Source organism: Pseudomonas sp. TNT2022 ID642 (assembly GCF_028656995.1).
Classification (GTDB): Bacteria; Pseudomonadota; Gammaproteobacteria; order Pseudomonadales; family Pseudomonadaceae; genus Aquipseudomonas.
In genome coordinates, this window is record NZ_JAMDGW010000033.1 from 114,563 (window position 1) to 172,233 (window position 57,671).

Here is a 57,671-nt window from a genome sequence, read left to right on the forward strand (position 1 = left end):
CTCGCTTCGGTGATCCAGCCGTTGTGGGCTGCCAGAAAATTACTGACTTTGGCAACGATGCCAACGCGGTCCGGGCAAGATATCACCAGCCGAAAAGTGCGCATGAGGGGGGAACTCCAGAACTTCGCAAAGGCCGCCATTCTAGCGGCTGCGCAGGAAAACTGCAGTATTGATCAGCACGCGCTGGAGCCAGGCCAGACGCTTCGGCTTTTCGGTGGAGTATCCGTCAACCCGATCGTGATTCCGCAGCATCGTTTGATCAGACAACTGTGAATATCTGTGATGACTGGGTCACACTATTTAACTGAATATTCAATAGAGGGCAGTTTCTCGTAACTAATTTAAATAAAAACACCGGTTAAATGTTTACTTGATGAAACAGCCTGACTATTATTGCGGCACTGTCCCCTGCCATTCAGCACTCTACTAAGGTAGTAATCATGTCCTTGATCAACGAATATCGCGCCACCGAAGAAGCTATCAAAGAGCTGCAAGCCCGTTTGAAGAACCTGTCGCAAGACGACAAACTGCAAACCGAGCTGGAATTCGAAGGCAAACTGCGCACCCTGATGGGCGAATACTCCAAGTCGCTGCGTGACATCATCGCGCTGCTGGACCCAGAGTCGAAAACCAAAGCACCACGCGGCGGCGCAGTAAAAACTACCGGCACCAAGCGTGCTCGCAAAGTTAAACAATACAAAAACCCGCACAACGGCGAAGTCATCGAAACCAAAGGTGGCAACCACAAAACTCTGAAAGAGTGGAAAGCCAAGTGGGGCGGCGACGTGGTTGAAGGCTGGGCTACCCTGCTGGGCTAAGCCGCAACGCCTTCGCAGAGCGATCCGCGAAAAAACAAACGCCAGCGAATGCTGGCGTTTTTTTATGCCCGGCATTTAAGACCGTTCATGTTCGATTTCAAAGACTCAAACGTTTGCGCAATGCCTGGACATAATTCTTCCATTCATTGAGCACTTCACTCTGCATCGGCGTGGCATTAAGCGACCATTGCTCGGCCGCCTCGGTAAAAGATTTCAAGGTATTCGGTGCGCCACATTCAGGCGCGGACAAGCGCTGCTGACAAAATAGTCTCCAGCGCTCTTGCTCTTCGAAATTCAACGTTTCGGGAAAGTTACGTGCGCGATATCGAAAGAGTAATTCAGGCAAACGTTCGTCATCGAACGGCCATTGCTCTTGCGCTAGTTGTGCCGGGTCAGCGCTCCTCACTTGCTCACATAGACGTCGGTCACGGTCACCGATAAATCCGTCGTACAACTGTTGTTCCGGATCCTCGCTCGGAATGAAATCTTCGCTGACATAAATCTCCGCTACTTTATCTTTCCAAACTTGTTGTGCGTCAGTTAGCCGCAGTGCTCGCTGTTGATACAGCGCCATGTCCAGCCCCAGACGTTGCTGATCCTGCGCACGCAAAACCGCAAGCGGCGCCACCACCGGACAACGGTTGATGTGAATCAGCTTGAGCGGCACCGGCAACTCACCTTCCAGCAAGTCGTCGCGACGCGTGTACAAACGCTGGCGCAGGGTTTGCGCGTCCAGATCGAGCAACCCCTGCGGATCGAGGTGCAGGTCGCAGACGATCAGGGCATTGCGGTTTTTCGGGTGCCAGGCCAGTGGCAGCACCACACCGACATAACTGCGCGCCGCCGAGAAACGCCCCGAGACATGCACCATGGGTTGAAACAGGCGAATCTGATCCATGACTTTTTGCTTGCTGCGCAACTGGAACAGCCAGTCATACAGTTTTGGCTGTTTCTCGCGGATCAACCGTGCCAGTGCAATGGTCGCGCGTACGTCTGACAACGCTTCGTGGGCATGCCCGTGATCGATATTGTTCGCGGCGGTCAGGCGTTCGAGCTTGAGCGTCACCCGGCCTTCGTCATCGGTGGGCCAGACCAGGCCGTCAGGACGCAGCGCATAAGCGGCGCGCACCACATCGATCAGATCCCAGCGACTGTTACCGCCCTGCCACTCCCGGGCGTACGGGTCGAAAAAATTGCGATACAGGCTGTAACGGGTCATCTCGTCGTCGAAGCGCAGCGTGTTGTAACCGGCGCCACAGGTGCCGGGAGCCGCGAGTTGGGCATGCACGCGAGTCATGAAATCAGCTTCGCTCAAGCCCTTTTCGGCGAGCTGGCTCGGGGTGATACCGGTGATCGCGCAAGCCGCCGGATGCGGCAGGATGTCTTCGCTGGGCTGGCAATAAAGATTGACCGGCTCGTCGATTTCGTTGAGCGCATGGTCGGTGCGAATCCCGGCCACCTGCAACGGGCGGTCGTTACGCGGATTGATGCCAGTGGTTTCGTAGTCGTACCAGAAGATTGAAGTCACGGGCGGTTCCTGAACTGAAGATCGGCAAAGTCTAGGCGCTCGACCGCGCTCGCGGCCAGCCTCGCGTCATTCAAACACTTCGTGCTTAACGATGTGCAATACATAGTTATGTTGTTTCCCCCCGAGAGGCTGCTAGCATCGGCCTCACTTGCCCCCCCGAACAGGCGAACATCAGGTAGCCCATGCTCGAGCCCACAGCACCGCCAAGGAAAGCACCGCTGCCGCCACCGCTGGATACGCGGCATCAGGTCGAAACGCCGGAAGGCATCGACCTGCCATTGCGTCCCGCCGGGCTGATGGTGCGTGCCGTGGCCTTCGCGATCGATCTGGGCATACGCGGCGTGATCATGGGCGTGCTGTTCATCGCTTTGGCGTTTCTCGGCAAGCTCGGCATGGGCCTCGGTTCGTTGCTGCTGTTTGCGATCAGTTGGTGGTACATGGTGCTGTTCGAAGTGCTGCGCCAGGGTCGCTCGCCGGGTAAACAATGGATGGGCCTGCGCGTGGTGCACGATGACGGCACCCCGGTTGGCTGGTCGGCGTCATTGCTGCGCAACCTGCTGCGTTTTGTCGATCTGCTGCCCTTCGGCTACTTCCTCGGCACCCTCAGTTGCCTGCACCACCCGACCTTCAAACGCCTCGGCGACATCGCTGCCGGCACACTGGTGGTCTACAGCGAACGCCCGCTGACTCGCCCGCAACTGCCTGAAGCCGAACCACGGCGTTCGCCCGTCCCCCTGACGCTCGCGGAACAACGCGCCGTGCTGGTTTTTGCCGAGCGCCAAGGTGAATTATCGTCAGCGCGGGTCAATGAACTGGCAGCACTGCTCGCCCAACCACTGCATATTTCCGCGCCCAAAGCTGTTACTGAACTCAATGGCATCGCTCGCGGTTTGTTGGGCCCGACATGAAGCAAAGCCTTTTCGAAAGTCGCCACAAGGCCGAATGGGAGCGTTTTGCGCTGGCCCTCGAACGCCTTGAGCGCGGCAAGGACACCTCGCAAGTCAGCGGTTTCCCCAAGGCTTATCGCAGGCTTTGCCAGCATCTGGCATTGGCACAGGAACGCGGCTACAGCAGTTTCCTCATTGATTCGCTGCAACAACAAGTGCTACGCGGGCATCAACAGTTGTACCGTCATCGCAGCCGCCTCGGCGCCAGTCTGCTGAGTTTCATCCTCGCCGATTTCCCCAGACTGGTGCGCGCCGAATGGCCGTTTGTGCTGGTCGCCAGCCTGCTGTTCTTCGGCAGCCTGATCGGCGTCGGCGTGTTGGTGTATGTATTTCCCGAACTGGTCTACAACCTGATCCCCGCCGATCAGGTGCGCGAGATGCAAGGCATGTACGATCCGGTCGCCGGCCACCTCGGACGCCCCGCCGAACGTGCGGCCAGTGAAGACTGGGTAATGTTCGGTTACTACGTGATGCACAACATCGGCATTGCCTTTCAGACCTTTGCCAGCGGCTTGTTGCTGGGCGTGGGCAGTGCATTCTTTCTGTTCTACAACGGCATGGTCATCGGCGCGGTCGCCGGGCATCTCAGCGAGATCGGTTTCGGCCAGACTTTCTGGTCATTCGTCATCGCCCATGGCGCCTTTGAACTCACCGCCATCGCCCTCGCCGGGGCGGCGGGCCTGGAACTCGGCTGGGCCTTGATCGCGCCCGGGCGGCTGACCCGTAGCGAAGCGCTGAAACGGGCGGCGCGCAAGAGCGTATTGCTGGTCTGCGGGGTGATGTTGTTCCTGTTGATTGCCGCGTTTATCGAAGCCTATTGGTCGTCGAAAACCAGTGTCACACTTTTGACCAAATATCTGGTCGGCGCCGGGCTTTGGACGTTGGTTGCGCTCTATCTGTCGTTCGCCGGAAGGACACGTCATGCGCCTGAGTGACGCCACCGTGGTGATCCGCCCGCGCACGACCTGGGAAGCCATGGACCTCGGCGTGCTGATGAGCCAGCAACATCGGCGTCTGCTGATGACCAGTTGGGCGATCGTCACCCTCCCGCTGTTCGCCACGCTCAGCCTGTTGCTGTGGGATTCGCCATCACTGGCGGTGTTTATCTTCTGGTGGCTGAAACCGGCGTATGAACGCCTGCCGCTGTACATCCTGTCGAAAGCGCTGTTTGGCGAAACGCCGACACTCAAGCAAGCCCTGCGCGAATGGCCGCGCCTGCTCAAACCGCAACTGCTGGCCAGCCTGACCTGGCGCCGCCTGAGTTTCAGCCGCAGTTTTCTCCTGCCGGTAGTGCAACTCGAAGGCCTCGACGGCAGCGCCCGGCAACAACGTCTGCACGTGCTGCTGCAACGCAACGCCGGCGCCGCGCAGTGGCTGACCATCATCGGCGTGCATCTGGAGACCGCGCTGTGGATCGGCCTGATGGTGCTGTTCTATATGCTGTTGCCGCAGCAGATCGAAACGGATTGGGACTGGCAATCACTGATCTTCGCAGCGGATCACGATTGGCGCTGGCTCGAACACCTGACCAATGCCTTCTATGCACTGGTGCTGGTGGTGTGGGAGCCGGTCTATGTCGCCTGCGGGTTCAGCCTTTATCTGAACCGGCGCACACAACTGGAAGCGTGGGATATCGAACTGGTGTTCCGCCGCTTGCGTCAACGTCTGAACAACAGTGTGTTGGGGCTGTTGCTGGCGGTCTGTCTGGTGCTGCCGAATCTGCCGTCGACCTGGGCGGCCGAACCGGATGACAGTCCGCAGGCACCGCGCTTGTTGAATCAACCGCTGACCAGTCAGGCCTCCCGGGACAGTATCAAGGCGCTGCTTGAACAGCCGCCCTTCAAGAACAAGGAAGTCGTCACCCGTTATCGCTTTGGCGAAGACCCGGCGAAACCTGCCGAGACGCAAACACCCGGAGAAGCACCGCAGTGGCTGAAAACACTACTGGGCTGGCTCGACGGACAACACTTGAATGTGCTGGCGAAGATCATTGAAGTGCTGTTGTGGGGCACGGTCATTGCTGCGCTGGGCTGGCTGATCTGGCGGTATCGCGAGTTTCTCCAGGCCTTTGTCAGCCGTCGTCCGCAACTGCCAGCCAAGGCAAAACGAACGTTGCCACAGCAAGCCTTCGGTCTGGACTTGAACCGCGACACCTTGCCTGACGACATCGCCGGCCATGCCGAACAACTGTGGCAAAGCCAGCCCCGTGCAGCGTTGGGCCTGCTCTATCGAGGGTTGCTCAGCCATCTGCTCCATGACTTCGATCTGAGCCTGAAACCCGCCGATACCGAACTTCAGGTGCTGGCGCACGTGGAGCAATTGCAGCGCCCTGAACTGCTCGCGTTCAGCCGCAGCCTGACCACCCACTGGCAGAACATGGCCTACGGGCATCGCGTGCCGGCGGCGCCGCTACAACAGGAATTGTGTGATGGCTGGCGTGCCTTGTTCGGCCCCGGAGCCGCCCGTTGAGTCGCCGGACACTGTGGTGGGTTGGCGCGTTGATCGCCCTGTTGCTGGGCGCGTTAAGCGTTTTCCTCTATCTCAAGGCCAAGCCTTATCAGGAAGAAGTCGATCACGGCCCTGCGCCTGCTGCGCAAGCCAATCCTTATCTGGCGGCCGAGCTGTTTTTGCGCAAACGCGGCCTCACGGTCAGCCATGCCGAAAGCCTCGCGGTGCTCCCGGACATTGATCCACGCCGTCATACATTGCTGTTGTTCAACGACCGCTCACGCATGACCCCGCGTCAGGTTGAGCAAGTGTTGAACTGGACGCGGGCCGGCGGGCGATTGGTGTTCGTCGCCGAATCGTTGTGGGATGAACAGACCAAACAGAGCAACGACTTGTTGCTCGACCGGGTGCAATTGCATCAATCCCTGAGCAAGGACCTGAAAGACTTGCCCGCCGACGTTGAGCCAGAGCGCTTCCCGAAACTGACCAAACTGTATCTGGAAGACGAAGACGCACCGGCCTACGCCGGTTTCGATACCGACTTTCACCTCGATGACCCGAAGAACCTTGCGCAAGCCTGGGCCAACAGCGCCAAGGCCACGCACATGATGCAACTGCCTTACAGCCTAGGCTCGATCACCGTGGTCACCGACGCCGAGCTGTGGAAGAACAACACCATCAGCCAATACGACAACGCCTGGCTGCTCTGGTACCTGAGCGCCGATACCGACGTCACGTTGATCTACAACACCGAGCACGACGGCCTGCTGACCTTGCTCTGGCGCTACTTCCCGCAAGCCATCGTCGCCCTGCTCGCGCTGATCGGCCTGTGGCTCTGGCACGTCGGCGTACGTCACGGCCCACTGCAATTACCCGCCCCGAGTGGACGCCGGCAATTGCAGGAACACCTGCGCGCCAGCGCCGATTTCCTGTTGCGCCACAACGGCCAGCAAGCGCTGCTGCAAGCATTGCAACAGGACGTGCTGCGCCGCGCCCGTCGCCGGCATCCTGGCTTTGATCAATTGAACGTTGCCGAACAATGGCTGGCCTTGTCGCGCCTGACCCGGCACCCCACCCGCGCTATCAGCCAGGCCCTGAGCCCGGTGCCGAACCGGCGGATCTCCAGCGCCGATTTCTGCCGCCAGGTCGCCCACCTGCAAACCTTGAGGAACACGCTATGACCGAACAGATCGAGCCCGGCAGCGCCAGCCACGCCGCCCAGCAACGCCAGCGTGCCAGCCAGTTGGCGCAAGCGGTGCGTGGTGAATTGCACAAAGCCCTGATCGGCCAGAACCAGGTGATCGACGACGTGCTGACGGCGCTTATCGCCGGTGGCCACGTGTTGCTTGAAGGCGTGCCGGGGCTGGGCAAAACCCTACTGGTGCGGGCATTGGCCCGTTGCTTTGGTGGCGAGTTCGCGCGGATTCAGTTCACCCCGGACCTGATGCCCAGCGACGTCACCGGCCACGCCGTGTACGACCTGCAAACCGAGCAGTTCAAATTGCGCAAAGGTCCGCTGTTCACGAACTTGCTGCTGGCGGACGAGATCAACCGCGCCCCGGCAAAAACCCAGGCCGCCTTGCTCGAAGCGATGCAGGAACGGCAAGTGACGCTCGAAGGTCGCGCCCTGCCCATCGCGCAACCGTTCATGGTTCTGGCCACACAGAACCCGATTGAACAGGAAGGCACCTATCCCCTGCCGGAAGCCGAGCTCGACCGCTTCATGCTCAAGGTGCGCATGGATTATCCCGATGCCGATCAGGAGTTGAACATGGTGCGTCAGGTCTGCCGTTCGACCCGCGCCGACATGCTCGATGTGCAGCCGTTGCGCACCGTGTTGCAAGCCAAGGACGTGCAAGCCTTGCAACGCATCGCCAGTGATTTGCCGCTGGACGATCAGGTGCTCGATTACGCCGTGCGCCTGGCGCGCAGCACGCGCACCTGGCCGGGGCTGACCCTTGGCGCCGGGCCGCGCGCCTCGATTGCGTTGGTACGTTGTGCGCGTGCCCGCGCTTTGCTGCGTGGCGGTGAGTTCGTAATTCCCGACGACGTCAAAGGCTGCGCACTGGCGGTGCTGCGTCATCGGGTGCGCATTGCCCCGGAGCTGGATATCGAAGGCCTGCAGGTCGATCAAGTCCTCCAGCAACTGCTCGACCAGATTCCGGCGCCGCGTCTGTGAAGTTTGTGATCCGCGAAAGAGATCGCAGCCTTCGGGGAGTGAAAGCGTGAGGCCGTCTAAACTGCTGTTGGTCTGGCTGACCGTGCTGCTGGTCATCAGTATGGTGCTGGGCACTTTGCGCGCACTGGAAATCAACATCCCGGCCAGCCTGATATCGATCAACTGGGGTCTGCTATTGGCGCTGTTGGCCCTGGCTATGCTTGATGCGCTGCGCCTGCAACGTCTGCCAACACCGCGCATCACCCGGCAGATGCCCGGCAGTCTGGCGCTTGGCCGTTGGGGTGAGGTGCGTCTGCAAGTCGAACATGACTTCACTGAACCGCTGCACATTGAACTGTTCGACCACCCGCCAGAAGGCCTGAGTTTCGAAAACCTGCCGCTGTCGATTGAACTGCAACCCGGCCAGCGCAGCCTGCTCGGCTATCGGCTGCGCCCGCTCAAACGTGGTCACTTCAGTTTCGTCCACTGCGAAATCAGCCTGCCCAGCCCTTTGGGATTATGGTCAGGCAAACGTCTGCTCAATGTCAGCGACCAGACCCGCGTCTACCCCGACTTCGCCCGGCTCTATGGCGGTGAACTGCTGGCGGTGGATAACTGGCTCAGCCAGCTCGGCGTACGCCAGCGGCAACGTCGCGGTCAGGGCCTGGAGTTTCATCAACTGCGCGAATTCCGTGAGGGCGACAGCCTGCGCCAGATCGACTGGAAAGCCACCGCGCGTCAACGCACACCCATTGCCCGCGAGTATCAGGACGAGCGCGACCAGCAGATAATCTTCCTGCTCGACTGCGGCCGACGCATGCGCAGCCAGGATGCTGAACTGTCGCACTTCGACCACGCGCTCAATGCCTGCCTGCTGCTCAGCTACGTGGCCCTGCGCCAGGGCGATGCGGTGGGCCTGAGTACGTTTGCCTGCGAACCGCCGCGCCATCTCGTGCCGGTCAAAGGCAGCGGGCAACTGAACGTGCTGCTCAACACGGTTTATGACCTCGACAGCACGCAACGCCCTGCCGATTATCAGGCCGCCGCCAATCAACTGCTGACGCGACAGAAACGCCGGGCATTGGTGGTGCTGGTGACCAACCTGCGCGATGAGGACGATGAAGAACTGCTGAGCGCGGTCAAGCGCCTGAGCGCACAGCATCGGGTGCTGGTCGCCAGCCTGCGCGAAGAAACGCTGGATACGTTACGTCAGACCAGGGTGCAAACACTGCCCGAAGCGTTGGCTTACTGCGGGACAGTGAATTACCTGAATGAGCGGGCAGAACTCCATGAGCGGTTGGGTGCTCATGGCGTTCCGGTGGTGGATGTCCGGCCCGCGGAGTTGGGAGCCGAACTGGTGACGCAGTATCTCAATTGGAAGAGAAGTGCGGCGCTTTGATCATCTCTCGATCCGCACGAGCACAGATCCGCTGCTCGAGGTCCCGTCAGGATTCTCGACTTTGACGTCAAGGGAAACGGTTTCCGACAGTTCCATCACCCTCCAGGAGGTTTCGTATTTACCGTTGCCATTTGTACTGGACTCAATGAATGGCCTCCCGTTAACGGAGACAAGAATTTTCCTTTTCGGCAGCGGCTCTCCAGAAGTCTTGTCTACGATCAACGCCGTCATGGTTACCCAGTCCATCACGAAAGCCGGATTCGGCGTAGCGACCACGGACTTCACGACCGCAGGACGTTCATTGACAGTCAACCCCAACGCTTTCACGTCCCAACCAGCCAAGCCGCCCTTTACCGACGCCCACAACGCAGCCTCACCTGCTGCGCCCAAGACAAAGCGCACCGTTGCCATGCCATCGGCATCCGTCAATGTTGCCGGTAAAGCGGCGTTGTCGTATTCCCACATCACTTCGACATTGGCCAGAGGCTCTCCGGTGTTGGCTGAAACCACCCAGGTCCGCGCTGTTATTTCCTGCCCGGGATAACCGGTCAAATCCTCACTGAGCAGTTCCTTGATTTCCCGAGGCTCGTGGAGGAAATACGGCACCGAAATCGACTCCGAATACTGCGCATCCCCCACGGTCGCCATCAGTTGCGCCGCTCCGGGAGTCTTGGGTACGAAACGGATCCGCGCCTCGCCGTAGAAGTTGGTGGTCGTCGTCACCTCGCCAAGATCCGGAGTGCGCCAGACAACATTCATCCCCGCCATCGGCCTGCCGCTGATAGCCGAAACAATGGTGATCTGCTCGGACACAGCCTCGCGCCAGAACAGCGTCTGACTAACCCGCGAACGCTCGGCAATTTTCACCACTTGCGCGCCTTCGCCCACCGACATTGCATTGACAGGTGACCATCGAGCCAGGCTTTCGCAGGCCAGAAACAAGCCGAAACTGCCGTTACGCTGGTCATCGACCGTGAAGTAATCGGTGAATCCCGTCTCGCCATGGAAAACCCTTGGCAAACCGAGTACTGGCTGAGCAAAGCGGATACCCAGTGCCTCAGGGCCGGTACCGACCATGCCCAACGTCAATTTGCGCCCGGACAAGAAGGTGTCACCCGGGGCGTTTACATCGATTCTATGGGTCAGTTTGCGACGCGCAAAACCGGTGTCCTGGCCGAAAGGCTGTGCCTGGCTGAAATCCATACTGAATTGCAATCGAGCCCAAGGATCGCTGGCCAGCGAACATATCTCCATCGAACGTGCATCAGTAGCATTGTCATACGGACTGGTCACAGAAACTTCAACCGTTGCATTGCCGTCCTTCGCTGCCTCATAGGCATAGCGAACCCATCCCTCTTCATCTGTAACATGCTCTTCAGTATTGCCGTTCACCGTCCACAGTGTTCGTGCTTGAACCATCCCGTCTTCCGAGAAGTCCGAACGGACCTTCGCCCACATCCATGCCGGGTCCTGACCCACGATCGGAAAAACGGCAGACTCACGCACGGTTTCAATGCTGAGTTTGTTGTGGCCCAAGTGCATTCTGGTGACATCCGTCGAGCCAGCCCCCGTCAAGAATTGCAGACCGAACGCCCCGCCCCCTCGACTATCTGAACAATCCAGTGTCCAGGTCATGCCACTTTCATCAATAACATTGTGGCTATGTGGAGGCGGGTCGAGAACGATGTCCAACTCTGACGCTGGAGTTCCGTGCCATTGCAAATCCATGGCAAGCCCCACCAGGGCACTCAGTGCGTTAGTTCTGAAAATATACCGGTGTACGGCACCCAGGCAGGGATACAGCAACTGACCTCGGTCGGTGCTCATATGATCCAGTTCCAGAGTGAATTCATCGTAAATGTCCGGTGAAACCAAGCGGCCGAGCAACTCTCGATCTTCCAGTGAATTGGTCAACAACCGCAGTCCGAACATGCTGCTGCGGCTCTTGGCGAATTCAGAACTCAGAGTCCAGATCAGCGGTTCATCTGCCCGCAATAACCTGGGCTCGCCAAGTTCACTCACCACCAGCCCGATGCCTGGTTCGTCGGTACCCCATGCCAACGTAATTTCCTGGTCGATAAGAGAACTGCCGGCGAGGGCAGTGACCACCAGGGAATGGGTGAGACCTCGTTTGCAGGCAACCCCTAGATCCTGGTTGATCAGACCACGATCAAATGTGATGTTGACCTTGTCTTTCCAAGAACTCCTGGCCATCGCGGTCACGCTGAATTCGCACTCATGCGGCTCAGCAAATTCATGGGCCAGGACCGTGGCGGTGATCGAATGAATCCCGGGCTCTCTGGTTTTAAACTTCAGGCTCCCCCAACCACCGCTTCCCGTCTGGCTGCGCAAGATGCCGTCGTCGGTTTGCCACTCGATCTTCGCATCGATCACCGGTTCGCCGTCGCCCTGATCGGTAACATGCACCACTTGCAATCGCAGGTAAGCACTGTCGTTCTCCTCCACCACCGGACTATTCTCGGCCTGGCGTACCTCTTTGATCCTGATCCTGTTGCGCGCCAGCGACATGCGCTTCCTGGGCGACGGCAACAACAGTTTCGAACAGACCAGTGACAATTCGAATATCCCGTCGCGCTGGTCTTCACAACTCAGCCTCCAGGATGCATTCTCCCCGCCATCGATCGGCACGGGCACTGCCGTTTCCAGAGATGGACTGACAACGACGCCCAGTTGCTCATGCCTGTCACCGTGCCAGTGCAGATAGAGGTCGCTGCCACGCAGAGGACTGTTTGCCGCCAGCCTTACATCAATGGAATGGGTAGAACCCCGGTTCGGATAACTGTTATCAATCCAGTTCCTGATTTCGTTGTTTTCAAGGACAGTCAAACTTGCCCACGGATCCTCGCCCAGTACCAGCACGTCAAACGTCTGAGTCCACACGCCCTGCTCGTAATAAAGGCTGACCACAGAGGCTTCAATAACGAAGTCCCCTGCAGCCTTCGCCTCATAATCGAAGTAGGCCCAACCTTGTTCATCAGTAACGGCAGCCGCCAACACCCGTTGCTCGGCGGTCGACCAGTTCACCGTAAGCCCGGCAAATGGCTGGCCGGTGTAGTACGACGCCACTTGCACACCCAAGCGAACACTTTGCTCAATCAACGGGTAGTAAGCGGCCTCGACCACCTCACGGAAAATCAGTCGGTGATGCCCTAGCGATACAGGGATCTCGTAGGCCTGCGCGGTGTAACGGTTGCGCAAACTCAGGGTGAATTCATATTCCTGTTCATCGATCAACGGGCAATCGAGCGTCCAAGGCACGTCCAGCAATTGCGGGGTGTCCCAAGCAGGCGTCGCGACAATCGCGCCCTGCGGGTTATTGTCGATGCTCAATGCAACCGGGGTGCCGTCCCAAGGGTTATCCGGCACAGGTACAAAACCGAGAACGTGGGGCGTGAACAATGCGTCGCTGCTGGCGCCCTGACACAGGTACACTTTGCGCAAGGGCAGGAAGGACATGCCGTCCAGCTTTATTTCCTGCAACTCAAGCGGGGCGAGTTTCAACTCGACTTTGACGCGGGTAACCCAGAGTTCGCCAAATGGACTCGAAGACTCTGTCGAGCTGCATATTTCGATGCGCAGCGGCTTTGAGCTTGAGATGTCCGATGTCAGTTCCACTTCATGCAGGGTCGGACTGAATCGCCTCTCTGGCCCTGATCCGATAGCCTCGCGCTGTGTCTGATCAGGTTTACCGGCGGGCTTGAGTTCGATGCGGTAGTGCTCAATTTCTCCCTGAGAAATCTTCACCCAACCTGATTGGCTGAAACTGCTTTCCCATAGAAAACTCAGCCAATAAGCACCCTTGCCATCGGGATCTCTGGGAAGGGTGACGTCCTGAGTGACACCCGTGCCCTTCGGCGCCTTGATGTGCTTGACAGGCGTGTTGTCGTAATACGCCGTGCCTATAGCAACCCTCCCCGTCCTTTCCCAACATTCGAACCCGTCTTCGAAATCACCGTTGCACACCAGGTTTTCATTCACCAGAACGACAGGATCATTCATGACTGCGCACTCCCTTGCCCTTGCCGGCCTGGCCCTGTTGCGCGGCATTGACCAACTCCTTCACCGAATCGGTAAACGACTGATCTCCGCTCTTGCACGTATAGCGAATGCGCAAGATGCAATCGTTCATCGAGCGCAGCATGGCCTCCTGCGCCGGCTCTTTATGCCATGGCCATTTCAGCTCCCAGGCAGACACCGCACCGGTATTTTCAAATGGAAAGAGCAAACCTTCATCTGGCTTCGCCGCCGCCATGCCGTTGTCGGCAATCCCCACCGACAGGGCGATCTGCTGGCCCGGACGCAAGTTGAACAGCACATCGGAAGGGGCCACTTCCCCAGGATCAGGATTATGCAAGTACTGCACTGACTGCACCGAAGCCCGGCTGGCGGTCATGCTGCCGACCTGCAACAAGGTCGCGCACACGTCCTCGAAAGGGCCTGTCAGCATTGGCAAATCGACTTCCACCGAACTGATCTGCCGGCAGTAATGTCCCGGGTAATCCCGATCGAACAGCAATTGCGTAAGTTTGAACTCCAGTGAGCCGGTCGTCTGCAATTGCGCCAATGCAGCCTCCCAACTACCAACGCTCTGAGGGTCTATTGCATCGTTGAACAGGCGACGCAAGGAGATGGTTTTTACCAGTTCAAGCCGTCGCTCGGTGCGCTGCAGGTACTCATACTCCATGCGCAGCAGAAACGCGCGCAGATGCTCGCCAGCGGTCAAACCATGGCGTTGATCCTGCCAGACCTGCGGCAAGGGAATATTGGAATCGTAATCGCCGGTTTCGGCATTCATCGCCCCTTGCGCGCTGAGGCACAGACTGACTACTGCGTCGTAAGCCTGATAGTGCAAGGCCTTGAGCTGGCCCAGCATCCAGCCGAACAATTCGGCATTGGTCGCGCGCTTTTTCAGATAGTTGTACATCGTCAACGCCTGAGCGTTAGCTCGCAGTGTTTGCGCGAGGTTGGTTCTGGCCGCATCGACAGCATGATTCTGAGCAACGATTTGCGCATCGATGGCGGCGATTTCTGCCAACGCCTGATCGCGTTGCAGTCCCCATTCATTGCGGCGACGGCGATAACCTTCGGTGGTGGCTTGCTTGTCTGCATCGATCTGCAACATCGACGAAGCGATTTCCAGGCCAAAACAGATGGCATCCGTAACTTTGTCGACCCGAAAACCACCGTTCGCCATACCGAAAATATTAGGCGCAGCCGCCACCGCTGCGCCTACCGGTTTGAGGATTTTGGCAGTCAGTGCCAGCTCTTTGGACTGGTCCAGGTTTGCCATGACCTGATATTCGACGGCCGATACGTTTTCGTCATAGCGGGATGCATAAGCATCCGCCCGTTCCCGCGCCACTGTTCGGCTCTGCTCAAGCGCCGTCATGCTCGCTTCCAACTGAGCGATGGATTGCTCCTGCACGGTTTTGGCGTAGTTGCCCAGCTCCACCAGATGGTTTTGCTGCAGCTCTTCCTGCTCGGCACGATCACGCCGCTCAAGCAGATTGAGTACCTGGCTGCCGTAATCCTGCAAGGCCTGCACCGCACGCAGGGCAACCTCGAAGATCGCGCGCCAGCGAAACGCAATCACCACAAGCCGTCCGCCCATCGGTCTGGCGCCACCGACACCACCTGCTGCCAGATCGCGCAGCAATTGGTTCGGGTCCGTCGGTGGGTTGAACAACGGCAGGAGCATGGGCTTGCCATCAATCGTCAGGTTGTTGCGCAGGTTGTTCATGCGGTACTGCGGTTCGTTGAACCAAGTGAACAACTCATCATTGATCGGTGCCCTGAACGGCGCACACCCCAACATGCCCAGCATGGGAGCCGAATCGGAGCCGGCCGGAACATCTGCCAGGCTGTAATTCAATGTCTGCTCGAAAGTTTCCAGTGCCGTACGCGTGCAACTTTGGGCCAGAAGGTTGCCCAGCGTCGCGGTCTGCCACAAGTTCACCGTTTGAGTCAGAGGCGGTTTGCCCATCAATGACGCCGCTTGCACATAGCACAACTTTGCCGCCACCAGACTTTCGCGGGTCAGTTGACGGTAATGCCAGTCCCCCCAGGCCATGAGGTTCTTCACATACTCGATGAACATCAGCAGCCTCAAATGCACAGGCGCTGAATATCCAATCGCATCCGGGTCGGCGGGCGCCACGGCTTCACAGCCGGCATTGCCCAGCTCGTTGATCAACGGTCGGCAGCGCCAGTAACTCGGTTTCTCGGGTACCGAACTGCTGTCGGCAGTAGCCCGGGGATCGAAGATGAAATGCAACCACGTCTGTGCTTCGGCAAACCGCTCTTCATCACGCAAGCGTGTCGCGATCAAATGCGGCAAATGGAAAAACAGCTCCCAGAAAAACAGCCCGTTGGCACCTTCGAAAGCGCCATTGCGCTCCTCGAAATCAACACCGGTAGGCGGCGGCTCGGACAGATGCTGGGAGTCCCAGTTAAGCAGAGTCGCTGGAGAGACAGTGGAGCGTGTGACCAACTCGGGGCCGAACAGCGAATTGAGCCGAACGTATTGCAGCGCCCAGCCAGCGCCAAGTCGAAAGTCGAGGAATTGGGCGGCATCCGTGGTGTTTTTCAGCAGCTTTGGCGGGAGGAAATCCGAGAGATCGGCAATCGTCAGGTCAAACTGTTTACCGCCAAAGCCTTCAGTATCATTCTTTAAAGTGAACCTGACGTTGTTCCACGTCCCTTTTGGTCGAGTGAAGGTCTCCAAGAACGCCATTGTCCAATCGCCGGCGATTGCAACGTCACTTTTCACAGGTTTAGGGTCGTTAACAGTTGCAAGTTCCAACTGCAAGGTAAACGCAGTCTTCCCGATGCCTGGTAACCCTGTTGACCTGCAAAAGCCCTCAACCGTCAGCACGTCGTTGTCACCCACGCGCATGGCGAAGACGTTCAAACCCAGAAAAGCCGCCATGGAGCCTGACGGTGACTCACTTGGGACCACCGTAACCTCAAGACCCAAGGGGTGCTGAACCGTCAAGGCAGAAACAAATCGTTCTTTCTTGGCCAGCTCCAGCCAGGTACCACTGTCTTCGACAACGGGACGCATCAGCACATCGATGATCGCGATCTCTTTCAAGGCACCTGTGCCGGTTTTTTCATTGTCCAGCAATACCCCGAGCCTGCCTTTGGGATTCGGAGAGTCGACCCTTACGGTTGCAATCAAGCGGGCACCTGCAGAGAGATCCTCATCAAACTCGCTATGGCGTAAATTCAAAGGCGCTGACCACTGGCCGTTCTGCCTCAAGAAGGCCAAATTGATATCCAGTTGATGGGGCACGAATCGGGATCTGTCGTCCTTATCGGGATCCGGAGGATCGGCTTTGATGATCTCGCCGACCTTGTCCCGCCACTCCGCCCAGACCAGACACAGCCGGCCGTTCCAGACCACCGGACGCATGTCCAGCACCCGCCCGGCGGGTTGAATGTCCACCGTTTTCCATTCACTCCACGCCGCCGGGTTGACGGCGAGGCAAGTGGGCGTGATCTCGATTTGCGCCTTGCGCCAGAAGTACTGGAATGGCGGCACCCGCTGACGCCCGACAAAATAATAATCGGCGCGCTCAGGGGTTGTGCCGTCCATGTAGCCACTGACGACATCCAGATCGCAGATCTGCTCGAAGGCTTGCAAGTAATCCTGCAACGCTGCCTGAACCGAATCGGTACTCAGACGGGCTTGGTTGAGATTGTTTTCAAGGGTCTTGAACAGATCAGTCTTGCGCTGACGCACAAACGGATTGATGTAGTTTTCCGGGTAGAGCGCGATCATCTGCACCGCTGCCCAGTCCGAGTAGTTGTTGTACAGCGCCCAGTTTTCCAGCTGTTCAGGGGGAAACTCGTGGTTTTCGAAACCGGGCTCCATTTTGTTGTACACCGCACTGATGTATTGCTGTGCACAACTGATCGCTTCGGCCACCCCCGACGTCTGCACTCGAGCACTGTCCAGCGGATCGATGCGCAGCAATTCGAACACGTCCTCCGGGGTCTGCAAGGGCGGGTAACGCTCCGCCCTTACTTGCCCAATGCAATACTCAAGCAACGCGGCACGACGTTTTTCCTGCAACAGACCAATATTGTTCGATGTCATGATCCTTGCTCCGTGGAAGAGGTTCCCGCGTCACTGTCGGAAGGCGGTGCCGCTTGTTCAAGTGAGTGGCTGCGGCCTTGCGTTTCCCCAAACCTGATGGGTTCGAAGAGAGCCCCCTGCCCGCTTGCCAGGCTGCGTATACCGACTTCGAATGCACCGCTGAAATCGCTGGTGATATAAACCTTGGATTCACCTTTCTGATTGGTGAAACCCTGTGCCGGGCGGATCGTTGGCCTTTCTTCGGGATCTGTGCCCTCTTCCCAGGCCCAGTCCACCAGCATGTTGGCCCCAAGGTTTCCGTACTGGTCCACCATCGTGGCGTAGAGTGTGATTTCCTGACCAAGCGGCACGACCTCTGTTGGCACCGGAGACATGTGCAATGTCGGGAAACTCATGCTGCTCGCGTCGGCGATGACGTCGATGCTCACTGCCCACTCAGGCTCGAGCAGGCTCATGGAGAAATAAAGGTTGTCCGTGCCCAAGACTTTGCCCGGAGAATACTCAGCCTCAAGGACTCCGTTGGTATCGGTGATACCCGACCTGATGGTCCCTAGCTCGGAGTGCCAGTCAACCGCGACACCTTTCAACGCTGCACCCTGGGCGTCGGTGAGCGTCATTGTAATGATCGCTTTCTCGCCTGGTTTACGAGCGAAGACTTCCGTAGGCTCTACGGCGCAAGTCATCCTGACCAACCGCTTCAATTCGCCCGGTGTTTGCACGACCGGCACACGCGTCTGGGTCTGACTCAGTAAAGCCAGTTCAGCCGCCTGGGCATAGACCTCACTGGCATCGGTTGACTCCGGCAAGGTACCGATCCGCAAAATGGTCCGGGCATCCATACCGGTCTGCATCGACAACTGGTAAACGCGCATCAGCAGATCCAGTTGTTCCAGGGTTTTCAACACTTGGGTTTCAGGATCGATATGGCGAACACATTCGCTGACTTCCTGCGCGCTCCAGGCAAAGAATTCAGCCAGTTTGATGGCCGCTGCCTGCTGCACCACGCGTAATGCATCGGCGCTGAGCCTGGACGGTAGCGAATGGACCTGACGCAGATAGTCCAGCAATTTCTGCTCCGGCTGTTCACTCAAGCTGAACGCGCGGGCCAGCGTGGTCATTGCGTAAAGTATGCGCACCGAGAACACAAATTTTTGAGAGGGATCGATGATGGTGACTTGGTCGACCCACACCCCATATCCATAATCCAGATAATCCCGGACCAGGACCGCACTCAAACCCAGCATTGAAACGACTTCGGCGCGCTGGCGCACAACAGCCAGCAATTCGAGTAACGAATCTGAAGGTTCGTCGCGTCTGCGCTCCGTCGCTGGCGATTCGAGGGCGGTGCGGTCATACACTTGGCGCAACAGTTGGTACACAGAAGCATCGACCCAGTTCAGCACCAGAATGGCCAATTCGCCCTCGATGCCGGCGTAGACCGCCAGCGACTCTCTGACCAGCGACACCTGAGCGTCTCTGACCTGCAGAAGAACGGTGAGCATGATCTCGGCCAAGGCGCTGACCTGGGTTTCCTCAATGTCCAGGCCGTTTCTGACGGCCCATTCGAGCTTCTCGCGGGCAAAGGCCAAATAGTCTTCCGGCGTCATGGCAGTGGCCAGTACCAGGCCATTGACATCGACAACCGGCGCCAGCTCTTTACTTTCAATCGACAGTAAATCCAGCCAGTCGCTTTCTCCGGCCGGCGGAATACCGGCGACGAGAAAAGAACTATTGGACAACCGCGCGCTGTTCAGGAGGGTGCCGATCTTGTCGAAGAACTCCTGATCCTGCTGGGAGAACTCGCTCAGACGCAGTGGTGCACTCACGTGCTGCAACATCCACAGCACCGATATGTTGCTTTGCTCGCACCATTGCACACAGGCCTGCATGGCTTCGATCAGGCTCAGTACGCCCGGAATGTCAGCCGTGTCTTCGTTACCGCTGTGCTCATCCACCAGGCTGACAATACGTGGCTGGCCCGCCAGCCCGTTGAGCCAGGTTTCTCCCCCCAGCACACTGAGCATCAACACGCCTTCGACCGGCGTGATATTCAACAGCCGGGGCAGTTTTACCAAACGGTAAAAACTGGAAATGACCGCCGAACTGCGCTCCAGAGTATCGGTAAAATCATGAGCCTGGGCTATCGCTAACGCCAGGTAGTGGTAGGTCTGAAGATCAATGCCCAAACCACTGCATAGCTGGCTGACCGTCAGATTGTCTTGATCCGATGCCGGTATCAGCGCAAACGCTTTGCCGTCGAGTTTCAGCGGCTTGCGATAATTGTCCTGATTGTTGAAGACCTGATCGAACTGCGACAGTGCATCACCGCGACCGTACAGTGACAGCTCATCGAGGAACACGGCGAAATCCGCTGCCGTGCAGTTGTAGCGTTCACGCAGTCGCTGAAACAGACCCAATGCATGGATCACGTTTACCGAAATCGCCCACACCTCAGGTTTATCGGCACCACGTGCTTCAGCCCTGATCGCCGCCACCAACAAGGCGTCAGTCTGCTCAGGAGGCAGATTCAGCCATTTGTCCAGGCGTAACTTGCGGTTGAGCCGATCAAATGTATTCAAGCCTTTTGGGGTATTGGGATTAACGATTATCCGATGAAGATTATTCCCTGACTGCGGGGTGATACCGATAGCGGGGTGAGCGTTACCATTGATGTAAACCGAGCCGGATCGGCCGCCTTCCGGGACGTCGGGCTTACTGGGGTAATCCACATTGGCCGAACGCCGCGGCGCGTAGTCCCCAACCGAAAAAAGACTTGTAACCTCCTCGGCCACAAGATTTGTACGTTGAGCCAGATAAAATATCTGATTGAGATTCATAAACTCAAAGTCTTCGGTGCCAAAGTTGTCCAGATAGAACTGATACATACACTCGGAATGTTTGTACTCCTCAGTCAACAACCGCTGCTGGTACGGGCCAAGCCGAGAGGCATGAGCCAGGGCAGCAGCGGCAAGCCTGGTCAGGGACCCGGAGTGCAAGAAGTTGGGGAATTTCTCGTCAACGATGTTGGCAAAATCCCCCACTGATCGTCCGTTGAAACCCGCAACCCCATCAACCGTGACCCAGTGCTGGTAATACGGCAGACCGTTGGGATAGCGAGCTTCGATCAATGCCTGTTCAGTTGGAACCGTCGTGTTCGCGGCGATGAACGCCTGTAGCACGCGTACGATCACGTCGACTGATGACTCCGGCGCGTTAACCGTTTTACTGTCGACCGTCAACGTCATCAAATCCGTGCGACGCTCATGCAACGGTAGCTGGGTGTCGTCACCAACGGATTCGATCAAGTCGCGAATCAAGCGATACAAGAAGACGAGATACGCCGAAGGCCCGAACATGGACTCCAGAGAATCCGAGGGGCACTTGGCACTCAATTGCAGATTGAATATTCGCTCCAGTTGCGGCCCGTCAATGAGCGACATCAAACCACTGGACGGTCCTGTCGACCCGGCTTTGTCCCCCTGCACATGATGTTCAATAAACCGACGCCGCACATAGGTCGCCAGACTGTTGGCCCGGCGTAAAAAGCGCCGGGCCTCTTGCTGCTCAAGTCCGTACTCGCCGACCAGCACCGCAAGACCCTTTTCGACCAGAGGGAAAAACGATCCCCCCTGCTCAACGTAACTCCAGAGCTTCGAAAGCCGGTTTTGCGCAGTGGTCGGTTGCTCACCAAACAGTTGAATGAACAACTGCGCAGCGGGACGGAGTGAATCAGCCATGGTCACATTCCTTGAGTCGATAACTGGCCCGGGCCGCCTGACTGTTGTATCAGGCGGACCCAGCGTTGCATAAGGATTTAGCGCTTCAACGCAGCAGCTGCCAACTGTCAGAAATGACAGGTTTTGTGACCGCTCATCGGAAATTTACAACCGCGGTTTGTCCGCCGGCGCTGATTCGATTTCAAACCGCTCGCTGACGATCCAGTCAGAACCCACCGGATCGCTGTCGCTGGGTTGCAGCTTGAAACGACACCAGTTGCCACCCAACGGTAGCGCTTGGTCAGACAGACATTGCCAGTCCGGGTCGACCTGAATCGACGCTACCCATGTCTTGTCCGGGTTGAACGGGTCGACCAGAACACCGACGCCCTGACGCCCCTTGCCGGCAAACAGCACCGGGTTGCTGACCCAGCGTCCCGGCGCTGGTATCTCAATGCTGGGCATATAAGTTGCCAGTTGAACCGTGCGTTTCGCGCTATCGGATGCAAACCCTTCGTAAGCCGCCACCACTTCCAGTTCATGATTGCCTTCGTCTTGCCCAGGCTCCAGCGTTACCGACCACGTCCGGTTTTCCCGCACCTCGGCGCTTGCCTGGTCGCTACCCAGCGTCACGGTCACGGTGTCGCCGGGCGTCGCGAAACCCGACACCACGACCCGTCGGCCGACATGGTCATCGGCAGTCGGGGTTTCGATAAACGGAACCGCCGGCACGACCTTGTAACGCAAACGCTCATTGGGCTGTGAGCGCTGCGGAACGCCATTGTGGACGAAGGTTTGAAAGGCCCAGATGGTTGTATTTCCCACCGGCAAACTCACTTCGGCTTCCCAGTTGTCTGACGCGTTCACCTCGATAGCCGTCAGCAATGGCTCGGTAGCACCCTGCAACCAGACCTCCACCCACGCGCCAGGTATGCCAGTGCCAGCAATCTTCGAGGTGCGCGGCGCTTTCCCGCCTGGGATCGGCGTCGTGAATCGAGGCGGCGGCACCACCTTGAGTTCGTGCTCAGCGCTGTTGGTCGACTCTCGCCCGTTAAGTGTCTGTTGCGCGTGGAGGAAATAATGCCTCAGCTCCAGATCGCGTAGTTCGATCGACCATTTGCCCTCCTCAAGCAACTCGATCGGAGCACCCAGCGTTCCTCCCATCTGGCTGTCATGCAATTGCATCATCGCGCCCTGCATGCCGTTATCACCTTCAATGGTGACGTCGTCCCCCACTTCTGTGCCGGATGCCGGCGCAACAATGAGCGGTTGCAACATGACTCTGTGGACAGTGAAGGTTTTCGATGTCAACGCTGAAGGGAGATCGACAACGATCTGGGTAACGCTGACGCGGTGAAGGACACCTGGTTCAAACGTTTTGGCTCGCTGAAACGTCCAGCGTTCACCCTCCACATCCGCTTCGTACTCCATGTCGTCGTCGCTGAACCGGAGCTTCACCAGCGCTTCAGACCAGCAAGCGCCGCTGAATATCGGCTCCAGCCCCTCTTCGGCAGGATCGTCCAGGCCTGGCGCCAGCGGTGGAATCGTGACGTACAGGATGAAAGGACGTTGCGAGGGATGGTCTCCCAGATGCTGTGTAATGCGGACTTCCCGCTTGTTGGTTGGCCCCCACTCCACCAATGCAGGCGTCGACCATTGGCCATTCACGACCCCTACACTTCGCGCAACCTCTTGTGCATCGGGATATCTGAGCGAGACGGTGGCGCCTGTGTAACCTTCACCACTGAAGACCGGTAGATACTCCTCGGTGTAGCTCGCCTCGGTGATATCCGGCATGTCGTGGTGGACGATGAACTCAAGAGGCTGCGATTCGATCCAGTCACTGGCGTTGTCGGCGATCTTTTGAATCACCGTCACATCGTAGCTGCCCAGAGGCCAGACAACCGGGGCGGTTTCCCAATGGCCCAGCCCATCGACGCGGATGTTGGGAGGCAAAGGCAGCGAGCCGTCGCGGGCAGAGAACTGGATTTCGGTGGAGAGGTTTTGATCGAAATGGCCGGTGCCGGAGAACTTCAAGCTTGTATGCGGGAGAAAGGTGACCTCAGGTTTTTCCAGCTTTGGAGGGCGGATTCGGAAAGCACGCGCCTCGCCGCGACCAGAGGGAACCCCGCCGACTATCTGTTCGGCTACAAGGCTGACCGGTCCTGGCAGCAAGTCGGTGACAGAGACATTCCACACTTTGCCTCCCTGTGACACCGTACCCGACCCGACCAGCGAATCCGTCAGGTCCACATATACCTCGACCCGTGCACCGCTCTGGCCATTACCACCCTCCAATCGGAAAGATTGATTCTGTACAGTCAGAGGCTGTGGGCTTGTGATTACTGGCGACAGCCGAACATTGAAAGAGACAATTTCTGTATAAAAATCCGCAGCACCTGACATTTTTAGCTGCGCTTTGACAGACATGGCTCCATTAGTGGGAAGTCTCGTCATCGGAGCCTGCCAGGTTCTCGACTCCCCGATGTTTACCGAAGCGCTCCACTCCTCATTATGGTTTGAAGCGCTGACCACTCTAACCGTGCTTCCAGGCGCACCCATCCCTTTGAATATGACCTCATCAGGCAATAAAGCTGATCCAGCGACTGGCTCGGTAATTCGAGCTCGAAAAAGCGTCGTAAACGGTGTTTTGTCGGATTCAAAACCGATGATTTGCTGATATGCCTGAATACTTATGGAATTTTGCTCGTCGTCAACCTTAACAGGCACAGACCAGCGACCATGACTGTTGAGAGGCAAGAGTGTGGAAGTTCCATCACCATGGTCAAGTATCAGGGTGTAGCGGGCTATGCCGTTGCCACCTGCCACATTAAAAGTCGAGGAGGCAAAGTTAGGAACATTATCCAAAGTCGGGGTGGCTGGCTTAAAACGTTTAACAACATATGTTTTTAATGTTGGATCTTTTTCATCATCAACATCATAAATATAATCGAAGCCGATCGTGACATCGCGCCCAAAAGCTGCAACACCATGCCCATAAGACAATTCGTGCCAATTACCATCCTGCCAAGCATTGCTCGTCAACTCTATGACGTCCCCCTCACCGCTTATAAAAGAGGTATAAAAAAGAATGTTCCCCTCCTTTCGGCCATTATTTCTAGCCCTGTAATGTGTGACATAACACGAAAAACTGGCACCTTCTTCTGAGTATTTATATTTAATTCGAAGTTCTGCCCATAATAATCCCGTTGCTGCGCGAAGATCCTCAAAAATAAATTCCGGTTCTTCCAGTTGCTCTGTAACGACATAACTTGCTTCGGTAGAAGATGGCCCAGCAATGCATAGACCTTCAACCCGATCCCCCTGGTGGTTTGATCCATCATGACCTTGCTCTTCGATACCACCGTCTTTGGTGTCCATGGCTTGCTCCATGTCATTGCGAGGGCTGGATACTGGTTGAATCATTGAATACGCACGTGTCCCGACTGCGCACCTGTAAGATCTGACAGTCCCGACGAGCGGTAGCTCTTCTCCTGCAGTGACTCGGCAGGCCTACACTCCCAGGACCACCGGACTGGCGACAGCCACGATGACAAGACCACGGCATCTATTGACGGTGATCGATCAGTTGAGGGAGGGAGGATTGTTACGGGCGGAGGTCGCGATGAAAAACGAGCAGACACTTACCACACCTGAGCGTTAGTCCATGTGATGCGGTATTAACGCTTTCGCGGGCAAGCCTTTTGCGCTCCGCAGAGCGAGTATGCTCATAGAGCTTTCAGCGATCCTGAAATCAGGCAGAAGCCGGCAACGGCTGAAAACTGAAATAACGCTGCAACGCCTGCACCAGCTGGCCAAACTCCGGCGGGGCGCATTGCAGGACGAAGCCGGCGTCGTAGTGCAGCGGCGTGGCGTCTTCATGGCACCACACGCAGCACGCGGTGAAGTCGATCACCTGTTGGCAGCCATCGCTGGCGGGTATTTTCAGACGCAACTGGAAATCCACGCCAACCATCATGGGCAATTGGCTGATCAGCATCAGCCCGTCTTCGGAGAGGTTGCCGAGAAAGCCGATGGGCTTGTCGGTTACGCTGTTGAACACTCTGAGGAAATAAGGCAGCTGATGCCGTTCGATCCGTTCGGTAAACATGCGCAGTTCGCCATGCAAGGCTCCGTCACAGAGCCGCACCTTTGCTTCGGAACGTGCCTGTGTCGCAGGCCCGCTCTCCCCGCTTCCGGTGTGACGGTCGCTACGTCGCCGTCACCTGACCACTTGCCAGTCGCAGGTGTTGCTCCGGGTTTACAGATTCAGCTCTAAACCCGGGTTACTCGACTATAGCTCAGCTTGTACACACAGCCAGATTTTGTATGACAACTGTCATCAGAAGCGTGTCGGGCGCACTACCGCAGCGGCGCTGCGCGTCGGGTAATGGCCCAGGCTCTGTAGCGTTTCCAGACGCGCGCGGGCGCGGTAGGCGTATTCGCTGTTCGGGTACGAGGCGATGATGAACTGGTAAGTCTGCACCGCGTCGATGTACAGCTTCTGCCGTTCCAGGCACTGGCCGCGCATCATCGACACTTCCGGCCACACGTACGGCCGGGCGCGGCTGGCGCGTTCGACCTTGGACAGTTCGAGCATGACCTGCTCGCAGTTGCCGCGATCGTAGGCGCTGTAGGCGTTGTTCAAATGATGGTTCATCGACCAACGGGTACAGCCCGTGACGGCGAGGACGCTGAGGGCAAGGGCGGCAATGGGCAACAATCGCATGGGGGTTCTCCTGTCTTGTGCTCTGTATCGACCCCTGGTCGGAAATCTTCAGGCGCGTTTGTCCCAAAGTTGCCGTGTTCAATAAAGAAACCATTAAGTAGTGCAAACGAACAATGACTACACCCTTCGAGCATAGTAGCCTTCGCTAGCGCTTGAACTCAGGAGTCTTTGCATGTCCGTCCGTCGTACCAAAATCGTCGCTACCCTTGGCCCGGCCAGTAACTCGCCGGAAGTTCTCGAACAGCTGATTCTGGCTGGTCTGGACGTTGCCCGTCTGAACTTCTCCCACGGCACCCCCGACGAGCACAAGGCTCGCGCGAAGCTGGTGCGTGACCTCGCTGCCAAACACGGCCGCTTCGTTGCCCTGCTGGGCGACCTGCAAGGCCCGAAAATCCGTATCGCCAAATTCGCCAACAAGAAGATCGAGCTGAAGATCGGTGACCAGTTCACCTTCTCCACCAGCCATCCGTTGACCGAAGGCAACCAGCAAGTGGTCGGCATCGACTACCCGGATCTGGTCAAGGACTGCGGCGTGGGTGACGAGCTGCTGCTCGACGACGGCCGTGTGGTGATGCGCGTTGATACCGCCACCGCAACAGAATTGCATTGCACCGTGACCATCGGCGGCCCGCTGTCCGACCACAAAGGCATCAACCGTCGCGGTGGCGGCCTGACCGCACCGGCCCTGACTGAAAAAGATAAGGCCGACATCAAGCTCGCTGCGGAAATGGAAGTCGACTACCTCGCGGTGTCCTTCCCGCGTGACGCTGCCGACATGGAATACGCCCGTCAACTGCGCGACGAAGCCGGCGGCACCGCCTGGCTGGTAGCGAAGATCGAACGCGCCGAAGCCGTGGCCGACGACGAAACCCTCGACGGCCTGATCAAGGCCTCCGATGCGGTGATGGTTGCCCGTGGTGACTTGGGTGTGGAAATCGGCGACGCCGAGCTGGTGGGCATTCAGAAGAAAATCATTCTGCACGCACGCCGCCACAACAAGGCTGTGATCGTCGCGACCCAGATGATGGAGTCGATGATCCAGAACCCGATGCCGACCCGCGCCGAAGTGTCCGACGTGGCCAACGCCGTGCTCGACTACACCGACGCCGTGATGCTCTCGGCCGAATCCGCCGCTGGCCAGTACCCGCTGGAAGCTGTGCAGGCGATGGCGCGCATCTGCGTCGGCGCTGAAAAGCACCCGACCGGCAAGACGTCCAGCCACCGCATCGGCAAGGAATTCACCCGCTGCGACGAAAGCATCGCGCTGGCGACCATGTACACCGCCAACCACTTCCCGGGCGTCAAAGCGATCATCGCGCTGACCGAAAGTGGCTACACCCCGCTGATCATGTCGCGTATCCGTTCTTCGGTGCCGATCTATGCGTTCTCGCCGCACCGTGAAACTCAGGCGCGCGCAGCGATGTTCCGTGGCGTGTACACCGTACCGTTCGACCCGGCTTCGCTGGAACCGCACGAAGTCAGCCAGAAAGCCATCGACGAGCTGGTCAAGCGCGGCGTTGTGGAAAAAGGCGACTGGGTCATCCTGACCAAGGGCGACAGCTACCACACCACCGGCGGCACCAACGGCATGAAGATCCTGCACGTGGGCGACCCGCAGGTCTGATTGACGCGCTGAAAAACCAAAGCCCCGCCATGTGAATGGTGGGGCTTTTTGTTGTCTGCGTTGAATCGAAAGCCCCTCACCCCAGCCCTCTCCCTCTGGGAGAGGGCTGGGCGGGCGGCGTTCCGATGAGGGTTGGCTTTTCAATACCGCTTGATAAACCCGGTCAACGCCGCCATTGCTTCTGGCGAACGAAGGCGCTGGGTGAACAGAACGCCCTCCTCCTCGATCACCTCACGAATCAACTCGCGATCCGGCGCCTTCATCAATTGCTTGCTGATGCGTACCGCTTCGGCCGGCAGCTCATCGAAACGCAGCGCCATTTCCCGCGCCTTGCGCAACGCCGCATCACCACTGCCCAACGCCTCGGTGGCAATCCCCCACTGCGCAGCCTGTTCACCGGTAAAGCCTTCGCCCAGTAACAGAAGCTCCGCCGCTTTGGCCTGTCCGAGCAAACGCGGCAGGATCAGGCTGGAGCCAAACTCCGGGCATAAACCGAGATTAACGAACGGCATGCGCAAACGCGCATCGCGGGCCACATAAACAAGATCGCAGTGCAGCAACAATGTGGTGCCAATGCCCACCGCCGCGCCGGCCACAGCAGCGATCACCGGTTTGCGGCACTCCAGCAGATTAAGCATGAAGTGAAACACCGGGCTGTCGAGGTCGCTCGGCGGTTGCTGGATGAAGTCGGCGATGTCGTTGCCGGCGGTGAAGCACTCGGCGCTGCCGGTGATCAGCACGGCGTTGATTTCAGGGTCGCTATCGGCCTGTTTCAGCGCGTCCGCGAGACGGCTATACATGGCCCGGGTCAGGGCGTTTTTCTTGTCCGGACGGTTGAGGCGCAGGGTCAGTAAACCGCATTCGCGTTCCAGCAGGATGGCATCAGTCATGGCGTGTCTCGCGTCTGAAATATCAGCGCTCAACCACGGCTCACAAACACATCAGCCAGCAGTTGATTGCGCGGCAATCCAGCCAGATACAGACGCCGGGCGAAGGCGTCGACGCTGGCCGTCGAGCCGCAGACTAAGGCCAGGGTTTGTCGGGAAACAAGGCGCAGTTGCGCCAAAGCGGCGGCTGACTCGGCCGCTGTCCACAGCTCGACGCTGAGGTTTTCCCGCTGTGCAGCCAGCGCTGCAAGGGGTTTGCCCAGATAATGCTCGCGCTCGTCATGGGCCACGTGAATAACGCGGATCGCGCCTTGGTGATCCTGGCGCAAGGCTTCACGCAGCACGCCGAACAGCGGGCCTAAACCGGTGCCGGCGGCCAGCAGCCACAGCGGCCGGTTGTGCCAGTCCGGGTCGTAATGCAAGGCGCCGCCACGCAGTTCGCCGAGGCGGATCGAGTCGCCGATCTGCAATCTTCGCGCGGCATCACTGAATTCACCGGGCTGGCGGCAATCGAGATGGAATTCAAGAAAACGGTCTTCTTGCGGCAGGCTCGCCAGCGAATACGGCCGCGCAATGTGCTCGATCCACAACACCAGGTGTTGCCCGGCGCTGTAGCGCAGCGGCCGTTGCGGGGTCAGACGCAAGCGCAGGACGCTGTCGCTTAGCCAGTCCAGCGCTTCGACCACTGCCGGGCGACCGTCGGTGATCGGGTCGAACGTATGCACCTGCAAGTCTTCGACGACCTGACACTGACACGCCAGGCGCCAGCCCTCCTGACGCTGCTCGGCGCTCAAGGCGTCCGGCCGATTGTCAGCCGGCAGGCCTTGCACGCATTGCACCAGGCAGGCATGGCAACTGCCGGCGCGGCAGCTGTAAGGCACCGCGACGCCATGTTGATTGAGGGTATCGAGCAGGTTGCTGCCCGGGGCCACCGACCACTTTCGCTCACCGACGCGAAGTTCAGGCATCAACGTTCTCCCACGCGGCCGCACAACGATTGCGCCCGTCGCGCTTGGCCCGATACAAGGCCTGATCGGCGCGCTGCAAGGCATCGTCCAGATCATCGCCCAACGTCAACAGCGTCATGCCGGCCGACAGGCTGAGGTTGCGCACATTCAGGCCGACCAGTTCAACGTCGGTGAAGGCGATACGCAGACGCTCACAGCAGGCGGTCAGCCGTTCGGCGTCGCAATCGGGCAGCAACACAACGAATTCCTCACCACCATAACGCGCCAGCACATCGCCGTCGCGCAGGCATGCTTGAGCAACGCCGGCGAAGGCCTGCAACACCTGATCGCCCGCGGCATGACCGTGCAGGTCGTTAATGCGTTTGAAGTGGTCGAGGTCGATCAACGCCAGGCCATGCACGACATCGTCGTCCATCGCATTCAGCTCACGCGAGGCCAGACGCAGAAAGTGCCGACGATTGAACAGCCCGGTCAATTCATCGGTGGCGACCAGATCTTCGAGCTGACGCATCATCCCGCGCAAGGTGTCCTGATGCGCTTGCAAGGCAAACCGACGCTGGCGCTGGCGTTGTCGCGACACCTGGACGAAGCGTGCATAAAGCACCAGCCATGCCAGCACCATTGCCAGAATGCACACCTGCAAGGCTGCGAGCGCAGGTTCGCGCAAGCGGAAGTGGTAACCGTCCCACAGCGTGACGGCACAGAAGCTGAAGAACACCAGCAGTGCGCAACGCACGAACGCCCGTCGACTGAGGTGGAACAGGCCGAACAGCAGGATCAGTACGTAGAACACCAGAAAGGCGCCGCGAGCTTCATCCAGATGGGCGATCAGCCAGGTCTGCCAGCCGAGGCCGAGCAGCACCTGTACTTCGGTCAGGCTGGGATCGGCAAAGCGCAGGTTGCGCCCGCTCCAGAACAGCGCGAACAGCGCCGACTGACTGATCACCACCAGCGCACTGCCGATGGCCACGGAGCTGAGGGTCTGGTCGTAATGACCGGTGAAAAACGCCAGCCACAGCAGCAGCAAAGCCAATCCATAGGTGGCCGCAGCAAGGGCAAAGCGTTTGAGCAAAAGACGTTGGATGGCGTTATGGGTCAATCGTTGACTCACCGTGCGATAGGAGGCTGACCGAGTGTCCTACTCTACAGACCGGCTGCCACTTTAGAGGCGTAGTCGATAAATGACCACCGATTTTCGGGCTCGAAATTTGACGTCAAAAGTGCGGCTTCAAAAGCCCCTCACCCTAGCCCTCTCCCAGAGGGAGAGGGGACTGACCGAGTTGTTTGTTCGAGATACGCCGACCTGAAACACCGAGCCGAACTCAGGTCTGAACAACATGAAGATCGGCTCCCTTTCCCGAGATGAACTCGATTTTGAACAGCATGAAGATCAGCTCCCTTTCCCGAGATGAACTCGAGTTTGAACAACATGGAGATCGGCTCCCTTCCCCGAGATGAACTCAAGTTTGAACAACATGGAGATCGGCTCCCTTCCCAGAAGTGAACTCAAGTTTGAGCAGCATGAAGATCGGCTCCCTTTCCCCCTCGCCCCCTTGGGGGCGGTCCGACGTTTCGGGAGGGCTGGGGTGAGGGGGTAAATATTGAAGTGCAAACCCGCTGTCCGATATTCGCCCACCCATGCGACCAACGAATGACTGCCGGCGCGTGTACGCCCCATCGAGGCGCGTTATACTGCCGCGCCTTTTTAGCGTCGCGCCAGCAGCCCCGGCGTGCCCGGCCCAAAGGGCCAGCTTCAAGTTGCAAGCTCCAAGCCGCAAGCTCGAACAGTCCGCGTACTGCTCCAACTTGCCGCTCGAAGCTAGAAGCTCAAAGCTGCCCTATTAAAATGTTCCCGTCTTTTAGAGGAGCGCGACTCATGACCGTGATCAAGCAAGACGACCTGATTCAGAGCGTTGCCGACGCCCTGCAGTTCATTTCCTATTACCACCCCGTGGATTTCATCCAGGCGATGCACGAAGCCTACCTGCGCGAAGAATCGCCAGCGGCCCGTGATTCGATGGCGCAGATCCTGATCAACTCGCGCATGTGCGCCACCGGCCACCGCCCGATCTGCCAGGACACCGGTATCGTTACCGTGTTCGTGCGTGTCGGCATGGACGTACGTTGGGATGGCGCCACCATGGGCCTGGACGACATGATCAACGAAGGCGTGCGTCGCGCCTACAACCTGCCGGAAAACGTCCTGCGTGCCTCGATCCTCGCCGACCCGGCGGGTGCTCGGAAAAACACCAAGGACAACACACCGGCCGTGATTCACTACTCCATCGTCCCGGGCAACACCGTGGAAGTGGACGTGGCGGCCAAGGGCGGCGGTTCCGAGAACAAGTCGAAAATGGCCATGCTCAACCCGTCCGACTCGATCGTTGACTGGGTACTCAAGACCGTTCCGACCATGGGTGCCGGCTGGTGCCCACCGGGTATGCTCGGCATCGGCATCGGCGGCACCGCCGAGAAAGCCGCCGTCATGGCCAAAGAAGTGTTGATGGAATCCATCGACATCCACGAACTGAAGGCCCGTGGCCCGCAGAACCGCATCGAAGAAATGCGTCTGGAGCTGTTCGAGAAGGTCAACCAGTTGGGCATCGGCGCCCAGGGCCTCGGTGGCCTGACCACCGTGCTCGACGTGAAAATCATGGACTACCCGACCCACGCCGCCTCGCTGCCGGTGTGCATGATCCCGAACTGCGCCGCCACCCGTCACGCACACTTCGTGCTCGACGGTTCCGGCCCGGCTTCGCTGGAAGCGCCACCGCTGGACGCCTACCCGGAAATCGTCTGGGAAGCCGGCCCGTCGGCGCGTCGCGTCAACCTCGACACCCTGACCCCGGAGGACGTGCAGAGCTGGAAGCCGGGCGAAACCGTCCTGCTCAACGGCAAAATGCTCACCGGTCGCGACGCCGCGCACAAGCGCATGGTCGAGATGCTCAACAAGGGTGAAACCCTGCCGGTAGACCTCAAGGGTCGTTTCATCTACTACGTTGGCCCGGTTGATCCGGTCGGTGACGAAGTGGTTGGTCCGGCTGGCCCGACCACCGCAACGCGGATGGACAAGTTCACCCGGCAGATCCTCGAGCAGACCGGCCTGTTGGGCATGATCGGCAAATCCGAGCGCGGCCCGACTGCGATCGAAGCGATCAAGGACAACAAAGCCGTGTACCTGATGGCCGTCGGCGGCGCTGCTTACCTGGTGGCTCAGGCAATCAAGAAGTCGAAAGTGCTGGCCTTCGCCGAACTGGGCATGGAAGCGATCTACGAGTTCGAGGTCAAGGACATGCCGGTCACCGTTGCGGTGGACAGCAAAGGTGAGTCGGTGCACATCACTGGTCCTGCGATCTGGCAACAGAAGATCAGCGAAAGCCTGGCGGTAGAAGTGCAGTAAGCCCTTCGCTGCCATAAAAACGGCCGGTTCATCTGCAACGATGACCCGGCCGTTTTCACAGGGGCCAACCGTTCGCGATAAAAAAAGCGCCGAAGCATACAAAATGATCTTGCGCACCTGTCAGATCTGACAGGTTCATTTACCCGCCATTCTTGTTAGCGTCAGTCCATTCACGCCCACCCCCGTGCGCAATGGATTCGACCATGCCTGATCAACAAGAGCTGAGCATCACCACCCCTTCCATCGCCAAAAGCGCATCGATCGCCACCATCGGCAAAAGCTGGGGCGCAGTGGGGCCGACCGGAGCGGCATCATTCGAACTGCCGATTCCGACGTCTGCCGGGCGGGGCTGGGATCCGCAGATTTCGCTGAATTACACCAGTCAGAGCGGCAACGGTCCGTTCGGCCTGTCCTGGCACTTGGGTGGCGTAGGTCAGATCATCCGCAGAACCAACAAAGGCGTACCGCGTTACTCCGACCACGACGAGATCATCGGTGTCGACGGCGAAGTGTGGATGCCAGAGCTGGATGAGCACGGCGAGCTCAAATTCCGTGAGGAAAGCGTCTACAACGGCGTCAACATCGGCCCGCACAGAGTCGTCCGCTACTGGCCTCGAGTCGAGAGCGATTTTGCCTTGCGCGAACGCTGGCAGCGCCAGACCCGAGAAGCCGATCCACCGGTATTCTGGCTGATACACGGCGCTGACGGCTCGCTGCACCTTTACGGCAAAACCGAAGCCACACGAATTGCCGATCCCCAGGCTCCTGGACGAATCGCCACATGGCTGCTGTGCGAAAGCATGAACGCGCGCGGCGAACACATCTGCTTTGAATACAAGGCCGATGATCAGGATCCCGACCCCGTGCGTGACTATCGCGCCCAGCGTTATCTGCGCCGCGTGTGTTACGGCAACTTCACGGCCAGCAGCGATCTGTACAGCTGGACGACGGACAATCCCGCCGAACTGGGCTGGCACTTTCATCTGCTGTTCGATTACGGCGAGCGCAGCACGTCACTGACCGACATCCCGGCATATGACGGTGCCCCCCTCAAACCCTGGACCGTTCGCCCAGACAGTTTTTCAACCCACGGTCAGGGTTTTGAACTGGGCACTCGCAGACTCTGCCAGCAGGCATTGCTGTTTCATCATTTTCCCGGGCAATCGACTGACCAACCGAAACTGGTACGCCGCCTGCTGTTGGAATATCACCAACCGCAAAATATCGCGCAGTGGGCCTACAGCCAGATCAGCGCGGCGCACTATCAGGCATTCGATGCGAGCGGCATTGTCGAAAACACGCCGCCGGTCGAGTTCGACTATGCCCCCTTCGACATCAATAAAACCCCGGCACGTTTCTTCGAACACGATGTCCAGCCGAGTATCGAGGACGGTGGTTTTTACCAGTGTGTGGATCTTTATGGCGAAGGTGTGCCGGGTTTCCTCTGCCGTTATGACCAGGCCTGGTACTACCGCGAACCCTTGCGTGCGACCAAGGGCACCGATGAAATCGGCTATGGGCCATGGACCGCACTGGACAAGATTCCGGTGGCCGATCGCAACCGTCCGGTACAGCAACTGCTGACCGACCTGACGGGGGACGGCAGGCTCGATTGGGTCACCGCGCAACCGGGTATCAGTGGTTTTCGCTCGCTGACAGAGCAACGCGAGTTTGCCGACTTTGTCCCCTTCGGCAAATTTCCGCCGGAGTTTTTCAACACCCTCTCGACACTTGGCGACTTGAGCGGTGACGGCTTGAGTAGCCTGGCATTGATCGGGCCGAACGCCGTGCGACTGTATGCCAACGAGCGCGAACATGGCTTTGCCGCGCCTGCAGAGGTGCTTCACGAACCCGACGACGACCGCTTGCCCCTGTTCAGCAATTCGCGCACAGAACTGGTGCTGTTGGGCAATCTGCTGGGCAGCGACATGCCCGAGCTGTGCCGGATTCGCCACAACGAAATCCGTTGCTGGCCAAACCTGGGCCATGGCCGCTTTGGCAAGGGGCGCAAGATCAGCACATTGCCTTTCAGCGACGAACAGTTCGATTCGTCACGCGTGCGCCTTGCCGACCTCGACGGCTCCGGTGCTGCATCGCTGATTTATCTGAAGTCAGAGGCCTTCGAGATCTACCTGAATCGCGGCGGCAATGGCCTGGAGCAGACACCGATCAGTGTGCCGTGGCCCGACGGCGTGCGCTTCGACCGTTTCAACCAGGTAAGTTTTGCCGACCTGCAAGGCCTGGGCTGCGCGAGTCTGATCCTGACGGTCACGCACATGCAGCCGCAGCATTGGCGCTACGATTTCGTTTCGGCCAAGCCGTATCTGCTGACCAGCAGCAACAACAATATGGGTTGCAGTGCGAGCGTGGTCTACCGCAGCTCGGCACAGGAATGGCTGGATGAAAAACACCGGTTACTCACGCTCAAGCGCTTGCCGGTTTGTCATCTGCCGTTCCCGGTGGCGGTGGCCAAGAAACAGCAGCAACTGGACGAGATCACCGGCAACTGTCTGACGCAGACTTTCACTTGGCGAGAAGGTTTCTACGACAGCCGCGAGCGTGAGTTCCGTGGTTTCGGCCTGTTGCAGCAAACCGACAGTGAGAGCGCCTGCGCAGATGAGATCGAAGGTTTCAGCGAGCCGATGCGGGTCTTCACCTGGTTTCATACCGGGCAATCGATGGACCGGCCGCACGATGCCTATTTCAATCAGGACCCACAGGCTGTCGCCCTGGGTAGCACCCTGTTCAGTCGACATCACTCACAAGATGACGCTGATGAAATCATTCCTGCGCACGACGAAGACACCCGATACCAAATATCCCGAGCGCTGGCTGGCTCGGTAACGCGCATCGAGACCTATGCCGATGCAGACGTGGACGCTCCCGGGATTGCCACGCCGTACACAGTCCAGGAACTGCGTTATCTGGTACGTGAGGTGCGCGAGCAAGGGGCTTACGCTGCCGCCGTGTTGCTGCCACTGGTGGTGGAAAAGCTCAGCTACCAGTACGACGGTTTTGTCGATGATCCCCTGTGTCGCAATGAGGTGATCCTGCGCTATAACGCCTACGGTCAGCCGACTCACGTAATCACCGTGAGTTACGCCCGGCGACTGACCGAAAAGGATGCGCCACCGTTCGACGACCTGGATGAACAGCAGTGGTGGTACGACGCCCATGACCCGGCGCAACAAGCGTTCTACCTGAATGAAAGCCGTGCCGCGTTCATCGATCAGGACACGGACTTGCAGCATTGGCGCCTCGGTTTGCCCTGTCAACAGCGAGGCAACGCACTGGTCTTGCCCAAAGGCACTCTGCCTACCGGGCTTAACCCTGCGCAGGTGTCCCATGAGTGCCTGATGGAGTATGAGGACTCAGCGCACTGGAACGCCGAGCGAGTACTGACCACGCAGTCGGTACAGCGTTATCTGGGCACAGATGGCCAGCCGTTGCACGACGGCGTCGCCGGCTTCGAAGCCCTGGTCGGCCCACTGGAAGTGGCACAACTGGACAAGACCGCGCTGGACGCTTACAGCGTTTTGCCTGCGCCCTTCAACGTACGCGACGAACTGAAGAAGATCGGCTATCTGCCAATGCCGTTTCTGTTTTGGGTGAGTCCTTTGGGCAGTACAGAGCACGACCTGTGGTCGGCGAATTTCGGCTACGCCGAATACGCCAGCCTCGACGGTTTCTACAAAATCCGGCGCTATCGCGAAACCCTCAGCCACGACTACACCCGCGCCGAGTACGACGCTCATGCGCTGGCCGTGACCCTCGTGGAACTCCCGGATGGCTGCACCACGCGCATTGAGTACGACTACCACGCGCTGCAACCGCTGAGCATCATCGATGCCAACGACAACACTCAAGAGGCGATCTACGAACCTTCCGGTCAGCCGTTTGCCTCCAGTTTTTACGGCACCGAAAACAATGAGCCTGCGGGTTTCAACCCGCTGAGCGACTACGTGCCTCCGCAGGATCGGCGCCCGGCTACGGCGATTGCCAATCCGCCCGCCGCCGTACAAAAAGCCGCCAGTACCGTGCGCAAGGATCTGTTCAGCTGGATGGGGCAGATAGCCAACGGCGCCAGCGCATGGATTGCCCAAGGCTATCTCCTGCCCAGCGGCCACATCAGGGCCAGTGCGCGGCAAAAACTCGCCCGGCGCAGCGATACTTTGACGCCTGATGAACAGGCATTGCACAAGGCGATCGGTTCGGTGCATCGAGAACCGGTTCACAGTGTGATCCTCTCTGCCGACTGTTATCCGAACGATACGGTGCTGGAGCAAATCCAGATCGTCAAAGCCTGCGTCGACGGTTTTGGTCGGGCCCTGCAAAGCCAGCAACGGGTCGATGCGGGTAAAGCCTATGCCGTCGACGCCGACGGTTCGCTGATCGTCGAGAATGGTCAGTTCAAAGTGGTCGATGCCGACCCGCGCTGGCGTATCAGCGAGCGTGTCGAATACAACAACAAGGGTTTGCCTGTTCGTCGGTACCGCGCGTTTTTCGCCGATACCTATACCTACGTCAATGATCAATCCCTGCGCACACTGGGCAATCACGACAAGATTTTTTATGACACCCAGGGCCGGCAAGTGCGATTGGTCAACGCCAAGGGCGATTTTTCACGGGAGACCTTCCACCCCTGGTATCAAGCCAGCGAAGACTTCAACGACACCGTTGAACCGTCATCACCGACCAAGGCATCACGCTCATGACTGCCAACCTGCATCGGCGCACACCCGCGCTGGCCGTGAGCGATGCGCGTGGCTTGCCGGTGCGGCAGGTCGGGTACTTGCGCAGCGTAACGGCCGACATCCCCGACGTTCTGGTCACCCGTCAGCAGCACGATGACAACGGACGTCTGGTCGAACAATGGGACCCGCGGCTTTCGGCGCCTTGCCTGACCACCGTTTACAACCTGAACGGTGCGGTATTGAAATCCGACAGCGTCGACGCCGGCTGGCGCCTGACCCTACCGGGGCTGGCCGGTGAACCTTTACAGCGCTGGGACGAACGCGGCAGCCATCGGCGCACGACCTTCGATGAGCAATTGCGGGTAATGGAGGTCGAGGAAAATGGCGAGCCGAATGTGGATGTGTTCACCTACGCCGACGCCTCGGCCGACGCCGGGTACAACCGCCGCGGCCAGTTGCTGGGACAGAAGGATCGCTCCGGTTCGCTGAGTACGAATAGCTTCTCGCTCACCGGCCAGCCCCTGAGCGAAATCCGCACCTTCCATGATGATCAAGCGTTCACCAGCCATCATGTGTTCAGTCCGCTTGGTGCGCTGCTGGAACAGACCGACGCCGGCGGCCATCGGCGACGCTCGCACTACGGGCTGGCCGGGCAACTCAAGCAAGTGGATCTGTGGATCAGCGGCACGCCGGACTGGCAACCGGTGCTGCTGGATGCGCAGTACAACGCCAACGATCAGATCATCGAACAACTGGCCGGCAATCGCGTTCTGAGTCAGTGGACGTACGACCCGGCAGACGGCCGCTTGCACACCCAATCCAGTCGCAAGGACGGCGGCGCCGTCCTGCAGAACCTCGAATATTTCTACGATCCCGTCGGCAATATCACCCGTATCGAAGACCACGCATTCCAGCCGCGATACTTTGCCAACCAACTGATCGACGGCCATCGCGATTTCACCTACGACTCGCTCTATCGGCTGACCAGCGCCACTGGCTACGACGACGCGCCGCCGCCGGACATTCCCGGCCTGCCGCAACCGGGCGACCCGAACAATCGCCTCAATTACACCCAGACTTATCGATATGACAATGGCGGCAACCTGATCGAACTGTGCCATGTACGCGCAGGCAACAACTCCACCCGGCACATGCGCATCGACCCGCACAGCAATCGCGGGGTGCGCTGGACACCGGGCGAACCGGAGCCGGTGTTCGACGAACTGTTCGACCCGCACGGCAATCAACGGTCCGTGCAACCAGGCCAGCCGCTGCAATGGAACGCTCGCGATAAGCTGGAGAACGTGACCCTGATTTCGCGCGAAAACGCCCGCAGTGATGCCGAGTATTACCGCTACAGCCAGGGAATGCGCGTGTTCAAACGCCACGAAACCTTCGCGGCCAACGCCGAGCACTTCCACCAGGTGCGCTACTTGCCGGGGCTGGAAATCCGCACCCGCGACAACGGCGAAGAACTGCACGTCATCAGTCTCGGCAACGCCCGCTGTCTGCATTGGGCAAAGAACAAACCCGATGAAATCGACATGGATCAACTGCGCTACAGCCTCGAAGATCACCTCGGTTCCTGCGTGATGGAACTGGACCAACAGGGCGATCTGACCAGTCAGGAGGGTTATTACCCCTTCGGCGAAACGGCGTGGATGGCCGCACGCCACGAAGTCGAAGTGCGCTATAAATTCATCCGTTATTCGGGCAAGGAGATGGATGTCAGCGGGTTGTACTACTACGGCGCGCGGTATTACGCGCCGTGGCTGGCGCGGTGGGTCAGTGCCGATCCGGCGGGGGATGTGGATGGGCTGAATCTGTATGGGTTTGTCGGGAACAATCCGCTGCGATTTGTCGATCTTGCCGGCACCCAAAAAGCCGAGAGCGTGATCTACAACTATTCGCAATTCATGAACGTCCTGTCCTTTTTTGCCGACCAGACATTAGAACAGCTGGATAATGTCTTCAATCAAAAAAACATCATGACCGAACTCACAAAAAACCTCGTCGGAGAGAGCGCCGGCGCCTTGACTACCAGTGTACTTGGAGCCGTTTTGGCGAACAGGTCCGCACTGGATGGCAGCGCCGTTTTAACCAGTCACCCCTACATTGACGGATTGACCGCAGGCAACGGCCTCGCTGCCGCGGGTGCCAGCGCGGCGGACTCCATCACGTCAGGAACGTTGATACGCTCGTTGATTCCCCAGACCTCGAAAATCTCGGTCGCGGCAATTGATGAAATGCTCGGACTGAATGCCCATCAGGAAATCGACTGGCGGGAAGCGCCGGGCGTGATACTCAACCCCGATTTTTTGATGAACTGGGTGGTGGGTTCGGTTTTTGGCATTGCAGGCAACCTCATGAATCTCGGTGCTCGGGTACAAGAAGCAGAGGACATCAAGCACCGGCTCGATCCGGTCAAAACAGGCAAGATCGAAAAAATGCTCGAGGATTGGAAAGACGCCGTCGAAACTCGCTCGGTGCAAGCCGAAAAAGCTTTTGATGCGCTGGGTACCGACGTGTTTTTTCCGGCCACAATCATACCGAACGTCAATGCCATGACCCCAAAAGGAGCGATTGCCGCGGTTCACAGGTCTGCGCTGCAGAAACAAAAAACGGTCACGCTGGACTATATCGCGCGTATGCAAAAAGGCATGGTTGCTTATAGGGAGGCAGGCACTACCGACAACCAGTTTCTGCTGAAACAGGCGCGTGCCGACAAGAAAAAGACCGCCTGAGATGGCCGACTGCGCGAGCACCCGATTATGAATCAGTCAGTGCATTGGCGTACGCCAGCGTTGCGTGCTCATGATCCCAGGCATCTGCTCGTCCGAAATATCGCGTACTTGCGCACCGTAGCCGGTGCTGATGTCGAGAGTCAGGTCAGCCGCCAACAACACGACACTGCCGGCCGCGTGATCAAGCAGTGGGATCCGCGTCTGTCTGTCCCGTGTCTGACAACGGCTCATCGTCTGGACGGCGAGGCATTGAAAATCGACAGCGTCGACGCCGGCTGGCGCCTGACCCTGCCGGGACTGGCCGGTGAACCTTTAGAGCGCTGGGACGAACGCGGCAGCCATTGGCACACCACCTTCGATGGGCAATTGCGGGTAATGGAGGTCGAGGAAAATGGCGAGCCGAAAATGGATGTGTTCACCTACGCCGACGCCTCGGCCGACGCTGGGTACAACCGCCGCGGCCAGTTGCTGAAACAGAAAGATCGTTCTGGTTCGCTGAGTACGAATAGCTTCTCGCTCACCGGCCAGCCCCTGAGCGAAATCCGCACCTTCCATGATGATCAAGCGTTCACCAGCCATCATGTGTTCAGTCCGCTTGGCGCGCTGCTGGAACAGACCGACGCCGGCGGCCATCGGCGACGCTCGCACTACGGGCTGGCCGGGCAACTCAAGCAAGTGGATCTGTGGATCAGCGGCACGCCGGACTGGCAACCGGTGCTGCTGGATGCGCAGTACAACGCCAATGACCAGATCATTGAGCAACTGGCCGGCAATCGCGTTCTGAGTCAGTGGACGTACGACCCGGCAGACGGCCGCTTGCACACCCAGTCCAGCCGCAAGGACAACGGCGCCGTCCTGCAGAACCTCGAATATTTCTACGATCCCGTCGGCAATATCACCCGTATCGAAGACCACGCCTTTCAGCCACGCTACTTCGCCAACCAGATGATCGACGGCCATCGCGATTTCACTTATGACTCGCTCTATCGAATGACCAGCGCCACCGGCTACGACGACGCCCCGCCAACGGACATTCCAGGCCTGCCGCAACCGGGCGACCCGAACAATCGCCTCAATTACACCCAGACTTATCGATATGACAATGGCGGCAACCTGATCGAACTGCGCCATGTACGCGCGGGCAACAACTCCACCCGGCAAATGTTCATCGACCCGCACAGTAATCGCGGAGTACGCTGGAAAACAGGCGATCCGGAACCGGCGTTCGACGACCTGTTCGACAGACACGGTAACCAGAAGACGATGCATCCCGGCAAGCCCCTGACCTGGAATGCCCGCGATGAGCTGGAGAGCGTGACGCTGATCCAGCGCGAAAACGACCGCAGTGACGCCGAGTACTACCGTTACAGCCAGGGCATGCGCGTGTTCAAACGCCACGAAACCTTTGCTGCCAACGCCGAGCATTTCCATCAGGTGCGCTACGTGCCGGGGCTGGAAATCCGCACCCGCGACAACGGCGAAGAACTGCACGTCATCACTCTCGGCAACGCCCGTTGCCTGCATTGGGCAGCGGAGAAACCCAATGCAATCGCCAATGACCAAATGCGTTACAACCTCGAAGATCATCTAGGTTCCAGTGTGATGGAACTGGATCAAGACGCCGTGATGATCAGCCAGGAGGGCTATTACCCCTTTGGCGAAACCGCGTGGATGGCACCAGATTCGGAAACCACGTATCGCTTCATCCGCTATTCAGGCAAGGAAATGGACGTCAGCGGGTTGTATTACTACGGCGCACGCTATTACGCGCCGTGGTTGCAACGCTGGGTCAGTGCCGATCCGGCGGGGGATGTGGATGGGCTGAACCTATATGGGTTTGTGCGCAACAACGCTATGACTTACGTCGACCGGACAGGCAACGAAACAGAAGTAGCTCAACCGTCAAGCGGAGGCGTTCTGGCATTTATTACCGGAAACACTCCCAGAGAGCGTATGCAGAAGCAACTGGCCTTCCATAACGAGCTGCTTTCAGCCGTCGATCTGGCTGTCAGGGATGTCACCACTCAAATACTCAATCATCGTTCTGAGCCCAACAGCAGGGTATCAACCGCGAAACGTACAGGTTTTTTTCTTGCGGAAAAGGGCACATCCAACGCGGTTGGCATAGGCATGAGCGCAGCCGGGGTAGCACTGGGAATCCCTGGCGGCCCTCTGGGAATGCTGATTGGCGGGGCTCTTGGTTTCGTAGTCGGAAAAACCGTGAGTAAAACGACGAAAGCGATCGGCAGAAAAACCGGTTTGAACACCTCCATCAGCTTGCAACCGGATCGATTGAGAGGAACCAGGCTGTTAAAGCAAACACAGGCTGAACAAGGGCCCGTGGTTAACTTTAAAGCTATCGCCGATTACAACCCGCTCAACCCCGAAGGACGGCAAGAGATCAAACAAGGCGGCATCGCGGCTAGCAAGGAATTGGCGCTGGCAGGCGCTGGCAAGATCCCCTACGTCGGCCCAGCCATCAAGGTGATTCCGGACACCATCGATCTCTTGAATGAAATAAAAAACAGCGCAAATGATCTTACCGAGGATGAGGTGACTGCACTGGATGCCGACATTACCGGCACGATAAATATGCTGCAGCATGGCTCCGAACATTTAATCGAAACGGTCAAGACCCTAAGTGCTACTGACACCGCTAAACGCATTGATCGCATTGAAAACGAAACTGGACAGCGAATAAAAATGCTTCGAAACCTGAGAACAGTCCTTCATTCCAACTCGTCGACTTTTACTGCCGTATGAAAAGGTGACGACGCGACTCCAGGCCTGAACAGTGCTCATGGTAAGGTGCCTGCCCGTCCTTATTCCTGCGCCCAGCATGCTGCCGACTTCCCGTACTCTGCGTCTGTCGTTGTATACCCTGCTGATCATCGCCGGTGCAGCGCTTGCCGCCACGCTTGCGATCCGCCACGCCGAACGTCAGGCGCTGGAAGAAGACGCCGCCCGCGCCAACCAGCAACTGGCGTTGTACGCCAACTCTCTGCACACCCTGATCGACCGCTATCGCGCCCTGCCCGCCGTGCTGGCGCTGGACCCGCAATTGCGCGCGGCGCTGGCAGGACCGGTCGATGCCCAAGAGCAGTCGGCGCTGAATCTCAAGCTGGAAAAGATCAACGGCGCGGCGCAATCCTCGACCCTTGAACTGCTCGACCGCACGGGCCTCGCCGTGGCGGCAAGCAACTGGCGCCTGCCCAGCAGTTACGTCGGCCACAATTACGGTTTCCGCCCTTACTTCAGCCAGACCCGCACCCAAGGCACCGGGCGTTTTTACGCGGTGGGCGTGACCAGCGGCATTCCCGGCTACTTCCTCTCCAGCGCGGTGCTCGGCGACAACGACGAGTTCCTTGGCGCGATGGTGGTCAAGCTGGAATTTCCCGAACTGGAACGCGAGTGGAGTCAGGGCAATGACACGCTGCTGGTCAGCGATGCGCGCGGGATCATCTTCATCGCCAATCAACCCGGCTGGCGTTATCGCGCGCTGCGGCCATTGAACGCCCGCGACATGGATGAGATCAAAGCCACCCGGCAGTACGACAAGCAATCGCTGCAGCCCCTGACCCATTTGTCGCTGCGCCGCTTCGATGACAACAGCGATCTGCGCCGCGTCGAAGGCCCCGAGGGCACAGCGGATTATCTCTGGGAATCGCTGCCCCTGAGCGCCGAAGGCTGGACCCTGCACCTGCTGCGTCATCCGCAGGTGGCGTTCGAAGATCTGCGCAACGCCGGGCTGGCCGCCGCCGGTGTATGGCTGGCGCTGGTATTTCTGTTGCTGTTTCTCAACCAGCGCTGGCGCCTGTCGAAAATCCGCCAGCGCAATCGTGAGGAACTGGAACAGTTGGTGGAAGAACGCACCCGCGACTTGCGCACCGCGCAGGACGGTCTGGTGCAATCAGCCAAACTCGCCGCGCTGGGGCAGATGTCCGCCGCGCTGGCCCATGAAATCAATCAACCGCTGACCGCTCAGCGCATGCAACTGGCGACCCTGCGCCTGCTGCTCGAGCATGGCCGCGTCGACGATGCTTATAAAGCGTTGAAACCGGTCGACGAAATGCTCACCCGCATGGCCGCCCTCACCGGCCACCTCAAGACCTTCGCGCGCAAAAGTCCCAGCGGCTTGCGTGAGCGGCTGGATCTGGCGACGGTGGTTGATCAGTCGTTGCAGTTGCTCGATGCACGGCTGCGCGACGAACAGGTCAGTCTAGTGCTGCACCTGACGCGTCCGGCGTGGGTGCGCGGCGATGCGATTCGCCTCGAACAGGTGCTGATCAACCTGCTGCGCAACGCCCTCGATGCGATGCAAGGCAAGCAATGCAAACGGTTGGAAATCCGTCTGGAAGCCGACGAACAACTGTGGCGCCTGAGCGTCAGCGACAATGGCGACGGGATTGCCGAAGAGCATTTGGGCCAGGTGTTCGACCCGTTCTTCACGACTAAACCGGTGGGCGACGGCCTGGGCCTCGGGTTGGCGGTATCCTTCGCTATCGTGCATGAATCCGGCGGCCGTCTGAGCGCCGAGAATGGCGACAGCGGCGCGGTGTTCAGCCTGACTTTGCCGATCGATCTGGAGGCACACATCTGATGCTCAATTCCGTGATGGTGGTCGATGACGAAAGCAGCATTCGTAGCGCCGTCGAGCAGTGGCTGAGCCTGTCGGGGTTCGAGGTGCAGTTGTTCAGCCGCGCCGAAGAATGCCTCGCCGCCCTGCCCGCGCACTTTGCCGGGGTGATCCTCAGCGACGTGCGCATGCCTGGCATGGGCGGCCTGGCGTTGTTGGCCGAAGTGCAGAAACGCGATGCCGATCTGCCGGTGATTCTGCTCACCGGCCATGGCGATGTACCGATGGCCGTCGAGGCGATGCGCGACGGCGCTTACGACTTTCTGGAAAAACCGTTCAGCCCGGAAACCCTGCTCGGCAGCTTGCGCCGGGCGCTGGACAAACGCCGGCTGATTCTGGAAAACCGTGCGCTGCACGAGCAGGCCGACAACCGCGCCAAACTTGATGCGACGTTGCTCGGCGTGTCCCGAGGTTTGCAGACGTTGCGTCGGCAAGTGCTGGACTTGGCAGCGTTGCCGGTCAATGTGCTGATCCGTGGCGAAACCGGCAGCGGCAAGGAATTGGTCGCAAGGTGCCTGCATGATTTCGGCCCGCGCGCGGCCAAGCCGTTCGTGGCGCTGAACTGCGCGGCGATTCCTGAGCAGCTGTTTGAGGCCGAGTTGTTCGGTCACGAGAGCGGCGCGTTTACCGGTGCCTCGGGCAAGCGCATCGGCAAACTGGAATACGCTGACGGCGGCACACTGTTTCTCGATGAAATCGAAAGCATGCCGCTGGCGCAACAGGTGAAACTGCTGCGGGTTTTACAAGAACAGAAGCTTGAGCGGTTGGGCTCGAACCAGAGCATTCGCGTCGACCTGCGCATTGTCGCGGCGACCAAACCGGATCTGCTCGATGAAGCTCGGGCCGGACGTTTTCGCGAGGATCTGGCGTATCGCCTGAACGTCGCCGAACTGCGTTTGCCGCCGCTGCGCGATCGTCGTGAAGACATTCCGCTGCTGTTCGAAACCTTCGCCCACAATGCCGCTGAACGTTTGGGTCGCACCTTTCCGCCCTTGAGTGGCGCGCAATTGAGCCATCTGCTCAGCCACGACTGGCCGGGCAACGTGCGCGAACTGGCGAACGTCGCCGAGCGCCAGGTGTTGGGGCTGGATGAGCCGGCGCCGGGGATCGATCCGGGGCAATCCCTGGCGGCGCAGCAGGAGGCGTTTGAGGCGCAGTGTTTGCGGGCAGCGCTGACCCGGCACAAGGGCGATGTGAAAGCGGTGCTTGAAGAACTGCAACTGCCGCGCCGCACGTTCAATGAAAAGCTGCAGCGGCATGGGTTGAGTCGGGAGATGTTTTTGGCTGAGTGAGGCTGGGTCGGGATTTTTGGCGTGGCTGAAATCCATCCCCCTCACCCCAGCCCTCCCGAAACGTCGGACCGCCCCCAGGGGGGCGAGGGGGAAAGGGAGCCGATCTTCATGCTTTTCAAAACCTGAGTTCGACTCGGTATCTCAGGTCGGCGTAACTATCAAAAGCACCTCGATCAGTCCCCTCTCCCCCCGGGAGAGGGCTAGGGTGAGGGGCTTTTGATCTCAGCCCCAATAAGCGGAAATCCGCTCACAAGATCAATTCCATCGGCACAAATCCGCTCACCCAATCCCGTCACCCCCTCTAAACCGGCCCTCCCCCCGTTGGCACACCTCCTGCTATAGCCCTCGCAGGCTGCGTTTCTACGCGCTCCACAAAAACAATTAAACGAAGGATCCTTCAATGGATAACTCCAACGCCCTGCCTCTTGGGTCGGCTGCCGTGCCCGCCAAAGAAAGAACCACCGCCAGCCGGATCAAATCGATCTTCAGCGGTTCCGTCGGCAACATGGTCGAGTGGTACGACTGGTATGTGTATGCCGCCTTCTCCCTGTACTTCGCCAAAACCTTTTTCCCTGCCGGTTCCACCACCGCCCAACTGATGAACACCGCTGCGATTTTCGCCGTGGGCTTTCTGATGCGCCCGATCGGTGGCTGGCTGATGGGGATGTACGCTGACAAGGTCGGCCGTAAAAAAGCCTTGATGGCCTCGGTCTACCTGATGTGCTTCGGCTCGCTGCTGATCGCCCTGAGTCCGAACTACGAAACCATCGGCATCGGCGCGCCGATCCTGCTGGTGTTCGCCCGTCTGCTGCAAGGCCTGTCGGTCGGTGGCGAATACGGCACCTCGGCGACCTATCTCTCGGAGATGGCGACCAAGGAACGTCGCGGCTTCTTCTCCAGCTTCCAGTACGTAACCCTGATCTCCGGCCAGCTCATCGCGCTGGGCGTACTGATCGTGCTGCAGAACGTGCTGACCACCGAACAGCTGTACGCGTGGGGCTGGCGTATTCCGTTCGCCATCGGCGCGCTGTGTGCGGTCGTGGCGCTGTACCTGCGTCGCGGCATGGAAGAAACCGAGTCGTTCACCAAGAAAGAGAAGTCCAAGGAAAGCGCCATGCGCACCTTGATGCGCCACCCCAAAGAGCTGTTGACCGTGGTTGGCCTGACCATGGGCGGCACCCTGGCGTTCTACACCTACACCACCTACATGCAGAAATACCTGGTGAACACCGTCGGCATGAGCATCTCCGACTCGACCACCATTTCTGCCGCCACGCTGTTCCTGTTCATGTGCCTGCAACCGATCATTGGCGGCCTGTCGGACAAGATCGGCCGTCGTCCGATCCTGATCGCCTTCGGCGTGCTGGGGACGATCTTCACCGTGCCGATCCTGATGACCCTGCACACCATTCAGACATGGTGGGGCGCGTTCTTCCTGATCATGGCGGCGCTGATCATCGTCAGCGGCTACACCTCGATCAACGCCGTGGTGAAAGCTGAATTGTTCCCGACCGAAATCCGCGCCCTGGGCGTCGGCCTGCCGTACGCACTGACCGTATCGATCTTCGGCGGCACTGCCGAATACATCGCGCTGTGGTTCAAGAGCATCGGCATGGAAACCGGTTACTACTGGTATGTAACCGCGTGCATCGCAGTGTCGTTGCTGGTGTACATCACCATGAAAGACACCCAGAAGCACTCGCGCATCGTCACTGACTGATCGGTTTTTTACAGCCACTGCAATGGTGGCTGTTCTGGCCCTATTGCGAGCAGGCTCGCTCCCACATCTGGAATGCATTTCCCTGTGGGAGCGAGCCTGCTCGCGATTGGGTCACCGCGTTATCCAGCCCTGCATGAAAAATCCCTCACACACGCCGCACATCGATTAATCGCTAATTAATGCTGCCCGTTCATTGTGCAATCACCTGATCGATGACCTGCGCGACGCTCGCTCCGACGACGAAAGCGAATTGAATGCATCGCTCTTAATATCAAGTTAATCGATCTTTTTTAGCATTATTTTGCGCTTTTCAATCAACTTAATTGGCGTAGCATTAAACCCATGCAAGACACACCCGCCAACGAATCTGGAGTAAAGAACATGAAAACCAAACTGATCCTTGCCCTGACCCTGTCCGTACTGGCCGCCAATACCTTCGCTGCCGACGGCTCGGACCGCACCAAATCCGCCGACTTCATCAACGGCGCCAGCGCTGCGATCGAAACCAGCCACACCGGTACTTATGCCGCTGACGGGTTTGATAAAACCAATATTGGTAAAGCAGTGGCTGCCGATGGTTTCGACAAAACGAACCTTGGTAAAACCGTCGCTGCTGACGGCTTCGATAAAACCGGTACCGCGGCTGCCATCAGCTAAGTATCCGCAGTCCTCCCACAGCCCGGCCTTGGCCGGGCTTAGTCATTTCTGGGGGATGACAATTTCCTCAAATACACACAAATCCACTGTAGGAGCTGCCGAAGGCTGCGATCTTTTGATCTTGATCTTTAAAAGCAAAATCAAAAGATCGCAGCCTTCGGCAGCTCCTACACGGGGATTTGCGTCTGACTGGAAATATGCGGGACGTCCTTGCACTATGGCTGCATCTAAAAAGCAGCCTCAGGAATTCACCCGCCATGCCCGATGACATCCACTTCTACGAACCCGCCAACGGCCACGGTCTGCCCCACGATCCGTTCAACGCCATCGTCGGCCCGCGCCCGATCGGCTGGATTTCCTCGCAGGATGCCAACGGCCAGTTGAACCTGGCGCCGTACAGTTTTTTCAACGCCTTCAACTACATTCCGCCGATCATTGGTTTTTCCAGCGTCGGGCGCAAAGACAGCCTGAACAACATCGAGCAGACCGGCGAATTCGTCTGGAACCTCGCCACTCGCCCGCTGGCCGAGCAGATGAATCAGAGCTGCGCGATGGTCGCGCCTGAGGTCAACGAATTTGAATTGGCGGGATTGACGACGGTGGCGTCAAAAGTGATTTCGGTGCCACGGGTGGCCGAAAGCCCGGTGTCCTTCGAGTGCAAGGTCACGCAGATCATTCAATTGCAGCGCGCCGATGGCGAGACGGTGCCGAGCTGGCTGGTCCTCGGCGAAGTGGTCGCCGTGCACATTGCCAAGTGGCTGTTGAAGGACGGCATCTACGACACCGCCGCGGCAGAACCGATTCTGCGCGGCGGCGGGCCGGCGGATTACTTCCAGCTGGGGCCTGAGGCCCTGTTCAAGATGTGGCGTCCGGGCGCCAGCAAGTAACGCGTTACCAGATCAACTCGGCGTCTTCAGTGACGCCCTTGAGGTTATCCAGCTCATTGATGGCCGCTTCATCGGCAGCAATCGCGCCGGGGAAGACCTGATCATTCAACAGTTTGTGAAAGCGTGGTGCACCGCCATCGACCAAGGCCTTGACCGCGATTGCCGCGTGATAGCCCTTGTTGCCGCCCAACTCGACGGGGACGACTGCGGAAACTGCTTCGAAGTGTTCGAACTCTTTACGTGCCATGTCACATATCCCGGCTCAGACAAACAAGCCGGACATTAAACCCTCAACCGACGAGTTTGTGTACCGGCGCCGGGCATTGGCCGAGGGCTTGCGCCGCCGACACGTCCTTGAAAGTGTGGAAGTCGAGGCTGTTGACCACCAGTTCCTGCACCAGCTCGGCGAAGATTTCCATCGACGGGCTGTTGAAATAGCTGGTCATCATTTGCTGGCTGCTCCAGAACCCGCAGACCAGCCACAACTCGGGATCACACTGCGAATGCTGCAAGGCAAAGCTCAGGCAACCGGGGGCGGCGCGGGACGGATCGATCAACGCACTCAGGCGTACACCGAGTTCCGCCGAACGCCCGGCGCGCGCTCGAACGAAGGCCATATGACTGACGGGAATCTGCTTGGACATGTTCAACCCTCCCAGGGAGTCGCGTGGCAGCCGGGGGACGGGCTGCGACAGGATCAAAGGTTAAGGTCAGCACGCTGGCCGCCGTTAGTCGATTCCTGCCGCCGCGTTGCACAATCCTGCGAGACTGCACACAGGACCTGTAACAACCTGTAAAACAGCGTCACACGTCTGTCATGCGCGTTTTGTGTAGGAGCTGCCGAAGGCTGCGATCTTTTGATTTTGCCTTGAAGATCAACAGATCGCAGCCTTCGGCAGCTCCTACAGGGTTGGATCGCGGCAGGCGCGGAAACACCCCGGGGCAGAATCAGGCAAGCATTTCGCAGGATGTGTCTACCGCTGGCGCTTGCACAAACATATGCTCTGCTCCATTCCACCTCCCCTGCCGAGGATGCCGTGCATGACGTCATTCGATCGTTTTCAAGCCGAACCCAGCGCTGACATGGAAAAACAGCGCGCGGAACTGGCGGCGATCATCCGCCGCAACACCACCGACGATGGCAGCTACGAGACCGCCATCGGCTCGCTGTTCATGTCGCGCCACACAAAATCCCACGACTTTGCCCCGGTGCTCGCGCAACCGGCGCTGTGCATCATGGCGCAGGGACGCAAAGAGGTGCGGTTGGCCGATGAGTACTTCAATTACGACCCGCTGAATTATCTGGTGGTCTCGGTTTCGATGCCGTTGAGTGGACGCGTGGTCAATGTCTCGCCGGAAGAACCGATCCTCGCCGTGCGCCTGGATATCGACCCGACCGAAATCACCGCACTGATCGCTGACGCCGGCCCGATGGGCGTGCCGACCCGGCCGACCGGGCGCGGTTTGTATGTCGAGAAGATCGACAGTTCGATGCTTGATGCGGTGCTGCGTCTGGCACGTTTGCTCGATGCGCCGAAAGACATCGCCATGCTGGCGCCGCTGATTCGCCGGGAGATTCTCTATCGCTTGCTGCGCAGCCCGCAGGGGCATCGTTTGTATGAAATCGCGATTGCCAACAGTCAGAGCCATCGCATCAGCCAGGCGATCAAATGGCTCAACGGCAACTTCGAACAGCCGCTGCGCATTGATGATCTGGCCAGAGAAGTGAACCTCAGCGTCTCGACCTTGCATCACCGCTTCAAGGCGATGACGGCGATGAGTCCGTTGCAGTATCAGAAGCAGTTGCGCTTGCAAGAGGCGCGGCGGTTGATGCTGGCGGAGGGGCTGGAGGCTTCGGCGGCGGGGTATCGGGTGGGGTATGAAAGTCCGTCGCAATTCAGCCGTGAGTACAGCCGCTTGTTTGGTGCGCCGCCGTTAAGGGATTTGGCGCGGTTGCGGCTTTCGGTGTGACCGTTAGAAGCCCCTCACCCTAACCCTCCCGAAACGTCGGACCGCCCGAAGGGAGAGGGGGACTGAGTGGGGGATATTCAGGAAATACACCGACCTGAAAATGCTTCACCGAATCCATAATCGACTCGATCTCTCAGGTCGATGGACAGCACCAGACACCTCGGTCGGCCCCCTCTCCCTCCGGGCGGTCCGACGTTTCGGGAGGGCTGGGGTGAGGGTCGGCTTTCCAAGTGCTTTGACCAATCCAAAATCGACTCGATTTTTCAGGTCGATGGACATCGCCAGACACCTCGGTCGGCCCCCTCTCCCTCTGGGCGGTCCGACGTTTCGGGAGGGCTGGGGTGAGGGTCGGCTTTTACACTGCCCGGATCACATGCTTGAGCTCCTGAAACGCCGCCAACCCCCAAGGCCCGAGCTCGCGACCAATGCTGCTCTGCTTGTACCCGCCCCACGCCGCCTGCGGGAAAATCACTTGCGGCGCATTGATCCACACCATCCCCGCCTGCAAGGCATTGGCCACGCGGTCCGCCGCAGCGGCATCACTTGTCACCACGCTCGCCACCAAACCAAACAGCGTGTCATTGGCCAAGGCAATCGCCTGCGCTTCAGTGGTGAAACTGCGCACACACAGCACCGGCCCGAAAATTTCTTCACACCACAACGCGCTGTCCAGCGGTACGTCGGTGAACACGGTTGGCTGCAAGAAATAGCCGCGCGGCAGATCCGCTGGACGATTGCCGCCGCAAAGCAAACGCGCACCCGCGCTGAGCCCACGGTCGATGTGCCCGAGCACTCGCTGGTACTGCGCCTGATTGACCAGCGCACCCATTTTCACCTCCGCATCGAACGGGTCGGCTACACGAATGGCCTGCGCACGTTTCTGCAAGCGACGGAGGAATTCCTCTTCCAGCTCATCCGCAACCAGCACACGACTGGTCGCCGAACACATCTGCCCGGCATTGAAAAACGCACCGCCACACGCCAGCTCAACCGCCAGATCAATGTCGGCATCCGCCAACACCAGCAGCGAAGATTTGCCGCCCAGCTCCAGGCTGACGCCCTTCACCGTTTCCGCCGCACGCTGCATCACCTGCACGCCGACCGCATTGCTGCCGGTGAAGGAAATTTTGGCGATACGCGGGTCCGCCGACAATGGCGCACCGACCGCCAACCCTGTACCGCAGACAAGATTGAACACGCCGTTTGGCAGGCCCGATTCCGCGATGATCGCCGCCAGTTCCAGCTCCGGCAGCGGTGTCACTTCCGAAGGTTTGAGCACCACGCAGCAACCCGCCGCCAACGCCGGCGCGAGCTTCCATGCCGTGGTGACCATCGGGAAGTTCCACGGCACGATCAGCCCAACCACACCGCACGGCTCGCGGCGCAGACGTGCGCTGAAATCATCGCTGGGCAGCGGCACGTTGCTGTCCTGTCTGGCGTCGAGGCCTTCGGCGAGTTCGGCGTAATACTCGAACGTGGCGATCACGTCGTCGACATCGATGGCCGCTTCAAACTGCGGTTTACCGTTGTTGCACGATTGCAGTTTCATCAAGTGCTCGCGACCGTTGCGTACACCATTGGCGATGTTGCGCAGGATTGCGCCGCGCTCGGCACCACTGGTTTGCGACCAGCTCTTGAACGCTTCGCTGGCGGCCGCAACGGCTTGGTCGACGGCGTGCTCGTCACCGCCATTGACCGTGGTCAGCAGCGCTTCGGTGGCCGGGTTGATCACCCGCAGATGTTCGCGGCCGGCCGACCATTGGCCGTTGATGTAGAGGCCGTCGAGTGTGGTTGGAAAACTGATCATTGCGCCACCGCCTTCATCCATTGGGTCTGGTCGATTTCAATCAGGGTCGGGCCCTGACGATCGCTTGCACTACGCAACGCGGTGCGCAGTTGCTCGATGCTGCTGATCGCTTCGGCCGCGCAACCGAGACCCTTGGCCACCGCAACAAAATCCGGGGTGTAGATATCCACGCCGACCGGTTCGATGGCGCGGTTGACCATGTATTTCTTGATCTCTTCGTAGCCCTGGTTATTCCACAGCAAGACGATCACCGGCACCCGCGCTTCGACCGCGCTGGCCAGTTCCGGCAGGGTGAATTGCAGGCCGCCATCGCCGATCAGGCACACCACCGCAGGGCGCGCACCTTTGTCGAGTTGGCCGCCGAGCCACGCACCGATCGCTGCCGGCAAGGCGTAGCCGAGCGTGCCGTAACCGGTCGAGGCATTGAACCAGCGGCGCGGATGATCCGGGTTGAACGTCAGGTTGCCGGTGTACACCGGTTGCGTGGAGTCGCCGACGAATACGGCGTTCGGCAATTCATCAAGCACGGTGTCGAGGAAACGGGTTTGCGCGAGGGTCGGTGCATCCCAGCTCGCGGCCAGTTCAGCGCGCAGTTTGCCGGCGCGAGCCTGCCCCCAATCGCTGCCGCGCTCGGCGAGTTTTTCCTGCGACAGCATGTTCAACAAAGCTTGCGCGGCGTTGCGTGCGTCGGCCACCAATGCCAGGTGCGGCGGGTAGTTGCGCACGGTCTGATCGGCGTCGATATCGATGCGCAGCAGTTTGCCGGGAATCTCGAAACCGCCAGCGAACGTGACGTCGTAATCGGTCTCGGCCAGCTCGGTGCCGATGGCCAGAACCACATCGGCATCGGCGACCAGCGCGCGGGTGGCAACCAGCGTCTGGGTCGAGCCGATCAGCAACGGATGGTTGCCCGGCAGCATGCCTTTGGCATTGATCGTCAGCGCCACCGGCGCATCGAGCAACTCGGCAAGTCGGGTCAGTTCCGACGCTGCATCGATGGCACCGCCACCGGCCAGAATCAGCGGACGTCTGGCTTCAGCCAGCAGCTCGCTCATGCGTTTGACGGCAGCTGGCGCAGCGCCGGCGCGGTCGATATTGACCGGCACGCTGGCGAGCAAGTCATCGGCATTTTCGACCAGCACATCCAAGGGAATTTCGATGTGTACCGGACGTGGACGGCCGGCCTGGAACAACGCAAAAGCACGCGCCAGCACCACCGGCAATTCGGCGGCGGACATCAAGGTATGCGAGAAGGCCGCAACACCTGCGACCAGTGCGCTCTGGTTCGGCAACTCATGCAGCTTCCCGCGCCCACCGCCCAACTGACTGCGCGATTGCACGCTGGAGATCACCAGCATCGGGATCGAATCGGCGTACGCCTGGCCCATGGCGGTGGTGATGTTGGTCATGCCCGGGCCGGTGATGATGAAGCACACACCCGGTTTGCCGCGGGTGCGCGCATAACCGTCGGCCATGAAACCGGCGCCCTGCTCATGCCGAGGCGTGACGTGGCGAATGCTCGAACGCGCCAGCCCGCGATACAGCTCCACGGTGTGCACCCCGGGAATGCCGAACACCTGCTCGACCCCATAACCTTCGAGTAACTTGACCAGTACTTCGCCACACGTCGCCATGTCGATTGCCCTTCTTGTTCGCTGAAGACACCGAACCAATGTGGGAGCGAGCCTGCTCGCGAAAGCGGTGTGTCAGGCAACGGAGATGTTGAATGTCAGACCGCATTCGCGAGCAGGCTCGCTCCCACAGGGTCCGTGGAATGGCTTCATTGGAACGGTCGGCAGGTAGCGGCAACAATCGATTAAAAGTCATACTAGCCATGTCCTCACGTCATACCTTGGTTCCCCATGAAACGACTGCCTCCCCTGCCCGCCCTGCATACGTTTCTGGTCACCGCGCAGTGTTGCAACTTCACCCGCGCCGCCGAGCAGCTGCACATCACCCAGGGCGCAGTGAGCCGGCAGATTGCCGGGCTGGAAGCGCATCTCGGTTATCCGCTGTTCATCCGAATGGCCCGTGGCCTGGCGCTGACCGCCGAAGGACGTGAATGGCTACCGCGTGTGGAAAAAGTCTTCGGCCTGATCAGCGAGGCGACCGAGCAAATCGGCCTGCAGCGGGAAACCCTGCAACTCAAAGCACCGAGCTGCGTGATGCGCTGGCTGCTGCCGCGCTTGCTGCAATGGCAAAAAGAACGCCCGGACGTGCCGGTAAAACTCACCGCCTCGCTACAACACGGCGTGGACTTCCAGCGGGAGCAATTCGATGCCGCGGTGATCTACGGCCCGCCCCCGGACAACTCGCCGGGCGCACTGCACTTGTTCGACGAGCAACTGACACCGGTCTGTTCACCGGTTTTGCTCAAAGGTTCGCCAGCGCTGAATTCACCGGCGGATCTGCAACAGCATCTGCTGCTGCACCCCACTCACGATATTCAGGATTGGTCGGTGTGGCTGAACGCGGCCGAGCTGCGGCTGAACAACATCGGCAGCGGCCAGCATTTCGAAACGCTGGATCAGGCGATGTCGATGGCGTCCCACGGGACGGGGGTGGCGATCGGGGATTGGTCGTTGATTGGTGATGACTTGCGCGCGGGGCGGCTGGTGATGCCGTTTGAGTTGAAGGTGAAGACGGGGTTGGCGTATTACGTCGTCGTGCCTGCGGGAACCGAGCCTTCGCCGCAGTTGGAAGAACTGATGATCTGGCTGGTGGAGCAGGCGCATTTGCGGTGAGGCTTTTTTCCCTCACCCTAACCCTCTCCCAGAGGGAGAGGGGACTAATCGAGTTGTTTGTTTGATCTACGTCGACCTGCAATATCCAGTCGAACTCAAGTTTGAAAAGCATGGAGATCTGCTCCCTTTCCCCCTCGCCCCCTTGGGGGAGAGGGCTGGGGTGAGGGGGAAAAGATCCAGAGCCAGACCAATCCCTCAGAAACGCCTCAATCAGTAACCAACAGTAAACCGCTGACGCGAATGCTTCGGCATTTCCACTTCGTCGATCAACGCAATCGCATAATCAGCAAAAGTGATCCAGCTACGCCCTTCAGCGCTCACCAGCAAATGATCCTGGCCGGCTCGGTAACTTCCTGTGCGCTCCCCTTCGACAAACTCTGCCGACGGCGACAGGAAGGTCCAGTCCAGATCCTGCTCCTGACGCAACGCCTCAAGAAACGCCGCACCGGCACTGGCTTCAGCTTTGTACTCTGCCGGGAAACCCGCGCTGTCGATCACTCGCGTATCGTCCGGCAGCAACAGCGAACCGGCACCGCCGACCACGAGCAAACGCTTCACCCCGGCCTGCTTCACCGGCCCGACAATCGCCGCCGCCGGCACGGTGGCGAAATGCGCGGCGGTGATCACCACATCATGACCGGCCACCGCGTCTTGCAGCGCTGCGGCATCCAGCACATCGACATTCTTGCTGACCACACCGTTACGCGCGCCGATCTTCGAAGTGTCGCGGGCGATAGCGGTCACGCTATGGCCACGACGCAGGGCTTCTTCCAGCAGTTGGCTACCGGCGCGGCCGGTGGCACCAATGATTGCGATCTTGCTCATGACATTCTCCAGTTGGCTTGAGAGTGCTGCGTTTTTCAGAATCGGCTTACCACTGCATTTCACCCTTGGCGACTTTCGCGCTCAGCTCCAGCGAGCTTTCTTCACCCAGTGTCGGGTAGCGTTTTTTCATCGCGGCGATCAGTGTGGCGGAGTCTTTGGCCTTGGCGGTTTCCACGTCGAACGCCTTGATGTAGTCGGCGGTGAATTTCACGCTGGCCAGCGAACGGCTGCTGTTGCCGAGGTAATGACCCGGCACCACGGTTTGCGGCTTGAGGGTTTCGATCGAGTGCAGGGTTTCCAGCCAGTCGGCGTGGGATTGCGCGGTCTGGGTGTCAGCCATCCACACATGGATGTTCTCGGCGACAACCACACCACCGACCACGGCTTTGAGCGACGGAATCCACACAAAACTGCGATCCGGTTGTTTGCCATCGAGGCCGACCACCTGCAACTTCTGCCCTTCGAGCATCAGGCTGTCGCCCTTGAGTACGCCCGGCACGATGGTTTTCGCTGGCACATCGGCGCCCATTTTCGGACCCCAGAAGGCCAGTTTGCCGGCGACGGTTTTGTTGATGTGATCGACGGTCGGTTGCGAGGCGAGCACCTTGGCATCGGGGAACGCTTGGGTCAGGGTGTCGAGGCCGAAGTAGTAATCAGGGTCACCGTGACTGATGTAAATGGTGGTCAGGTGCTTGCCGCTGGCGCGGATATTTTCCACAACCTGTTCAGCCTGGGACTTACCGAACTGCGCATCGACGAGGATCGCGTCTTTCTCGCCGCTGACCAGCACCGAGGTCACTGGAAAAATGGCGTTAGTCCCCGGGTTGTAGACGTCGAGGGTAAGGTTGGCAGCCGCTGCATGCGCAGCGAAACCCAGGGAAGCAGTGGCGAGCAGAACGCGTTTGAGTGTAGTGAAGCCGATCATCTGTTGCTCCAGTGTCCGAATGCCG

General features: G+C 58.9%; 36 protein-coding genes (1 of these 36 cut by a window edge). 19 read left to right on the forward strand and 17 right to left on the reverse strand.

Annotated elements, in window-relative coordinates; genetic code table 11:
* Positions 1 to 104, reverse strand: the beginning of a protein-coding gene (gene purU, locus M5G26_RS25640) for a formyltetrahydrofolate deformylase (RefSeq protein WP_007912774.1). Its footprint begins 745 nt before the window's first position; only the first 104 of its 849 coding nucleotides appear in the window; it begins with the start codon at positions 102 to 104; the stop codon falls past the left edge of the window.
* Positions 105 to 440: 336 nt separating this feature from the next.
* On the opposite strand from purU, the gene mvaT reads away from it, so the two are divergent.
* Entirely contained in the window at positions 441 to 818 is a 378-nt protein-coding gene (gene mvaT, locus M5G26_RS25645; protein WP_007933316.1) for a histone-like nucleoid-structuring protein MvaT, read from the forward strand.
* Between the two features lie 97 nt (positions 819 to 915).
* Here mvaT and sbcB read toward each other — a convergent pair whose 3' ends face one another.
* Positions 916 to 2,346 carry an exodeoxyribonuclease I gene (gene sbcB, locus M5G26_RS25650; RefSeq protein WP_273916809.1) on the reverse strand — a complete coding sequence of 477 codons (1,431 nt, stop codon included), beginning with the start codon at positions 2,344 to 2,346 and terminating at the stop codon, positions 916 to 918.
* A gap of 182 nt (positions 2,347 to 2,528) precedes the next feature.
* Between sbcB and M5G26_RS25655 the strand changes: the two genes are divergently transcribed.
* The 6 genes from M5G26_RS25655 to M5G26_RS25680 are packed head-to-tail and all read left to right on the forward strand — an operon-like array spanning position 2,529 to position 9,298.
* Positions 2,529 to 3,254, forward strand: coding sequence for an RDD family protein (locus M5G26_RS25655; protein WP_134176722.1), 726 nt, complete (start codon positions 2,529 to 2,531; stop codon positions 3,252 to 3,254).
* A complete protein-coding gene (locus M5G26_RS25660) occupies positions 3,251 to 4,228 on the forward strand; it encodes a stage II sporulation protein M (RefSeq protein ID WP_273916810.1) in 978 nt (325 codons plus the stop codon). Before M5G26_RS25655 ends, M5G26_RS25660 begins: the two co-directional genes overlap by 4 nt.
* Positions 4,215 to 5,762, forward strand: a complete 1,548-nt coding sequence (locus tag M5G26_RS25665; protein ID WP_273916811.1) for a DUF4129 domain-containing protein — start codon at positions 4,215 to 4,217, stop codon at positions 5,760 to 5,762. The genes M5G26_RS25660 and M5G26_RS25665 overlap by 14 nt, the downstream gene beginning before the upstream one ends.
* On the forward strand, positions 5,759 to 6,922 hold the full coding sequence (locus M5G26_RS25670; protein WP_273916812.1) for a DUF4350 domain-containing protein: 1,164 nt from the start codon (positions 5,759 to 5,761) through the stop codon (positions 6,920 to 6,922). Before M5G26_RS25665 ends, M5G26_RS25670 begins: the two co-directional genes overlap by 4 nt.
* On the forward strand, positions 6,919 to 7,920 hold the full coding sequence (locus tag M5G26_RS25675; protein ID WP_134176718.1) for an AAA family ATPase: 1,002 nt from the start codon (positions 6,919 to 6,921) through the stop codon (positions 7,918 to 7,920). The genes M5G26_RS25670 and M5G26_RS25675 overlap by 4 nt, the downstream gene beginning before the upstream one ends.
* Positions 7,921 to 7,966: 46 nt before the next feature.
* On the forward strand, positions 7,967 to 9,298 hold the full coding sequence (locus M5G26_RS25680; protein WP_273916813.1) for a DUF58 domain-containing protein: 1,332 nt from the start codon (positions 7,967 to 7,969) through the stop codon (positions 9,296 to 9,298).
* On the opposite strand, the gene M5G26_RS25685 is transcribed toward M5G26_RS25680, so the two are convergent.
* The 6 genes from M5G26_RS25685 to M5G26_RS25710 all read right to left on the reverse strand — a co-directional run bounded on the left by M5G26_RS25685 (position 9,299) and on the right by M5G26_RS25710 (position 25,865).
* Entirely contained in the window at positions 9,299 to 13,318 is a 4,020-nt protein-coding gene (locus tag M5G26_RS25685; RefSeq protein WP_273916814.1) for a hypothetical protein, read from the reverse strand. It lies immediately after the preceding gene.
* On the reverse strand, positions 13,311 to 17,420 hold the full coding sequence (locus M5G26_RS25690) for a neuraminidase-like domain-containing protein (protein WP_273916815.1): 4,110 nt from the start codon (positions 17,418 to 17,420) through the stop codon (positions 13,311 to 13,313). The genes M5G26_RS25685 and M5G26_RS25690 overlap by 8 nt, the downstream gene beginning before the upstream one ends.
* Entirely contained in the window at positions 17,417 to 21,157 is a 3,741-nt protein-coding gene (locus M5G26_RS25695; RefSeq protein WP_273916816.1) for a Tc toxin subunit A, read from the reverse strand. Before M5G26_RS25695 ends, M5G26_RS25690 begins: the two co-directional genes overlap by 4 nt.
* A gap of 144 nt (positions 21,158 to 21,301) precedes the next feature.
* Positions 21,302 to 24,517, reverse strand: a complete 3,216-nt coding sequence (locus tag M5G26_RS25700; protein ID WP_273916817.1) for a hypothetical protein — start codon at positions 24,515 to 24,517, stop codon at positions 21,302 to 21,304.
* Between the two features lie 373 nt (positions 24,518 to 24,890).
* Positions 24,891 to 25,247 carry a PilZ domain-containing protein gene (locus M5G26_RS25705; protein ID WP_134176713.1) on the reverse strand — a complete coding sequence of 119 codons (357 nt, stop codon included), beginning with the start codon at positions 25,245 to 25,247 and terminating at the stop codon, positions 24,891 to 24,893.
* 231 nt (positions 25,248 to 25,478) lie between these two features.
* Entirely contained in the window at positions 25,479 to 25,865 is a 387-nt protein-coding gene (locus tag M5G26_RS25710) for a tetratricopeptide repeat protein (protein ID WP_093098895.1), read from the reverse strand.
* A gap of 172 nt (positions 25,866 to 26,037) precedes the next feature.
* Between M5G26_RS25710 and pyk the strand changes: the two genes are divergently transcribed.
* Positions 26,038 to 27,489, forward strand: coding sequence for a pyruvate kinase (gene pyk, locus M5G26_RS25715; RefSeq protein WP_007916243.1), 1,452 nt, complete (start codon positions 26,038 to 26,040; stop codon positions 27,487 to 27,489).
* 140 nt (positions 27,490 to 27,629) lie between these two features.
* On the opposite strand, the gene M5G26_RS25720 is transcribed toward pyk, so the two are convergent.
* Genes M5G26_RS25720 through M5G26_RS25730 form a run of 3 tightly spaced genes read right to left on the reverse strand, consistent with a single transcriptional unit; the run spans position 27,630 to position 30,443 of the window.
* Complete coding sequence (locus tag M5G26_RS25720; protein ID WP_273916818.1) at positions 27,630 to 28,379, reverse strand: enoyl-CoA hydratase-related protein; 750 nt, start codon at positions 28,377 to 28,379, stop codon at positions 27,630 to 27,632.
* A 29-nt stretch (positions 28,380 to 28,408) separates the two neighbouring features.
* Positions 28,409 to 29,344 carry an iron-sulfur-binding ferredoxin reductase gene (locus M5G26_RS25725; RefSeq protein ID WP_134176710.1) on the reverse strand — a complete coding sequence of 312 codons (936 nt, stop codon included), beginning with the start codon at positions 29,342 to 29,344 and terminating at the stop codon, positions 28,409 to 28,411.
* Positions 29,337 to 30,443, reverse strand: coding sequence for a GGDEF domain-containing protein (locus M5G26_RS25730; RefSeq protein ID WP_150693260.1), 1,107 nt, complete (start codon positions 30,441 to 30,443; stop codon positions 29,337 to 29,339). Before M5G26_RS25730 ends, M5G26_RS25725 begins: the two co-directional genes overlap by 8 nt.
* Positions 30,444 to 31,220: 777 nt before the next feature.
* Here M5G26_RS25730 and M5G26_RS25735 point away from each other — a divergent pair.
* From M5G26_RS25735 to M5G26_RS25775, 9 genes are all read left to right on the forward strand, one after another.
* The gene (locus M5G26_RS25735) at positions 31,221 to 32,744 is read left to right on the forward strand and encodes a fumarate hydratase (RefSeq protein WP_007916251.1); all 1,524 of its coding nucleotides are present in this window, start codon (positions 31,221 to 31,223) and stop codon (positions 32,742 to 32,744) included.
* Positions 32,745 to 32,947: 203 nt separating this feature from the next.
* Positions 32,948 to 37,459: a SpvB/TcaC N-terminal domain-containing protein gene (locus M5G26_RS25740; protein WP_273916819.1), complete on the forward strand. Its 4,512-nt coding sequence runs from the start codon at positions 32,948 to 32,950 to the stop codon at positions 37,457 to 37,459.
* On the forward strand, positions 37,456 to 40,182 hold the full coding sequence (locus M5G26_RS25745) for an RHS repeat-associated core domain-containing protein (protein WP_273916820.1): 2,727 nt from the start codon (positions 37,456 to 37,458) through the stop codon (positions 40,180 to 40,182). The genes M5G26_RS25740 and M5G26_RS25745 overlap by 4 nt, the downstream gene beginning before the upstream one ends.
* Positions 40,183 to 40,209: 27 nt before the next feature.
* Positions 40,210 to 42,945, forward strand: a complete 2,736-nt coding sequence (locus M5G26_RS25750) for an RHS repeat-associated core domain-containing protein (RefSeq protein WP_273916821.1) — start codon at positions 40,210 to 40,212, stop codon at positions 42,943 to 42,945.
* Positions 42,946 to 43,021: 76 nt separating this feature from the next.
* Positions 43,022 to 44,782 (forward strand): ATP-binding protein, encoded by a 1,761-nt coding sequence (locus M5G26_RS25755; protein WP_273916822.1) that lies wholly within the window; start codon positions 43,022 to 43,024, stop codon positions 44,780 to 44,782.
* On the forward strand, positions 44,782 to 46,110 hold the full coding sequence (locus tag M5G26_RS25760) for a sigma-54-dependent transcriptional regulator (protein WP_150693255.1): 1,329 nt from the start codon (positions 44,782 to 44,784) through the stop codon (positions 46,108 to 46,110). Before M5G26_RS25755 ends, M5G26_RS25760 begins: the two co-directional genes overlap by 1 nt.
* 400 nt (positions 46,111 to 46,510) lie before the next feature.
* Positions 46,511 to 47,830 carry an MFS transporter gene (locus M5G26_RS25765; protein ID WP_007912608.1) on the forward strand — a complete coding sequence of 440 codons (1,320 nt, stop codon included), beginning with the start codon at positions 46,511 to 46,513 and terminating at the stop codon, positions 47,828 to 47,830.
* 381 nt (positions 47,831 to 48,211) lie between these two features.
* Positions 48,212 to 48,487, forward strand: coding sequence for a hypothetical protein (locus M5G26_RS25770; protein WP_034153461.1), 276 nt, complete (start codon positions 48,212 to 48,214; stop codon positions 48,485 to 48,487).
* Positions 48,488 to 48,744: 257 nt separating this feature from the next.
* Entirely contained in the window at positions 48,745 to 49,374 is a 630-nt protein-coding gene (locus M5G26_RS25775; protein ID WP_134178356.1) for a flavin reductase family protein, read from the forward strand.
* Between the two features lie 4 nt (positions 49,375 to 49,378).
* On the opposite strand, the gene M5G26_RS25780 is transcribed toward M5G26_RS25775, so the two are convergent.
* Together M5G26_RS25780 and M5G26_RS25785 are read right to left on the reverse strand one after the other, a co-directional pair.
* Entirely contained in the window at positions 49,379 to 49,621 is a 243-nt protein-coding gene (locus tag M5G26_RS25780) for a hypothetical protein (RefSeq protein ID WP_038366794.1), read from the reverse strand.
* Between the two features lie 43 nt (positions 49,622 to 49,664).
* A complete protein-coding gene (locus M5G26_RS25785; protein WP_122598825.1) occupies positions 49,665 to 50,018 on the reverse strand; it encodes a putative quinol monooxygenase in 354 nt (117 codons plus the stop codon).
* A gap of 397 nt (positions 50,019 to 50,415) precedes the next feature.
* Here M5G26_RS25785 and M5G26_RS25790 point away from each other — a divergent pair, with 397 nt between their 5' ends.
* Positions 50,416 to 51,345 (forward strand): AraC family transcriptional regulator, encoded by a 930-nt coding sequence (locus M5G26_RS25790; RefSeq protein WP_134178354.1) that lies wholly within the window; start codon positions 50,416 to 50,418, stop codon positions 51,343 to 51,345.
* 355 nt (positions 51,346 to 51,700) lie between these two features.
* On the opposite strand, the gene M5G26_RS25795 is transcribed toward M5G26_RS25790, so the two are convergent.
* Together M5G26_RS25795 and M5G26_RS25800 are read right to left on the reverse strand one after the other, a co-directional pair.
* The gene (locus M5G26_RS25795; RefSeq protein ID WP_273916859.1) at positions 51,701 to 53,149 is read right to left on the reverse strand and encodes an aldehyde dehydrogenase family protein; all 1,449 of its coding nucleotides are present in this window, start codon (positions 53,147 to 53,149) and stop codon (positions 51,701 to 51,703) included.
* Positions 53,149 to 54,786 carry a 5-guanidino-2-oxopentanoate decarboxylase gene (locus M5G26_RS25800; RefSeq protein ID WP_273916823.1) on the reverse strand — a complete coding sequence of 546 codons (1,638 nt, stop codon included), beginning with the start codon at positions 54,784 to 54,786 and terminating at the stop codon, positions 53,149 to 53,151. The genes M5G26_RS25795 and M5G26_RS25800 overlap by 1 nt, the downstream gene beginning before the upstream one ends.
* A 228-nt stretch (positions 54,787 to 55,014) precedes the next feature.
* Between M5G26_RS25800 and M5G26_RS25810 the strand changes: the two genes are divergently transcribed.
* Positions 55,015 to 55,896, forward strand: coding sequence for a LysR substrate-binding domain-containing protein (locus M5G26_RS25810; protein WP_134178351.1), 882 nt, complete (start codon positions 55,015 to 55,017; stop codon positions 55,894 to 55,896).
* A 210-nt stretch (positions 55,897 to 56,106) separates the two neighbouring features.
* On the opposite strand, the gene M5G26_RS25815 is transcribed toward M5G26_RS25810, so the two are convergent.
* Together M5G26_RS25815 and M5G26_RS25820 are read right to left on the reverse strand one after the other, a co-directional pair.
* Positions 56,107 to 56,721, reverse strand: coding sequence for an NAD(P)-dependent oxidoreductase (locus M5G26_RS25815; protein ID WP_134178350.1), 615 nt, complete (start codon positions 56,719 to 56,721; stop codon positions 56,107 to 56,109).
* 46 nt (positions 56,722 to 56,767) lie between these two features.
* Positions 56,768 to 57,646 (reverse strand): MBL fold metallo-hydrolase, encoded by an 879-nt coding sequence (locus M5G26_RS25820; protein ID WP_273916825.1) that lies wholly within the window; start codon positions 57,644 to 57,646, stop codon positions 56,768 to 56,770.
* Positions 57,647 to 57,671 lie beyond the last annotated feature (25 nt).

What these genes read in the sequence shown, in the direction of transcription:
- mvaT (WP_007933316.1), top strand. Translation starts at nt 441, where the DNA reads ATGTCCTTGATCAACGAATATCGCGCCACCGAAGAAGCTATCAAAGAG.
- M5G26_RS25655 (WP_134176722.1), top strand. Translation starts at nt 2,529, where the DNA reads ATGCTCGAGCCCACAGCACCGCCAAGGAAAGCACCGCTGCCGCCACCG.
- M5G26_RS25660 (WP_273916810.1), top strand. Translation starts at nt 3,251, where the DNA reads ATGAAGCAAAGCCTTTTCGAAAGTCGCCACAAGGCCGAATGGGAGCGT.
- M5G26_RS25665 (WP_273916811.1), top strand. Translation starts at nt 4,215, where the DNA reads ATGCGCCTGAGTGACGCCACCGTGGTGATCCGCCCGCGCACGACCTGG.
- M5G26_RS25675 (WP_134176718.1), top strand. Translation starts at nt 6,919, where the DNA reads ATGACCGAACAGATCGAGCCCGGCAGCGCCAGCCACGCCGCCCAGCAA.
- M5G26_RS25685 (WP_273916814.1), bottom strand. Translation starts at nt 13,318, where the DNA reads ATGAATGATCCTGTCGTTCTGGTGAATGAAAACCTGGTGTGCAACGGT.
- M5G26_RS25690 (WP_273916815.1), bottom strand. Translation starts at nt 17,420, where the DNA reads ATGACATCGAACAATATTGGTCTGTTGCAGGAAAAACGTCGTGCCGCG.
- M5G26_RS25695 (WP_273916816.1), bottom strand. Translation starts at nt 21,157, where the DNA reads ATGGCTGATTCACTCCGTCCCGCTGCGCAGTTGTTCATTCAACTGTTT.
- M5G26_RS25700 (WP_273916817.1), bottom strand. Translation starts at nt 24,517, where the DNA reads ATGGACACCAAAGACGGTGGTATCGAAGAGCAAGGTCATGATGGATCA.
- M5G26_RS25705 (WP_134176713.1), bottom strand. Translation starts at nt 25,247, where the DNA reads ATGTTTACCGAACGGATCGAACGGCATCAGCTGCCTTATTTCCTCAGA.
- M5G26_RS25710 (WP_093098895.1), bottom strand. Translation starts at nt 25,865, where the DNA reads ATGCGATTGTTGCCCATTGCCGCCCTTGCCCTCAGCGTCCTCGCCGTC.
- pyk (WP_007916243.1), top strand. Translation starts at nt 26,038, where the DNA reads ATGTCCGTCCGTCGTACCAAAATCGTCGCTACCCTTGGCCCGGCCAGT.
- M5G26_RS25720 (WP_273916818.1), bottom strand. Translation starts at nt 28,379, where the DNA reads ATGACTGATGCCATCCTGCTGGAACGCGAATGCGGTTTACTGACCCTG.
- M5G26_RS25725 (WP_134176710.1), bottom strand. Translation starts at nt 29,344, where the DNA reads ATGCCTGAACTTCGCGTCGGTGAGCGAAAGTGGTCGGTGGCCCCGGGC.
- M5G26_RS25735 (WP_007916251.1), top strand. Translation starts at nt 31,221, where the DNA reads ATGACCGTGATCAAGCAAGACGACCTGATTCAGAGCGTTGCCGACGCC.
- M5G26_RS25740 (WP_273916819.1), top strand. Translation starts at nt 32,948, where the DNA reads ATGCCTGATCAACAAGAGCTGAGCATCACCACCCCTTCCATCGCCAAA.
- M5G26_RS25745 (WP_273916820.1), top strand. Translation starts at nt 37,456, where the DNA reads ATGACTGCCAACCTGCATCGGCGCACACCCGCGCTGGCCGTGAGCGAT.
- M5G26_RS25750 (WP_273916821.1), top strand. Translation starts at nt 40,210, where the DNA reads ATGAATCAGTCAGTGCATTGGCGTACGCCAGCGTTGCGTGCTCATGAT.
- M5G26_RS25755 (WP_273916822.1), top strand. Translation starts at nt 43,022, where the DNA reads ATGCTGCCGACTTCCCGTACTCTGCGTCTGTCGTTGTATACCCTGCTG.
- M5G26_RS25760 (WP_150693255.1), top strand. Translation starts at nt 44,782, where the DNA reads ATGCTCAATTCCGTGATGGTGGTCGATGACGAAAGCAGCATTCGTAGC.
- M5G26_RS25765 (WP_007912608.1), top strand. Translation starts at nt 46,511, where the DNA reads ATGGATAACTCCAACGCCCTGCCTCTTGGGTCGGCTGCCGTGCCCGCC.
- M5G26_RS25770 (WP_034153461.1), top strand. Translation starts at nt 48,212, where the DNA reads ATGAAAACCAAACTGATCCTTGCCCTGACCCTGTCCGTACTGGCCGCC.
- M5G26_RS25775 (WP_134178356.1), top strand. Translation starts at nt 48,745, where the DNA reads ATGCCCGATGACATCCACTTCTACGAACCCGCCAACGGCCACGGTCTG.
- M5G26_RS25780 (WP_038366794.1), bottom strand. Translation starts at nt 49,621, where the DNA reads ATGGCACGTAAAGAGTTCGAACACTTCGAAGCAGTTTCCGCAGTCGTC.
- M5G26_RS25785 (WP_122598825.1), bottom strand. Translation starts at nt 50,018, where the DNA reads ATGTCCAAGCAGATTCCCGTCAGTCATATGGCCTTCGTTCGAGCGCGC.
- M5G26_RS25790 (WP_134178354.1), top strand. Translation starts at nt 50,416, where the DNA reads ATGACGTCATTCGATCGTTTTCAAGCCGAACCCAGCGCTGACATGGAA.
- M5G26_RS25800 (WP_273916823.1), bottom strand. Translation starts at nt 54,786, where the DNA reads ATGGCGACGTGTGGCGAAGTACTGGTCAAGTTACTCGAAGGTTATGGG.
- M5G26_RS25810 (WP_134178351.1), top strand. Translation starts at nt 55,015, where the DNA reads ATGAAACGACTGCCTCCCCTGCCCGCCCTGCATACGTTTCTGGTCACC.
- M5G26_RS25815 (WP_134178350.1), bottom strand. Translation starts at nt 56,721, where the DNA reads ATGAGCAAGATCGCAATCATTGGTGCCACCGGCCGCGCCGGTAGCCAA.
- M5G26_RS25820 (WP_273916825.1), bottom strand. Translation starts at nt 57,646, where the DNA reads ATGATCGGCTTCACTACACTCAAACGCGTTCTGCTCGCCACTGCTTCC.